The organism is Methylorubrum salsuginis (assembly GCF_900114375.1).
In the GTDB taxonomy this organism is placed as follows: domain Bacteria; phylum Pseudomonadota; class Alphaproteobacteria; order Rhizobiales; family Beijerinckiaceae; genus Methylobacterium; species Methylobacterium salsuginis.
Map to the genome: position 1 here is coordinate 1 of NZ_FOSV01000022.1, position 56732 is coordinate 56732.

A 56732-nucleotide genomic window follows, 5' to 3' on the forward strand; every position below is an offset into this window, starting at 1 on the left:
CCCTGACCTCGGGCCACGCCAAGCGTGGCCTCTTCACGGGACAGGACTTCGTCTACGACGCCGAACGGGACCACTACACCTGTCCCGCCGGCCAGCACCTGACCAAGGGGGCCGCCCGATCCGATCGCCGGGCCGAGGGCGACGCGATGGACCACTACCGCAACCTGACGGCTTGCCTCGATTGTGCGCTCAAGCCCCGCTGCACGCCGACGGAGACGCGCCGGGTCAAGCGCTGGGTGCACGAGGGCGTGCTCGATGCGATGCAGGCGCGGCTCGACCGGATGCCGGATGCGATGAAGATCCGTCGCCAGACCGTGGAGCACCCATTCGGCACGCTGAAGGCCTGGATGGGTGCAACCCACTTCCTGACCCGGACGCTGGCGAAGGTCAGGACCGAGATGAGCTTGCAGGTTCTGGCCTACAACATGAAGCGGATGATCCAGATCTTCGGGGTCGGTCCGCTGCTGGCGGCCATCCGGGCCTGAGGCTCGCCAGTTCGATCTGCCACGCTGCTCCACGCAAAAGACCCAAGCCTGACGAATCGGCGTTCTCACACGGCCTCTAACCAATCCGGACCTTCGGCAGGCACATGTCTAGTGTCCGCTTGGGGTCATTCGGCACCCTGAGGGCGACCATCCTGCTGGCACGCCGCGGCCATTTCGACCGCGGCGACCGGTTCAGATTTCGGTCTGCTCTGAGAGGATAAGCGCGTCGTCAACCTCAATGCCGAGGTAGCGAACCGTGCTCTCCAGCTTGGTATGGCCAAGGAGCAGCTGGCAAGCTCGGATATTGCCGGTTCGCTTGTAAACCAGCGCGACCTTCGTACGGCGCAGGCTGTGCGTGCCGAACGCCGAGGGGTCCAGGCCGATCAGGGCAACCCAGCGGTCGACCAGGCGACTGTAATGCCGCGTCGTGAGATGCTCTCCGAGTCGGCTGCGGCTCGGGAACAGCCAGTCGCCGGCTTTCAACCTGCGCGCAGTCAGCCAAGCCGCGAGAGCCTCGCGCGTCGGTTCGGTGATCTCGAACGGGACCGGCCTGCCGGTCTTGCGCTGGCAGACGGTCGCTCGGAGACGCACGGCGTCGCCCAGGTAGATGTCGCTCACGCGCAGGCCGACGAGATCACACCCGCGCAGCTTGCTGTCGACGGCGAGGTTGAACAGGGCGAGGTCTCGCGCGCGGTTGGCGAGCTGTAGGCGCGTGCGTAGGGCCCAGATGTGCTTCGGTTTCAGCGGCGGTTTGGGTCCGACTATACGCCCGCGGTTCCAGGGAACACGCGGTTTTGTGGAAACGGTAACGACTTCGGGCATGACAGGCTCCTGGGTTGAGGAGCTCGTCATGAAGAACCCGATGCTGCCGCTGAGCCCAATGTCGAATGACGGCTCTCTGCAGCGAAAGCCGACATTGGCGCCGGCGGGCCTGGATCCCCGCTCCCGACCCGTTGCGGTCCCCGGGAAGGTCCGCTTCCCGGTTGTTAACGCGGCAGAGGTCGACGACTGCGTTGGGTGGATTTCCGCCGATCCGCCTTCGGCGGCAGCACGCAAGAGCGGACATCGCCCCGCGCCTGCTTCCTACTGTTGACCGAAGACCAAGGGGCGGTTGGCCGCGACCTTGGCGGTTATTCTTCAGCTTCCAGCAGCCGGGGTACACCTTGAGGGGCTGAATGTGGGGTTAGGGCGACTTCGGGGGCGCCTGCTGTCTGATTACTGTGTCCGCGCGGTGGGGTCCGGTGCCACCGCGAGCGCCTGTGCGACGTGGCGCAGCTTGTCGGGATTGCGGGTGATGTAGATCGCGGTGATCCGGCCGTTCTCGATGGCGAGCGCAGTGGTTTGGAGAACGTCGCCGCGTTCGCGGCTGACGTAGCCGGGCAAGCCGTCGATCCAGACGGGTTCGAGCATCTGCGCCCAGCCTTGACCCCATTTGCGCCGCACACCCTCGAACATGCGCAGGAGGCGATCCAATCCGGTGATGGGGTTGATGAAGGCCAAAACCTTGCCGCCGCCATCGGAGCGCAGCACCGCGTTCTCGGCGAGAAGGGTACGCAGCGCTGCGGTGTCGCCGCTGGTGGATGCCGCGAAGAAGGCCCGTGCGATCCGCTCGCCCTCTTCGCGCTCCACGGGGAAGCGCGGACGCGCAGCCTCCACGTTCCGCCGTGCCCGGACGGCGAGTTGGCGCACAGCCGCCGCCTCCCGGTCGAGCGCATCCGCCACCTCGCCGAGCGGCACGCCGAAGACGTCGTGGAGGAGAAATGCCGCCCTCTCGAGCGGAGACAGACGCTCCAGCGCCATCATCAGCGTCAGCGTCAGGTCATCTTTGTCCAGCCCATCTTCCTCGCTCTCGACGAGTGGATCGGGCAGCCAAGCGCCGACATAGGTCTCCCGGCGGGCGCGGGCCGACTTCATCTCGTCGAGGCAGAGGCGCGTCACGATGCGCGCGAGGAACGGATAGGGAGCAGAGACCATCGTCTGGTCCACCGCCACCCAGCGCAGCCAGGCATTCTGCACGACATCCTCCGCGTCGCTGCGCGAGCCAAGCATGCGGTAGGCGATGCGCAACAGCCGCGCGCGATGGGACTCGAAGGTCGCCGTGGCGATTTCGGCCTGCGACATGGGCCGTTCCTCGTACACGAAGCCGGTTGAGCGGATGTGGATGACCATCGGCTATCCTTGCCGCCTTGAACAGCCGAGTTCCCGCGCCGCCGCTGTCAGGGCCGGTCCGGCGTCGTCAACACCCGGTCAGCCGTGTCCACGACGAAGACGGCGAGGAGCTTGGAGGGCTCGACGTCGCTGGCATTGGCGCTGACACCGTGGTGATCACCCGGCATTTCGACAAAGCTCTCGCCGACGCGGAAGACTTTCTCCGGGCCGTCGTTGATCCGGCTGCGCACCGCGCCCTCGATCACAGTTGCCGTGATGAAGGCCGATGCGGCGTGGGTGTGGGACGGTGAGGACCCGCCCGGACCGTACTCGACGAGGACGCCGCGCAGGCTCTTGCCGGGAACCGAAGGTAGAGGATGGTCGAAGATCGTCGTGACCCGGGCCTCGCCCCTCGCAACATCGGCCGCCATCGCAGGAACGACGGAGACGGCAACGAGGGCGCCCAGCAGAATTGCTCTGAACATGGAAGGTGTCTTTCTTCGTGGATGGGGAGAAGCGCGGCGGTTCAGGCAGCAGCGAGCCAGCTCTCGAACCGCGTCGGCCCGAGCCGTGCCGCTTCCGCATGCTCGGGAACGAGCGAACCCTTATCGAGCGCAGCGCCGAAGTAGCGCGCCGTCCGGTCGGCCAGCACCTCCCGACGGTCGCCGGTGGATGCGATCGAGTGGGCGACGAAGTCGCGGAACGGCAGGCGGTCCGGCCCGGCGATCTCGATCGTCGCGTTGCGCGGAGGAGCAGGCGCGACGTCGGCGAGCGCTGCGGCGACATCGGCGGCGGCGATCGGCTGGAAGTCGGCATCGGGAACAACGATGCGGTCGCCTGCGACGGAAGCCTGGGCAATCGTCGCGACGAACTCGAAGAATTGCGTCGCCCGGACGATGGTGTAGGGAAGGCCAGAAGCCACGATCAACCGCTCCTGCGCGACCTTCGCGAGGAAGTATCCGTTCCCCTCCAGGCGGTCCGTGCCGACGATGGATAGGGCGACGTGATGTTTCACACCTGCATCGCGCTCCGCGGCGAGGAGGTTGCGGCCAGAGCGCTCGAAGAAGTCGAGCACCGCCGCGTCCTCGAAGGACGGAGAGTTCGACACGTCAACGACGACGTCGGCTCCGGCAAGAACCCTGGCCAAACCTTCGCCCGTCAGAGCATTCACCCCGCTGCTCGGCGAAGCCGCAACAGCCTCATGTCCTTGTCGCGACAGTTCGGCCGTCAGATGCCTGCCGATGAGGCCGTTTCCGCCAATCACCACGATCTTCATGATACCCGTCTCCTCGTTCGAGAACGGACGGGGCGGCTCCTTGCCGCTTTCGGGCGCCCGTCGAACAAATGACGAGGCGGGTCGGTCCCAATGTGACATGCCCCGGAAAAAATCAGCGACGTGAGACGTGGAAATGCCGCCGGAGATCGATCGACATCCGCGGGAATGGGACGGCGCTGGCGCCGCCCCTGACAGAGCGCAGAACCGACTAAATTTTTGCCTGGACCGGGAGGCGGAAGGGTGCACCGAGGCGGTTGAACGCGTTCATCGCCGCGATGGTGATCGTGAGGTCCACCAGATCCTTGGGCGCGAAGGCCGTGCTTGCGGCCGCATAGGCCTCATCGGAAGCGTGCGTATCGCTGACCAGCGTGACTTCCTCCGCCCAAGCGAGCGCGGCGCGGTATTGGTCAGGAAACAGGTGGGGTACCTCGGCCCAGACCGGAACCAGGGCGACCTTCTCGAACGGCATCGTCTTAAGGAGATCCCGGGTGTGCAAGTCGATGCAGTGCGCGCAGCCATTAATCTGCGACACTCGCAGAAAGACGAGATGGATCAGCTCGTTGGGCAGATCGGTGCCAGTGGTGATGTAGTGATGAATGCCATAGAACGCTTTGGCCCCCTGCGGGGCCACCTCGTTCCAGATCAGTCGCTTGATCTCGCTCATGTCTCATCCTTGTGCTCGGAGCGCCGGAGATCGACGTTCGGAGCCATGACGAACCGATCTGCACGGTTGTGACATGCGATGCCGCATTCTTTCACAAAGCGGATCATCTTCCAGCTGAGAGTATCTACATCCGCTTCCAAGCGGGCCGAGCAGATTGATTGACGACCGACATGGGTCGGAAGCGAAACGTTCGCTCTCGGGCGGAGGGATAGGGTCCGCTCCCCACCCCATCCGGTCCTTCAGCGGCCGTCACCCCAGAGTCCGCTTGGGGTCAGGAGTTCGCCCCCGCCTTGTTCAGTTCCGCGCCACAAGCAGGCATTCATCTTCAATCAATCAAGCGTCCGCTTACGGTGCAAGAGCAGACCTACCGCTTCACGAACCCGATGTCGGCGGCGACGCCATTGAGTTGCTCGGGCTCGCGCTCCTTCCGCTCGGAGTAGCGGTCGACGAGGTAATCGGCACGCCCGCGGGTCAGCAGCGTGAACTTCATCAGTTCCTCGCAGACGTCCACGACACGGTCGTAGAGCGGCCCGGGCTTCATGCGGCCGGCATCGTCGAACTCCTTGTAGGCCATCGGCACCGACGACTGGTTCGGGATGGTGATCATCCGCATCCAGCGCCCCAGCACCCGCAGGCTGTTCACGGCGTTGAAGCTCTGCGAACCGCCCGAGACCTGCATGACGGCCAGGGTGCGGCCCTGCGTCGGGCGGACCGAGCCCTCACTCAGCGGCAGCCAGTCGATCTGGCTCTTCATCACCCCGGTCATGTTGCCGTGCCGCTCGGGGCTGATCCAGACCTGTCCGTCCGACCAGATCGAGAGCTGTCGTAGGTCCCGCACCTTCGGGTGGTCGGCAGTGCCGTCGTCCGGCAGCGGCAGCCCGTCCGCGTGGAAGATGCGGACCTCGCCACCCATCGCCTCCAGCAATCGCGCGGTCTCGTAGGCAAGGAACCGGCTGAACGACCGCTCCCGGAGCGACCCGTAGAGGACGAGGAACCGAGGCGCATGGTCGAGCGGTGTCGGCGTCGCCATCTGCTCCTCGGTCGGCACCTCGAAATGCGCCTCGGAGAGGTTCGGCATCCCGTCGGCGAACGACTGCTGAGGCTTGTCCAATGCGCTTCTTTCCTCTATGCTTCAACGATAGTTGATATGTAGGTCATACGATGGACGAACGGCAAGCCCTCGCCGCCTTCGCCGCCCTCGGCCAGGAGCATCGGCTCCGGGTCGTGCGCGCCCTGGTCACCGCCGGCCCGGACGGGCTCGCCGCCGGCGTCCTCGCCGAGACGGTGAACGTCGCCGGCAACAACCTGTCCTTCCACCTGAAGGAGCTCTCCCACGCCGGGCTGATCACATCCCGGCGCGAGGGCAAGTCAGTCATCTACAGCGCCGCCTACGCCGGCCTGTCCGACCTCGTCCAGTTCCTCATGCGCGACTGCTGCCAGGGCCACCCGGAGGTCTGCGCCCCAGCGGTCGCCGCACTCGCCGCCTGCGATTGCACCACCGGAGAAACCGCCCATGCCTGAGCCGTTCGATGTCGTGATCTACCACAACCCGGAGTGCGGCACGTCCCGCAACACGCTCGCGATGATCCGCAACGCCGGGGTCGAGCCGCACGTGGTTGAGTACCTCAAGACCCCGCCGAGCTGGGCGCTCCTCAAGCAACTGCTCGCCCGCGCTGGGCTCTCGGTCCGGGACGCGCTGCGCGAGAAGGGCACGCCCTATGGCGAGCTCGGGCTCGGCGACCCGGCGGTCACCGACGAGCAGTTGCTCGACGCCATCGAGGCCCATCCGATCCTGCTGAACCGCCCGCTCGTGGTCAGCCCAAAGGGCGTGCGCCTCTGCCGGCCCTCCGAGGCGGTGCTCGACCTCCTGCCGGACCAGCAGGGGGAGTTCGTGAAGGAGGACGGCGAGCGTGTCGTCGACGAGCGCGGCCGCCGCGTCGCCACCGCCTGAGAACACCATGAGCACCTTCGAACGCTACCTGACCCTCTGGGTCGCCCTCTGCATCCTGGCCGGCATCGCGCTCGGCCACGTCATGCCGGGCTTCTTCCACGCCGTCGGCGACGCCGAGGTCGCCAAGGTGAACCTGCCGGTGGCCGCCCTGATCTGGCTCATGGTCATCCCCATGCTGCTCAAGATCGACTTCGCCTCGCTGCGCCACGTCGGGCGGCACTGGCGCGGCATCGGCGTGACGCTATTCATCAACTGGGCGGTGAAGCCATTCTCGATGGCCGCGCTCGGCTGGCTGTTCATCGGGTACCTGTTCCGGCCCTACCTGCCCGCCGACCAAGTCGACAGCTACATCGCCGGGCTCATCATCCTGGCGGCAGCGCCCTGCACCGCGATGGTGTTCGTCTGGTCGAACCTGACGAAGGGCGAGCCGCACTTCACCCTGAGCCAGGTGGCGCTCAACGACACCATCATGGTGGTGGCCTTCGCCCCAATTGTCGGCCTGCTGCTCGGGCTCTCGGCGATCACGGTGCCCTGGGGCACGCTGGTGCTGTCGGTGATCCTCTACATCGTAATCCCGGTTGTGATCGCGCAGGTGGTTCGCCGAAGCGTGCTGGCCACCGGCGGCCAAGCCTCCCTCGACCGGCTGCTCGGCAAGCTTGGGCCGGTGTCGCTCGTCGCCCTCCTGGCCACCCTGGTGTTGCTGTTCGGCTTCCAGGGTGAGCAGATCCTTGCGCAGCCGGCGGTCATCGGCATGCTCGCGGTGCCCATCCTCATCCAGGTCTACCTGAACTCGGGATTGGCCTACCTCCTGAACCGCGCCGCGGGCGAGCAGCACTGCGTAGCCGGCCCCTCGGCGCTGATCGGCGCTTCCAACTTCTTCGAGCTCGCGGTGGCCGCCGCCATCAGCCTGTTCGGCTTCAACTCGGGCGCGGCGCTCGCCACCGTGGTCGGCGTGCTCATCGAGGTGCCAGTTATGTTGTCGGTGGTGTGGATCGTGAACCGCTCGCAGGGTTGGTACGAGCGTGGGGCGGCAGGCAAGGGAGCGGCGCTCAAGCCCGCCTCCCGTGAGGTCTGAGGCCCGCAGCCGCCTCGTCGTGATTTCGGCCCTGGGCGTGGTGGAGATCCTCGCCTGGGGCTCGTCCTTCTACCTGCCAGCGGTGCTCGCCGGGCCCATCGCGGCGGATACCGGATGGCCCCTGGCCTGGGTGGTCGGCGGCCTGTCCATCGGCTTGCTGGTGGCGGCCTTGGCCTCGCCCCGGGTCGGAATCGCCATCCACCGGCACGGGGGTCGCCCGGTCCTGGCATGCGCCGCCCTGCTGCTGGCGGCGGGCCACGTCGTGCTCGGCCTGGCACCGAGCCTGCCGGTGTTCCTCGCCGGTTGGCTTCTCCTCGGCCTTGGCATGGGCTGCGGCCTCTACGATCCCGCCTTCGCCACCCTCGGCCGGCTCTACGGCGCCGAGGCGCGTCCGGCCATCACCACCCTGACGCTCTGGGGCGGGTTCGCTAGCACCGTCTGCTGGCCGCTCTCGGCCGCCCTCGTGGAGCAGGTCGGCTGGCGCCACGCCTGCGTCGCCTATGCCGGGTTGCACCTCGTCGTGACCCTGCCACTGGTACTGGGCCTGATCCCGCAGGCACCTGCCCGGAAGCCCGCAACAGGTGAGGAGCACAACGCGGACGGTCCTCTGACACCCCGCGAACGCCGGGCCTACCGGCTGATGGCCAGCGTACTCGTGCTGGGCGGCACCGTGATGACGCTGGTCTCGGTGCACCTGATCGCTCTGCTGCAGGCCCGTGGCGTCGCGCTGGCCGCGGCCGTCTCCTATGGCGCGCTGATCGGGCCGGCCCAGGTCGGGGCCCGCATCGTCGAGATGGCGAACAAGGGCCGGCACCACCCGCTCTGGACCCTGACCGTGGCCATGGCGCTGGTGGTCCTGGGGCTGGTCATCTTGGCGGCGGGCGTGCCGGCGGTCGGCCTCGCCCTGGTGCTCTACGGCGCGGGCAACGGGATCTACTCCATCGCCCGGGGCACGGTGCCGCTGGCCCTGTTCGGCCAGGTCCGCTACCCGGTTCTTGTGGGGCGCCTGGCCCGGCCGGGCCTGATCGCACAGGCCGTGGCACCCTCCCTTGGAGCGGTGGCGCTTACCTACGGCGGCGCCGACGCCGCCTACGGCCTGCTGGCGGCGCTCGCGCTGTTGAACCTGGGGCTGGCAATAGCCTTGTGGGGCGCACGGCCGAACGCCGTCGAAGGGAGCGGCGGGCTTGGCTGAGCGGAGCCTAAGTGGCCCTTGACCTTCCCATCATGGAAAACCCCATCTGGGTGAGACGTTACCCATGGGAGAGCGCCATGCAACGCTTCAAGTCCGAGAAGATGGGCTGCGGTGGCTGCGCCAAGTTGGTGACCCGCGCCGTCCAGGACATCGAGCCGAACGCCCGGGTCGAGGTCGACCTCGGTGCGAAGCTCGTCACGGTGGCGGGTGCGACCGTCCCGGACGACCAGATCGCCCAGGCTATCGCGAATGCCGGCTTCCCCGCCGCGCCGTTGGCCGCGGCCTGAACCGGAACGGCGGCAACCATAAGCCTCGATCCGGCATTCTCGTCCCACCCGTGGGCATAGTCCCGCCACCCGAAACGGTGTAAGCCAGACCCATGTGCCTCGACCGGCAAATCGCGCGCCTGATGGCGGCGATGATCCTCGCGATCATCGCCTACGTCGCGCCGTCCGCCGTTCAGGCCCACGAGGGCCACTCGCACCACGGCCACCACGTGGCCGCGCCCCAGCACAAGGCCGTCCCCGCGACGACCGATGCGGCGGTGACTACCCCCGCCAAGCCGGCGATCCGGTCCGAGGCCCCGACCTTGTCCAAGGTCGCGCTCCCGGCTATCGCGCCGGCGCGCATCGAACCCGTACAGGACGATTGCTGCCGGCCCGGTTGCCAAACCCGCTGCTGCGGGACGATGGCCTGCTGCGCTACCGGCGTCCTATCCGGACCCTCGGTCCTATCCCCGTCGCTGTTCCGGACCGTCACGCTGATCCCGCGCGACGTCGTCGGCCGCTCGGGCGCCGGCCCCGAGGCCCTGCCCAAGCCCCCACGAACCCTCGCGTGAAGTAGGGCGCGCCCGAGGCGCGCGACGCCCGGATTGCGCCCGCGAACGGCGCCGTCCGGACTTCCCGACGCGAGGATTCCCTTTCATGCCGATCCGTCTTGCCGCCGCCTTTGGCGCGGTGGCGCTGCTTGCCGCCGTCCTGGCGGGGCCCGTGCGCGCCCACGAGGGGCACGACCACGGCGCCGCCCCGCCGCCCGTCTCGAAGACCATCGCCCCGCGCGGCGAGGCGCTCTCTGATGCCTTCGAGCTCGTCGCCATCCCGCGCGACGGCACCCTGACGCTGTTCCTCGACCGCTTCCGGTCGAACGAGCCGGTGCCCGGCGCGACCATCGAGGTCGAGACGCCGGATGGCCCCAAGGTAGCGACCGCCACGGCCGACGGCGGCTACGCGCTACCGGCCCCGTGGCTGTCGAAGCCGGGCCGCCACGAGCTCGTCGCGACCGTCACCGCGGGCGACGCCGTGGACGTGCTCACCCTCGCGGTCACCGTGCCCGACCCGAAGGTTTCCGCGGCGGCCACCGCCAAGCCGGCTCCGGCGAAGGCGGCCCTGGCGCGGGTGTCCAAGGTCGCCCACGGCGTCACGGATCGCCTGAGCGCCAAGGACCCGACCCTCGTGGCCGCGGTCGCCGTCGCCTTCCTGCTCGGCGTCCTCGTGACGGCGCTCGCCCGCGGACGCCGCGCCGCTCCGGTCCTGGCCGTGGTCGCCATCGGCATCACCCTCGTCCTCGGTACCGCCGCCTTCGCGCATGGCGACGAGGACCATGGCGCGCCCGTGCAGGGGGCGGCGCTGATCGAGCCCCGGGCCCCGGGTTCCTCCGACCTCGCGCAGCGCCTGCCTGACGGCTCCGTCTTCGTGCCGAAGCCTACGCAGCGGCTCCTCGTCCTGCGCACCACCATGACCGAGCAGGGCAGCTTCCACCGCTCGGTCGAGCTCCCGGGCCGCATCATCCCGGACCCGAACGCCAGCGGCGTCGTGCAGTCCTCGGTCGGCGGTCGGCTCTCGCCCCCGCCCTCCGGGCTGTTCCCCCGCCTCGGCACCAAGGTGCGCAAGGGCGACGTGCTCGCCACAGTGACCCCGCCGGTTCAGGCCATCGACGTCTCCGACATGCGCCAGCGCCAGGGCGAACTCGATCAGCAAATCGCCATCGTCGAGCGCCGGGTCGAGCGCTTCAAGCGCCTCGCCATCTCGGGCGCTGTCGCCCGGACCCAGCTCGACGACGCCCAGGCCGAGCTAGACGGCCTGCACGACCGCCGTGCCGCCCTCGACAAGATCAGGCAACAGCCCGAGACCCTCGTCTCGCCGGTGGACGGGGTCGTGGCGCAGGCCACCGCGGTCGCCGGCCAGATGGCGGCGCCCGGCGCCATGGTCTTCCAGATCGTCGATCCGAACCGACTCTGGGTCGAGGCGCTGAGCTTCGACGCCCTGACCGCGGCGCAGGACGCCACGGCGCGGCTCGCCGACGGACGCACCCTGAGGCTCGCCTACCAGGGCACGGGCCTCGCCGACCGCAACCAGGCCATCCCGGTCCAGTTCGCGGTGCAGGGCGACGCCACCGGCCTGCGGGTCGGGCAATTCATGACCGTGCTGGCCGGAACCGACACCGAGCAGTCCGGCTTGGCGCTGCCGCGCGCCGCCGTCGTGCGCGCCGGCAACGGGCAGGACGTCGTCTACGAGCACACCACCGCCGAGCGCTTCGAGGCCCGGCCGGTGCGGGTCGAGCCGCTCGACGGCGGCCGCGTGCTGGTCGCCGAGGGGATCGGACCCGGAAAGCGGGTGGTGACCCAGGGCGCCGAACTCCTCGACCAGGTTCGCTGAGGAGACCGCCCGATGTTCACCTTCCTCGTCAGCCAGTCGGTCCGCAACCGCCTGCTCGTCCTCGCCATGGCCACGGTGCTGGTGCTCTTCGGCGCCTTCACCGCGACCAAGCTGCCCGTCGACGTCTTCCCCGACCTCAACAAGCCCACCGTCACCATCATGACGGAGGCGGAGGGCTACGCCCCCCAGGAGGTCGAGCAGCTCGTCACCTATCCCATCGAGACCCGGATGAACGGGCTGCCCGGCGTGACCCGGGTGCGCTCGGTCTCGGGCGTCGGCCTGTCGGTCACCTACGTCGAGTTCGACTGGGGCACCGACATCTACCGCAACCGCCAGCAGGTCGCCGAGCGCCTCGCCATGGTGCAGGACCAGCTGCCGCGGGGCATCACCCCGGTGATGGGGCCCGTCTCGTCCATCATGGGGCAGATCCTGCTGGTGGCGGTCACCGGCGAGGCCGCGACCCCCATGCAAGTCCGCGAGGTCGCCGACTTCACCATTAGGCCGCGGCTCCTGACCATCCCGGGCGTGGCGCAGGTCATCCCCATCGGCGGCGAGGTGCGCCAGTTCAGGGTCAGCCCGAACCCGGCCGCCATGCGCTCGCTCGGGGTGACGAACGCCGGGCTTGAGGCGGCGCTCGCCCAGTTCGGCACCAATGCCGGCGGCGGCTTCACCGACCAGCATTCCCGCGAGTACCTCATCCGGAACATCGGCCGGACCATGAGCCTCGACGACCTGCGCAACCTCGTGGTCGCCACGGTCGCCGATACGCCGGTCCACCTGCGCCAAGTCGCCGAGGTGTCCTTCGGCGCGAAGGTCAAACGCGGAGACGCCGGCTACATGGCCAAGCCCGCGGTCATCGTCTCGGTCGAGAAGCAGCCCGACGTCGACACGGCGCGGCTGACCCGCAGCATCGAGACCGCCCTGAGGGAGATGTCGCCGACCCTGCCGGCCGGCATCCGGGCCGACCAGGTCCTGTTCCGGCAGGCCGACTTCATCGAGACCTCGATCCGCAACGTCGAGCGCGTCCTCGTCGAGGCCGTGCTGGTGGTGGCGGTGGTGCTGTTCGCGTTCCTGCTGAACGTGCGCACCACCGCGATCTCGCTGCTCGCCATCCCGGTGTCGATCCTGACCACCGCAGTGGTGTTCCACCTGTTCGGGCTGTCGATCAACACGATGACGCTGGGCGGGATCGCCATCGCTATCGGCGAACTCGTCGACGACGCCGTGGTCGACGTCGAGAACATCTACCGGCGCCTCGGCGAGAACCGGCGGGAGGGCAATCCCAAGGGCGTGTTCCAAGTGGTGGTCGAGGCCTCGAACGAGGTGCGCTCCGGCATCGTCTACGCGACGCTCATCATCATCCTGGTGTTCGTGCCGCTGTTCGCACTCTCGGGCATCGAGGGCCGGCTCTTCGCCCCCCTGGGGCAGGCCTACATCATTTCGATCCTGGCGAGCCTGCTGACATCCATCACCCTGACGCCTGTCCTGGCGTCCCTGCTGCTGCCGGGCCTGAGGAACCTGGAGGAGCACGACAGCCGCCTCCTCAAGCTGCTCAAGCGCGGCAACGCCGCCCTGCTCCGGGTCGCCTTTCGGCACCAGGGCCTGCTCGTCGGCAGCGTCGCGGTGGCGGTGGTGGCTGCGGGCGTCGCCGCCTGGAACCTGCCGCGGGCCTTCCTGCCGCCGTTCAACGAAGGTTCGTTCACGGTCAACATGACCTTCAACCCGGGCATCTCGCTCGCCGAGAGCAACCGGGTCGGGCTGATCGCCGAGAAGCTGATCCTCGACATCCCGGGCGTGAAGGCGGTCGGCCGCCGCACCGGACGGGCCGAACTCGATGAGCACGCGGAGGGTGTTCACTCCTCGGAGATCGAGGTGGCGCTCGACGAAGACCAGAAGCGCCCGAAGGAGGCGCTCGTCGCCGACATGCGCGGGCGCCTCGCGTCCCTGCCGGTGGCGGTCAACGTCGGCCAGCCCATCTCGCACCGGCTCGACCACATGCTGTCCGGCGTGCGGGCGGAGATCGCGCTCAAGGTGTTCGGCGAGGATCTCGACGCCCTGCGCCGGGTCGCCAACTCCCTGCGCGACCGGATGGCCGCGATTCCGGGTCTCGTCGACCTGCAGGTCGAGCGGCAGGTGCGCATCCCGCAACTTGAGGTGCGGGTCGTCTACACCCGGGCGGCCCTCTACGGGGTCCAGCCGGCCGCGGTGGTCGAGCAGATCAGCCGCCTCTCGAACGGCAGGGTGGTCTCCACCGTGGTCGACGGCGTGCGCCGCTTCGACGTGGTACTGCGCCTGTCGGAGAACCGCCGGACCACCGCCGGACTGGGCGATCTGCTGCTGGAGACGCCCTCTGGCTGGGTGCCGGCGCGCCAGGTCGCCGACATCCGCGAGACCGACGGGCCGAACCAGATCCTGCGCGAGAACGCCCGCCGCCGCATCGTCGTCCAGGCCAACACCGACGGCGAGAGCGACATGGCCACCATCGTGGCGGCCATCCGTGAGGCCGTGGCGAAGGAGCCGCTGCCGCCCGGCTTCTTCACCAGCCTGGAGGGCACCTTCCAGGCGCAGGAGGAGGCGAGCCGGACCATCGCGGCGCTCTCGGCGCTGTCCCTGGCCCTGGTCTTCGCCATCCTGTTCAGCCGCTACCGCTCGGCCGCGCTCGCGCTCATCATCATGGGCAACGTGCCGCTGGCGCTGATCGGCTCGGTGGCGGCCCTGTGGCTCGTCGGGCAGCCGCTGTCCGTGGCGTCGATGATCGGCTTCATCACGCTGACCGGCATCGCGGCGCGCAACGGCATCCTGAAGATCAGCCACTACCTGAACCTGTCGCTGCATGAGGGCATGCCGTTCGGCCCCGACCTCGTCGTGCGCGGCAGCCTGGAGCGGCTGACCCCGGTGCTGATGACGGCGCTCTCGGCTGGCGTCGCCCTGGTGCCGCTGCTCTACGACGCGGCGAGCCCGGGCAAGGAGATCCTGCACCCGGTCGCGGTGACGATCTTCGGCGGCCTCGTCAGCGCGACGCTGCTCGACACCTTCCTGACCCCCGTCCTGTTCCTGCGCTTCGGCGCCAAGCCGCTGGAGCGGCTGCGCGCCCTACACGCCGAGGCGCCGGCCCACCCATCCCCGGACGGCGCGCGCCCGCGCCCGGCCGAGGCCTACTGACCACACCCAAGAGGAGACGAGAGCGTGATCCTAACGAGACTTACCCTGGTCGCCGGTCTGCTCGCCGCGACCACCGCCTATGCCCACGAGACCTCCGGCCAGCACGGCGGCCGGGTGACGGACGCCGGCAAGTTCCACGTCGAGCTCGTCGCTAAGGGCGACACCGTCGACGTGTTCGTGTCCGACGAGGGCCAGAAGCCGGTCCCGGCCGCGGGCTTCAAAGGAACGGCTATCCTCGTCGTCGACGGCAAGCCGGCCCGCGTGTCGCTGGAGCCGGCCGACGGCAACCGCCTCACCGGCAAGGCCGCGATGGCTCTCGGTGCGAGCCCGAAGGGCGCCGTGCAGCTCACCGGCCCCGACGGCGCGACCGCCAGCGGCAAGTTCAACTGACCCCACACAGAGAGGAAAGCCCATGACCCACCTTCGCACCCTCGCCGTCGTCGCCCTCCTGTCGGCCGGCCTCGCCGGCCCCGCCGCCGCTCAGGGCATGCACTCGCATGGCGGCCGCGCGATGCCGGGCAACGCGTCCGCGACGCACGACAACGACATGATGAAGATGATCCAGGCGATGAAGCCGGACCCGAAGGACCCGGCCTCGACCAAGGACTTCAAGGCCGCCGACATGACCATGATGCACGACATGCACGTGCCCTACACCGGCAACGCCGACGTCGACTTCCGCACGCACATGATCCCGCACCACAAGGGCGCGGTGGCGATGGCCCAGGTGGCGCTCAAGCACGCCAAGGACCCGGCCACCAAGGCGATGGCTCAAAAGATCATCGACGATCAGGAGAAGGAGATCTCCGAGATGGAGGCCTGGCTGAAGCAGCACGGCAAGTAGTGGAAACGCCGGATCGGGGCGGCCCTTCGGTGGCTCCGGTCCGCCCCCCGTCACCCGAGATCAGGCAGGAGAGCACGATGCCCGAAGCCACCGTCCGCAAGGCCGCCCTCTATCGGATGGCCACCCCCGAACACACCTGCCCTTACGGGCTCAAGGCCAAGGACCTGCTCGAACGTAAGGGCTTCCAGGTCGATGACCACCTCCTGACCACGCGGGAGGAGACCGACCGCTTCAAGGCCGAGCATCAAGTCAGGACCACGCCGCAGACCTTCATCAACGGCGAGCGGGTCGGGGGCTTCGACGACCTCAGGCGCCACTTCGGCGAGGCCGCCAACGACCCGAACGCGACGACCTACACGCCCGTCGTCGCAGTGTTCTCGATGACCGCGCTGATGGCCCTGGCGGCGAGCCAGGCCGTCTACGGAACGCCGCTCACGATGCGCGCCGCCGAATGGTTCATCGCCTTCAGCATGTGCGTGCTCGCCCTCCTGAAGCTGCAAGACGTCGAGAGCTTCTCCTCGATGTTCCTTGGCTACGACCTGCTCGGGCAGCGGTGGGTGCGCTACGCCTACGCCTACCCGTTCCTGGAGGGCGTCGCCGGCGTCCTGATGGTGGCGGGCGCACTGAACTGGATCTCGATCCCGGTGGCCCTGTTCATCGGTACGGTCGGGGCGGTCTCGGTGTTCAAGGCGGTCTACGTCGACAAGCGGGACATCAAGTGCGCCTGCGTCGGCGGGTCGAGCAAGGTGCCGCTCGGCTTCGTCTCGCTGACCGAGAATCTTATGATGGTTGCCATGGCCGTTTGGATGCTGGCGGTGCACCACTGAGCGACCGACGGCACCGCGGCTTGACCCTCCCACGATGGGAAGCCCTATCGAAAGCGAGACCGACGGGTTCGTCGGGTAAGGAGGGGGTTCATGAACCGGATCGTACTGGCCTCGGCCGCCCTGCTGCTGCTGGCGGCGTCCCCCGCCATGGCGATGTCGTGTTGCGGCGGCGGCAAGGGCAAGGGTGCCATGATGTGCGGCAAGGCCGGGCCGAAGGGCGGCATGGCCATGAACCATGGCGCCATGAAGGGGAAGAAGGGCGGATGCTGCTGCGAGGGCATGTCCATGAACATGACCAAGCGCGGCTGAGGTCGGGCATCATGACGGCTTTTCTTGTGCATCAACTCGGCGCACAAGCGCGTTCGTAGGGTTCGAACTCAAGCGGACGGGCTCCACCCCGCCCGCAAGCGGGAGACGAACATGAGTGACGGGTACCCCTCGATGACGGCCCTGCTCGGCCTCCTCGCCCTCGCCGGCTACCAGAACCGGGACAAGCTTGCCGAACTGCTCGGGGGCGCTGGCCAATCGGCCCCTTCACCCACCGGTCCCGGTGCGGCGTCCAATGCCTCCGGTGGCGGGTTGGGAGGCCTTCTCGGCGGTCTGCTGGGCAACCGGCGGGACCAAGCCCTTGGCGGCTTCCTGCACAGCGGTTTGGGCGAAATGCTCGATCGCTTCCAGCAGGCCGGCCACGGGGCGGCCGCGCAGTCCTGGGTCGCTCAGGGGCCGAACCAGGAGCTTCCGCCGCAGCACCTTGAGCAGGCCATCGGGTCCGACGTTCTCTCGACCCTTACGCAGCGCACGGGATTGTCCCGCGAGGAGCTCCTGTCACGGCTGTCGCGCGAGCTTCCCCAGGCGGTCGACCGCTACACGCCGGACGGTCGGATGCCGGCCTAGCCGGCGCCGTCCCCCCGGGGCATCGACCCAGAGGACCGCGCCGACGTGTCGTCTTTTCGGCGCGGCGTCTCTCGACCTTCGGGACGGCGGTCAGAGCCATCCGCTCTTGCGGAAGCGCCAATACAGGATCGCGCAGGCAGAAAAGATGATGCCCAGGACCATGAAGTAGCCGTAGCGCCACTTCAGCTCCGGCATGTGCTCGAAGTACATGCCGTAGATGCCGGCAATCGCCGTCGGCACCGCGAGGATGGCCGCCCAGGCGGCGAGCCGGCGCGTGATCACGGTTTGCTGCGCCTGTCCCAGCTGCAGGCTCGCCTCGAAGGCGAAGGCCAGCACCTCGCGCATTGCGTCGATCTCGTCTTGCACCCCGCGCAGGTGGTCGGAAACGTCCCGGAACAGGGGCTGCATCTCATCGTCGACGGCGACGAGGTCACCGTGCTCCAGCTTGCGGCAGACCTCGACCAGCGGCACCACAGCCGAGCGCAGGCGCAGGAGGTCGCGGCGCAGTTGGTAAAGCCGCTCGACCTCGGCGGCCATCAGCTCGCGCTTGAGGATGCGGTCCTCGATGGCCTCGACCTCCGCCAGGACCGACTCCATCACCGGCGCGTAGTTGTCGACGATGAAGTCGAGCACCGTGTGCAGGATGAAGTCCTCGCCGTGCGCGAGAAGCTTGGGGCAGGCCTCGGCTTTCTCGCGGGCCGGCGCGTAGGAGACCGACGCGCCGTGGCGGACCGTCACCACGAACCCCCGCCCGACGAAGACCTGCGTCTCGCCGAGTGCGATCCGCCCCTGGACGAGCTGGGCGGTGCGGGCGACCACAAACAGGCAATCGCCATAGCGTTCGAGCTTCGGTCGCTGGTGCGCGTTCCGCGCGTCCTCGATGGCGAGCGGGTGCAGGCCGAACTGGTCCTTGATTTCCGACAGCAACTCCGCCGAGGGCTCGTAGAGGCCGATCCAGACGAGATGTCCGTCCTTGTCGGCCCAGTCGCCTGCCTGGCCGATCCCCACGTCCGCGACGCGCTTGCCGTCCGCGTAGGCGGCCGCCATCACGACCCCCGGCGTCTTCGGCTCGGGGGGCACGCTGTTTCTAGAAAGTATCGTCCCCCCCCCGGACCGCCACCTTCGATGTTTGACGGTCAACACCTATCAAATGTGGTGCCGGGCGCTCTGGGGTAGTCAGGCCTCGGGTTGTGTCTCGACGGGCACCGCGCGTGTTGCCGTGGGACAACATGGACATAACGCTTGCGCTATCCTCCCGTCGTCGTACCTGCCGCCCTGATAGCCCTGGCATGTCGTCTCGGGCTATTTGGCGACCGCGCCTGATCCGCCGCGCCTAAACCCGTTGGGGCAACCGCATCGACGCGGCGGGGTCGAGGCAATCGACGAGAAAGCTCCTCGCCCGGCTGACCCGACTCTTCACCGTGCCGACCTGGCAACCGAGCCGGGCGGCGGCCTCCTCGTAGGTGAAGCCTTCTGCCCCCACGAGCAGCAGCGCCTGGCGTTGCGGGAGCGGCAGCGTCCCGATCAAGTCCAACACGGCCCCGAGCGCCACGACGTGGTCCTGGTCCGGCGCCGCCGTAAATGTCGCAGCGTGCGCGCCCTCGGCATCCTCGACCTCGCGCTTGGCCTTGCGCATCTCGGTGTAGAACTGGTTGCGCAGGATCGTGAAGGTCCACGCGATGAAGTTGGTGCCGGGTACGAACCGGGTCCTGTTGGCCCAGGCCTTGATCAGCGTCTCCTGCACCAGATCGTCCGCGCGAGCCCCGTTCGCGCACAGCGACATGGCGAAGGTCCGCAACGACGGCAGGGCTCGGATGAGGTCGTCCCGGAAGGTTTCGGCGATCCGTTCACCGTTCGCCGCCAGGGCCGCCTCGAACCGTTCGACCAAGGCCGAGAGCTTGTCCGGCAAAGGCACCTGCTCCGTGAGGACGAAGTAGTCCCGCAAAGAAGTTGCGAGATGACCGGCGATGTCCGCCTTTCCGCATCCCTCGGCGTTCGCAGCGCCCGTCGGCTTGGCGGCGGGTAAGGTATCGTTCACTGTCGGCTCCTCCCCTTAACGGCAAAGCTTCCTTAGAATGTTATTAGTTTCGATGGCTGTCGAAAAGCGGCGACGTGATGAACGATGACGCCGCCCTCTCCATGTTGGTCGCGCTGGCGCAGGAGACCCGTTTGGCAGTGCTCCTTACGCTGCTTCGACACCTGCCCGACGGGGTGTCCGCAGGACGTCTCGCAGAGGCCGTCGGATGCGCGCCCTCGACGTTGTCCTTCCACGTCCAGCACTTGGCGGGTGCGGGTCTCGTCCGCTCGCACCGGCAGGCGCAGTCGGTCGTCTACTTCGCGGTGCCGGACACCGTCGGCGGCCTAACCACCTTCCTCACGCGCGAGTGCTGCCAAGGCCGCCCGGAAAGTTGCGGGCTCCCGCCGGTCGGACGGATGACGCAGGGCCAGGGATGTTCCTGACCGCCTGAGCCGAGTGCCAGGCCGCACTGATGTCGAAATCGCTGATGCGTCGCTACGAGGGCAAAACCCTGCGCTTCGGCTTTGCGTTCGCCTGCCCCGACCCCGACGCGAGGCGGCGGATCACTTTCTACCTCATGGAGCTGGCCCTCGACCTCGCCTGAGTTAGGGGAAGCGCTCGATGTCCGCGAGGATTTTACGAGGGAGGCGTTGTTGGAGGCAGGGGTACCGCGACGCTCGGCATGTACATGGCGGGCGGGGCGAGCAGTAGTCCCTAGGCGCGCTCATCCTCGGCCCTGCGTCGGTATCGTCCGATGCTTCGTACTGCGCGACATGCGCTGGGAATGGCGACAAGCTCTCGACAGAGCGTAGTCCCCAGCCGCACCTTCGGCGGGGAACGTCCTCTCGTTGCGTTGTCCCGAACACCCCGCGAAAGGACGACATCGGCACCGAACGCCCATCCGTCGTCAGTGGCCACCGTTCCGCGCCGGGCGGACGCCGGGCATCGCGTCGGGCTCGAAGGTGAACTCGATGCCGCCTGCCTCCAGCGCCGCCCGTATGGCCGCGAGATTGTCCGGGCGCGGGACGTTCGGGCGGGCGTCGGTTTCGAGCCGCTGGATCGTCGAGGCCGAGACGCCCGAGCGGCGCGCCAGCTCGCCGGCGGACCAGTTGAGCATGCTGCGGGCGCCGCGCACCTGGGCGGCGGTAATCTCGCGGTCGTGGTTGTTAGTCGCGGGCGCCACGGGGGGCGGCGCGGGCGGCGAGGCCGGGAGGTAGCGGTTGCGGCCGGGCACGGTCAGGCAGACCCCAACCCATTCGCGGATCTCGCCGTTGGGGTCGAGGATGGGGATGCCGCGGGCGTTGTACCAGCGGTAGACGCCGTCCGCGCACAGGACGCGGTAATCCGTGTTGTAGGACGCCTGGTGCGCGACGGCGGTGGCCCAGGCGGCCTCGACCCGGCCGCGGTCGTCGGGATGGATGGCGTCGATCCAGCCCCGCCCCTGCACGTCCTCGTGCGATTGCCCCGTCAGGGTGAGCCACTGGGGCATGTCGAGGGCCTGGCCGTCCGGACTGACCGTCCAGACCACCGCCGCCGTCGCCTCGATCAGGGCGGCGAGGCGGGCTTGGCCGGTAAGGTCCGAGCGCTGGTTCATGTGGCGCAGTGTGACGTCGCGCGCGATGCCGACGGCGCCGAAGGCCGCGGTCCCGTCGAAGCGCGGGTTGACCGCCCGCAACTCGATCCAGGCGCAGGACCCGTCGCCGCGGGGGGAGCGCACCTCGCACTCCGCCGAAAGACCGTTGCGGAGGGACGCCTCCATCTCGCGGAACGACGTCCGGTCCCCGGGATGGGCCGCGGAGACGAGATCCTCCCAAGCATGATCGCGCCCATCGGCGAGGCCGAAGAGCGCGTTGAATGCGGACGACCCCCGCACCCGGTGCCCGTCCGGACCCAGCACCCAGACGCCGACCCAACCGGCGTCCTCGACGAGCGACGCCACCTCGCAGGGTGGCCAGCCCGGGCGCTGGCGGTTCTCCCTGGACGCCCCGTTCCTGGCGGTCATCGTCCCGTCTCCCTTCACGGGAGCCATCGCGGCTTCTCCTCGAATACGGCGTGACGGATTTTTACTCACGAACGCGGCGGGACGCAAGGTTGAGATAGGGCCCTGGGTTGGTAAAATTTACTCACTTGCGGGCATCGTGGCGTCGATATAGTCATATCTCTGTCATGAGGGCAGCTATTCCGCCGCCAAGCGAGCATCGTGACGTAAGTTACGTCAAACCTTGAGCGCCGGACGGGCCGTGCCGTCCGTGAACTCGCAGCGAGGACGGACCCCATGGCCGAACGGAACGCCGCGGTTGAACACCGCCCTCCCCGTATCGACGTGTCGGCCTGCGACCGCGAGCCGATCCATGCCCTAGGCTCGGTCCAGCCCTTCGGCTTCCTGCTCGCCCTGTCGAGCGACTGGATCGTCTCCCACGCGTCCGGGAGCCTGGAGGACCATGTCGGGCGGTCCCCCGTCGAGGTGCTCGGCATGCCGGCCACCGAGATCCTGGGCGTCGAGGCGCTGCACGTCCTGCGCGGCAGGCTCCAGACCCTTCGCGGACCCGACCAGGTCGAGCGCGTCTTCGGTCTCGACCTCCTCGGCGGCGGGGCGCTGTTCGACGTCGCCCTGCACCGCGGCGGCGAGGGCTTCCTGGTCGAGGCGGAGCCGCACGTCGCCGAGGAACTCGATACGGGGGAGCTCGTGCGCACCTTGTTCGCCCGCCTCCAGCGGACCGAAGGCGTCGACGCCTTCCATCGCGAGGCGGTCCGGCAGATGCGCGTGCTGACCGGCTTCGACCGCGCCATGGTGTACCGCTTCGCGGAGGACGGCTCGGGGGAGGTCGTCGCGGAGTCGGCGCGGGCGGGCCTGGAGAGCTACCTCGGGCTGCGCTACCCGGCCTCGGACATCCCGCAGCAGGCCCGCCAGCTGTACGAGCGCAATCCCATCCGCCTCATCGCCGACGTGGATGCCGAGGTCTCGCCCGTGCACCCGACGCTCGACCCGCACGGGCGCCCCCTGGATCTCTCGCTCGCCGCCCTCCGGGCCGTCTCGCCCGTCCACATCGAGTACCTCAGGAACATGGGCGTGGCGGCGTCGATGTCGGTGTCGATCCTGCGCGACGGCAGGCTGTGGGGCCTGCTCGCCTGCCACCATGGCGAGCCGCGCCACCTGTCGATGGCGCGGCGCTCCGCGGCCGAGCTGTTCGGCCAGATGTACTCGTGGGCCCTGGAAGGACGGGAGCGGGAGGTCGAGCGTGCCGCCGATGCGCGCGCACGCGAGCTGCACAACCGGCTCATGGGAGCCATCGCCTCGCGCGACGCGTCCGTCGCCGACTTCGAGGACTATCTCGGCGAGCTGAGAGGGGTCGTGGCGTGCGACGGCATCGCCCTGTGCGTCGAGGGGCGCGTGGCCTGCGAGGGCGTCACGCCCGACGTGCGGGACCTGCCCGGACTGACGCGCTTCCTCAACCGTACGGCGATGAGCCGGGTCTACGCCACGCACGCCTTGGGCGGAGCCTACGAGCCGGCGATGGCCTTCGCCGACCGGGCCTCCGGCGTCCTCGCCATCCCGGTCTCCCGCGAGCCGCGGGACTACCTGCTGTTCTTCCGGCGCGAGGTCGCGCGGACCGTGACCTGGGCGGGCAAGCCGGAGAAGGCGCTGACCCTGTCCGACGACGGGTGGCGCCTGTCGCCGCGCAAGAGCTTCGCCGCCTGGCAGGAACGGGTGCGCGGGACCGCCACGCCCTGGGGCGCGTCCGACCTGCGCGTCGCCGAGGCACTCCGGGTGACGCTGCTCGAAGTCGTCCTGCGCCTGACCGACAGCTCGGAGAAGGAGCGGAGGTCGGCGCAGGAGCGGCAGGAGGTGCTGATCGCGGAACTGAACCACCGCGTCCGCAACATCCTCAACCTCATCCGCGGCGTGGTCGGCCAGAGCAGGGGGCAGGCGACGACGGCGGAGGAGTTCGCCGCAGTGGTCGGGGGACGCATCCAGGCGCTCGCCCGGGCGCACGACCAGATCACCGCGATGAACTGGACGCCGGGCTCGCTCAGGGATCTGATCAGGCTCGAAGCCGAGGCCTACCTCTCCGACAAGGCCTGCCGTGTGCACGTCGCCGGGGAGGACGTCCTCCTCGAACCCCAGGCGATGTCGACGATGGCGCTCGTCATCCACGAGATGACGACGAACTCGGCCAAGTACGGCGCGCTGGCCGACAGCCGGGGGCGGGTCGACGTGTCCCTGGCGCGGACGGGTGACGGGGCCCTCGTCATGGACTGGGCCGAGGCCGGGGGCCCGCCGGTCCGGCCCCCGACGCGGCGCGGCTTCGGCAGCGTCATCGTCGAGCGTTCGGTCCCCTACGAGCTCAAGGGCGAGGCGGGAATCCGCTACGAGCCCGGCGGCGTCGAGGCGCGCTTCGTCGTGCCCGCGGCGTTCGTCCATGAGGCGCCGGCCGCGCTGGCCGTGCCGGAGGCGGCCAACGCCAACGAGGACATCGAGGCGGCGGGCCTCGTCCTGCGCGGAACCGTCCTGTTGGTCGAGGACAACATGATCATCGCCCTCGAAGGCGAGGAGATGCTGCTCGGTCTCGGCGCGCGGGCGGTGGAGACGGCGGCCTCGGTGCGGGACGCCCTGCGCATCGTCGAGACACGCGATCCCGACTTCGCGCTGCTCGACATGAACCTCGGAACGGAGACAAGCCTGCCCGTCGCGGAACGGCTCCGGGAACGCGGGACGCCGTTCGCGTTCGCCACCGGCTACGGCGAGCAGCTCCGCCTCCCGGACGGGCTGCGCCACGTCCCCGTGGTGCGGAAACCCTACGACGCCCAGGCGCTGCGGCGCGCCTTCGGCCACTGAAAGCCCGGCCCGGCAACCGACCGGGATGTCGAACCTCGCGATGGAGCGGACGGGGATGTGGACCCGCAAGGACATCCGGCAGGTGACTGGGGAGTGCGAGACGTTCGGCGGTCGGGGGCACGCCTCGCTGACGGCGAGGGGACCCGTCCTGATCCTCTGCCCCCGCTGTTCCCAGTTCAACGCACGCAAGTCGGCGCGCCCGGCCGCGTGCATGTGGTGCGGGTTCGAGGCGACCGCCGAGCCGGCCGCGAAGCCTGGCCCGACCTTCCCGGACCCGACCCGCGCCGGGGCCACGCCGCGGGAGCGGCATCCGGGTATCCGGGGCCTCGGGGCGACCGGAGGGTGATTAGGGGGATCGGCGGACGCGAGTTGCCGAGCGTCGGTGTGTGCGGGTGGGGGGAGCGGGGATGCATCGGAACGGGACGGGCGCGGGCGAGCCGGAGGGAACGCCCGCCCGCGGGCAATGGCCGGCCTTCGACCGAGCCGTGAAATGTCCCGCCCCCTGCGTCGCCGCGTTGTCGGTCCTGGTCCTGGGGCTGCTCGCCGCGCTCGGGGCGGCCCAGTGGGCGGAGGCATGGAACGCGCGCACCAAGGCCGAGCGCTTCGAGGCGGCGGCGAGCCGGGCGGCCTCGCTCATCGAGAGGCGCATGGCTCTTTACGAGTACGGTACCCGCGGAGCCCGTGGCGCCGTGATCGTCGCGGGCGAGGACGCCATCACACGCGAGCGCTTCGGCCGCTACTCCCGGACACGCGACGTCGACACGGAATTCCCGGGTGCACGAGGCTTCGGGCTGATCCGGCGCGTACCAGCCGCGAGCCAGGAGGCGTTTTCGGAGGCGGCGAGACGGGACGGAGCGCCGGACTTCCGCATCCGGCAGCTCCGGCCGCATGACGGCGAGCGCTACGTCATCCAGTACATCGAGCCCATGTCGCGCAACCGCGAGGCCGTCGGCCTCGACGTCGCCTCGGAGGAGGATCGGCGCGCCGGCGCGCTGCAGGCCATGGAGACCGGTCGCGCGACGCTGACGGCGCCCATCACCCTCGTCCAGGCCTCAGGGATGAAGGAACGCGGCTTCCTGCTGTTCCTGCCGGTCACGCGTCCCGGTGCACCCGCCGGCACCGCGGAGGAGCGCCGGTCGGCGACGTGGGGATGGACCTACGCGCCGCTCGTCATCGACGAGGTGCTCGCCGGCGTCGACCTCGATTCCCCCGCCCTCGACGTCGGCATCCGCGACATGGAGGCGACGGCCACGCGCTTCTACGGGGACCGCGAGGGGGCCGGGACCCCGACGGACGGGCTCACCGCCACCCGGCGGCTCTCGATCCACGGACGGACTTGGCTCGTCGACGTCGCGGCGCGTCCCGCCTTCGTCGCAGGGCTGAACCTCGTCCGCCCGGCGACCGTGGCCGCCATCGTCGGCACGGGCACGCTGCTGCTCGCGGGCCTCGTCTACCTGCGCCTGGCCGGTCGGCGCCGCGAGGTGCTGGCGGCGGTCGAGAAGGGACGGCTGGCGGCCATCGTCGAGAACGCGGACGACGCCATCGTCGGCAAGTCCCCCGACGGCGTCGTCACCGACTGGAACCCGGGTGCGGAGCGGCTGTTCGGCCGTCCCGCCGCCGAGGCCATCGGCAGGAAGGCGGAAGACCTCATCGTCCCGGGGCACCTCCGGGAACAGGAGCGCGACGTCCTCCTGCGCATCCGCCGGGGCGAGGCCGTGCCGACCTTCACCACCCTCAGGATGCGCAAGGACGGCACGGTCTTCCCGGTGCAGGTGACCGCCTCCCCGATCCGTGCGCCCGACGGCACGGTGGCCGGCGTGGCGGCGGTCATGCGCGACGTTTCCGAGCAGGCGGCCGCGGAGGAGCGCATCCGCGAGGCCAACGCCTCCCTCGAACGGCAGGTTGCGGAACGGACCGAGGCGCTCCGGGCCAGCTCGGCGCTGCAGAAGGCCATCCTCGCCAACGCCGGTTACGCCGTCATCGCCACCGACATGCAGGGCATCGTGACCCTGTTCAACCCCGCCGCCGAGCGTATGCTGGGCTACGGCGCCGACGAACTGGTCGGCCGGGCGACGCCTGCCGTCTTCCACGACCCGGCCGAGTTCGAACGGCGTGCCGTGAGCCTGTCACGGGAACTCGGACGGGTCGTGCGGCCCGGCTTCGAGGTGTTCGTCGCCAAGGCGCGCTCGGGCCGATCCGATCCAAGGGAATGGACCTACGTCACCAAGGGCGGCGAGCGGCTGCCGGTGCTGCTCAACGTCAGTCTCCTGCGCGCCGACGACGGGCAGGAACTCGGCTTCCTCGCCATCGCCCTGGACCTGAGCGAGCGCTACCGCCACGAGGCGGAGATGAAGGCCGCCCAGGCCGGAACCTGGAACTACGAGGTCGCGACGGGCCGGGTCATGTTCTCGTCCGAGTGCGCCCGCCAGCATGGGCTGCCGGAACGCGAGACCGAGCTCGACGTCGAGGCCGAGTGGAAGCCGCTCGCCCACCCCGACGACGTGCCCCGCGTGCTGGCCGACCTCGCGGGTGCGGTCGAGACCGGCGGCGCCTACACCACCGAGTTCCGGGTGCCGCTGGCGGCTGGGGGCATGCGCTGGATCACCGCCATCGGCCGGGTCGAGGCGGACGCCGAGGGGCGGACGGCCCGGGTGATCGGCCTGACCTTGGACACCACCGCCCGCAAGGTGGCCGAGATCGCGCTGTCCGAGGCCAAGGCGGTGGCCGAGGCGGCGCGGGCGGAGGCCGAGCGAGCGAGCCGGGCCAAGACCGACTTCCTGGCCTCGATGAGCCACGAGATCCGCACGCCGCTCAACGCGGTCATCGGCTTCACCGACCTGATGCTGGCCTCGGGCCGGCTCGACCCGGGCAACCGCCGCCAGGCCGAACTCGTTCGATCCTCGGGCAACGCGCTGCTGACCGTCGTCAACGACATCCTCGACTTCTCCAAGGTGGAGGCCGGGGCCATCGAGTTGGTCGAGGCGCCATTCCCGCTCCTCGCCATGGTCGACAACTGCGTCTCCATCGTCCGGGGCCCCGCCGACGCCAAGGGGCTGGAGTTCCGGCTGCGGATGGACCCTACCCTGCCGCACTGGCTCAAGGGCGACGAGAACCGCCTGCGGCAGGTTCTGTTCAACCTGCTCAACAACGCGGTGAAGTTCACGGCGGCGGGGTCGATCACGCTCGACGTCGCTCCGGACGAGGGCATCTCCGGCGGTGAGCGCCTTCGCTTCCGGGTCATCGACACCGGCATCGGCATCCCGAAGGACCGGCGGAACCGGCTGTTCCAGCGCTTCAGCCAAGTGGACGGCTCGATCCAGCGCGACTTCGGCGGCACCGGGCTCGGCTTGGCCATCTGCCGGCATCTCGTCGAACTCATGGGTGGTGAGATCGGGGTCTCCTCGGTCGACGGCGGCGGCTCGACCTTCTGGTTCACCGTGCGCATGCCGCGGACCTCCGCGCCGGCCGAGGTGGCGACACCGGTCCTCGCAGCGGCGCCCCGCCGGACGGGACGCCTGTTGCTGGTCGACGATTCCGCGATCAACCGGGAGCTCGCCCTGGCGGTGCTCGGTGCGGCCGGGCACGTGGTCGAGACGGTCGGGGACGGGCAGGCGGCCATCGACGCGGTCCGGGATCGGACCTTCGACCTGGTGCTGATGGACGTGCAGATGCCCGGCATGGACGGGATGGCCGCGACCCGCCGCATACGGGCGCTCCCCGGACCGGTGTCGCGGCTCCCCGTGATCGCCATGACGGCGAACGTGCTGCCGGAGCAGGTCGCGGCCTTCCGCGCGGCCGGGATGGACGACCACGTCGGCAAGCCGTTCGACCGGGGAGTGCTCTACGCGACCGTGGACCGGTGGCTTCCGCGGGAGGCGGCGTTCTCCGAGGTGCCCCCCCAGGCGTCGCCTACCGTCGGGTTCGACGAGGACGCCTACCGCGAGGTGCGTCGCTTCATGTCGCCGACCCGTCTCCACGAGGTGTTGGACATTCTCATTCAGGAACTCGACACGAGCTTCGTGGGGGACGCCGCCGTGGGGGAGGTTCGCTCCAGGCTCCGGCATCGCGCCCACTCGCTGGCCTCCGCGGCGGGCATGATCGGCTTCCGAGAGTTGGCGACCGCCTGTCACGCGCTGGAGGCGTTCGGGGAGGCGCGGGTGTCGTCCGAGGGTGTTCCTGCGTTCGACGCGGTCCTGGGCAAGGTGCGCCGTCTGGCCGACCTTTCGGCGAGGGCGACCGAGCGCATGCTCGACGAGATGGAGGCTCCGGCGGGCCTCGAGCTGGTTGGTGGTCGTGCCTGAACCCCGACCGTCAGGGAGCGCCCCCGGCCTGATCCCGGCAGCGCAGCGGTGCCGGCTTGCGTCCGTCCGGCAGGATGTCCTGGAGATGGTCGTGGACCATGTCGGCGGTGAAGGGCTTCCCGATGAAGCGGGCGCCATCCGGCATCTCACCCGGTTCCGGCCGCACGTGCCCGGACGCGACGACGATGGCGATGTGCGGCCATCGGCTGGCGGTCTCGCGGGCGACGGCGAAGCCGTCGCGCGTCCCCGGCATCTGCACGTCGGTGAAGAGCAGGACGATGACGGCATGCTCCCTAGCCAGGAGCGTCATGGCCTTGTCGCCGTCGCTCGCCTCGAAGGTCCGGAAGCCGGCATCCTGCAGGATGTCCATGGCATCCATGCGGATGAGGCCGTCGTCATCGACAACGAGGGCGTAGGGCTGCGAATTGGCGATGGGCTCACTCATCCACCCATAAGTCCTGGTCGGGGACAAGGCTCCATCCCCCGGGACCGAGCGAGCCGGGTCGCGGCGTGTGCGTGAAACCCGACCGATGAAAGGTGCCGCACTGGATCGGCGAGGGGAAGCGATGTCAAACGTTGGTGGAAGGGAGGCTGGGCTGGTGGCGGACTTGATGGATCGCAGGCGCCTCGAGGCGGAATTCGCCCGGACCGGCGCAAGCACGGATCGGTTCGTGTCAGCGGTGCGCGCGTCATGCATGCCGATGGTGATCACCGACCCAAGGCGACCCGACCACCCCATCGTCTTCGATAACGAGGCCTTCTGCCGGCTGACAGGATATGCCCGCGACGAGGCCATCGGCCGGAACTGCCGGTTTCTACAAGGGCCGGAGACCGAAATGGCGGACGTCGCCAGGGTGGCAGCCGTGGTCGCGCGGTGCGAGCCCATCGAGATCGATCTGCTGAACTACAAGAAGGACGGGGAAAGGTTCTGGAACCAGTTGCTGGTCTCGCCGGTGTTCGGCCGGGACGGCGAACCGACCTACTTTCTCGCCTCGCAGTTCGACGTGACCCTGGAGAGGGAGAAGCTCGCCCGCGTCCAGGCCGACCGCGACGCCTCGGAGCGGGAGGTCGAGCGCCGCACGGCGGATCTCGTACGGAGCGAGGAGCGCCTAGGTAGGGGACTCATTCAAGTCCATGCTGTGACACAGGAAACGAGGGCGACGGCGGCCAGGTAGTTGCAGGCCAAGCGGTCGTAGCGTGTTGCGACGCGCCGCCAGTTTTTTTGAGGTGGCCGAACAGGCGCTCGATCCGGTTGCGCCGCCGGTAGGCGATCCGGCTGTGCTTGTAGGGCACTGTCCGGGTGACCGTCACAACCGCGCCGCCGACTTTCCGGCCATCGCACAGTATGCGCAAGGTCACGGCCACTGGAGCGTTGACCCCGCCATCGAGCACCTCGTCGGAAGGGATCGGCCCATCGGGCAATTCCCCGAACTCGTCGACGACCGCCAACGCGAAGGCGTCCTGCAGCTCCTTCTTGAAGGCCGCGATGTCGTCGGGGTGCGTGTTTGCGAAGGTGATTGGTTCGTTCCGCATGCGGCGCCTCTAAACCGTCATGCCGGAGGGAATTGCGGCAGTGGGTTTGCCACTGGGTCGCAGCGTGGTCCCTGCTTTCAGGAGCCTCGAAAATGGGACACGACATGCTCATGTCATGGCCGCCGCTTCAGGTCCGCTTTTGCTTTCGAAGCGGACATCCGAACAGTCAGGGTGGAAGGTCCGAAAGGGGTCACAACCAGACTATCTCAAGGTTAAGCTATTAAATTTTTATTTTAGCGGGCCGCGATGGGACTGGGAGGCAGCGGTGCCGGTGGTTCACCCTCCGAGGCTTTAGCTCGAGCGGCGGTTCGCTGATGGGCGGCATTGGGTCGTAATCGGGGCGAGGCGTGTAGGACACGGCGGAGCCGTCCTCGCGGTTCCTTTTGCGTAGAGGCACGTTCAACACTTGGCACGCCCGAAGGGTCGACCGCCCGAGACGAAATCTCATGCCGACGCCGCCTTGAGGTGGCCAGACGCCACGTTCCGGCACGGCTTCGGTGGCGGGCGTCAGGGTTACGCCCTCCGGCGCCGGCCTGAAACGGCTTCGAGGATAGCGGCGCGGATGCTGCTCTCCAGAAAGGGCCGGCCGACGAAGGGGGTGCCCGCGGGCAGTTCCCCGGGCCTCGGCGTCACCTGGGCCGAGACCACGACGACGGCCATGTCTGGGCGCCGACGCGCCACCTCACGGACGAGCGCGAGGCCGTCCATCCCACCCGGCATGCGGATGTCGGTGACCATCAGGGACATGGCGTCGTCGAGGCGCGAGAGGGCTTGAGCGGCAGAGCCGGCCTCGACCACGGCATAGCCCTCCCCCTCCAGGAGATCCACGACCTCCAGGCGGAACAGCATCTCGTCCTCGACCACTAGGGCCGTCTTCTCGGGGGCGTCATCGGTCATGGCGAGCGGTAACGACGCGACGGGCCCATCGTTGCGCCTGCCGGTCATTGCATCGACTGAAAATTCGCCAGCGGAGCCTCGATGACACAGGTCGCCCCCTCGCCAGGATAATCCAGCGTCAGCCTCGCCCCGACCTGGGCGGTCAACCCGCGCTCGATCAGGCGCGACCCGAACCCTTTGCGCGAGGGAGGGACGACCGGCGGCCCGCCCGTCTCCGTCCAGGCGATACGCAGGTCGGGACCTTCGGCCAACTCGATCAGTGACGCCGTGAGCGAGACGCGGCCCTCGGGCACCGACAGGGCGCCGTACTTGACCGCGTTCGTCGTGAGCTCGTGAAGCGTCAGGGCCAGGGACAGGGCAGCTTTGCCGCCGATCTGGACGTTCGGCCCGGTGAACGAGACCCGCGCGCCAGCGGCCTCCTGCACTCCGACGCCCTCCCGCACGACCGCCGACAGCAGCGCGCTCTCGGCGGCGCCGCCCAGCAGCATGTCGTGCGCCTTGCCGAGCGCCACGAGGCGGCTGCCGAGCACGTCGCGCGCCGCCTCGACGTCCGTGGCGCCGCGCAGGGTCGAGGCGGCGATGGCCTGCACCATCGCCAGGAGGTTCTTCATCCGGTGGGAGAGTTCGTGATTGAGCAGGTCCTGGTGCGCCTGGGCCTTGCGCCGGTCGTCCACGTCCGCGACGGCGACGACGCCTCCGGTCATCCGGCCGTCGGCGTCCCGCATCGGCACGCCGACGATCTCGATCCAGACCCGGGTGCCGTCGCCGCGTTGGTAGTGGCATTCGAGCGAGGCCTGCTCCGCACCCTCGCGGACGATCCGGCTGAGCGGGTACTCGTGCGGCTCGACCCGCCGTCCGTCCTCGTGGAAGGCGACCCACTCCCCGTAGCTCTCCGCGTCCGGCGAGGGCAGGACCGGATGGCGGAAGATCTCCTCCAGCCGGCGGTTGCCGCCGACGATGCGGCCGGACGGGGCCTCGGCGAACAGGATGCCGACCGGCACCGTGTCGAGCACCGCCCGAAGCGAGGCCTCGCTCGCGCGCAGGCTCTCCCGATTGCGACGTTCCTCGGTCAGGTCACGGGTGACCGTGCCGTAGCCGAGCAGGTCGCCCGCCGCGCCGCGCAAGGGGAAGATGTTGTAATGCACCGGCACCGCGGCGCCGGTGACGAAGTGGCGGAAGTGCAGTTCTCCCTCCCAGAAACCGTCGCGCTCGACGGCGGGGAGCACCTCCTCGACGAGGCGCGGATGCTCCTCCGGAACGAAATAGTCGAGGATGCGCGTCGCCCTGGCGGCGGCGAGGTCCGGCAGCCCGACGAGGCGGCGGCCGGCCTCGTTGACGAAGTCGGCCCGGCCGTCGGGCGTGGCGAAGCCGATGAAATCCCCGGACTGCGCGACGATCGCCGCGAGCTTGCCCGCCTCGACCTCCGCCGCCTTGCGCACGCTGACGTCCACGGCCGTTCCGGAGAAGCGCAGGGGCACGCCCGCCTCGTCGTAGACGAGGCCGCCTCGGCACTCGATCCAGCGCAACGGCCGCCCCGGCACCGCGAGCCGGTACTCGACGAGGAACTCGGCGCCGTGGTCGAAGGTGTTCCGGATGGCGGCGCGCAGCGGCGCGACGTCGTCGGGCACGACGAACGTCTGATAGCGCTCCATCGTCACGCCGGCGGCGACCTCGTCCGCGTCGAGCCCGTACAGGCGCGCGAACTGCGCATCCCCGTGCAGCAGGTCGGTGTCCACCATCCAGTCCCAAAGGCCGACGCCGCCGGAGGCCGACAGCGCCATCTGCAGGCGTTCCTCGCTCTGCCGCAACCGTTCCTCGGCCAGCCGCTGCTCGGTACGATCGCGCAGCACCTTCACGAAGCCCGTGGCCGCGCCGGCCTCGTCGCGCAGCACCATCATCACGCCCAGCGCGAAGAAGCGCTCGCCGCCCTTGCGCAGGTGCCAGCGCTCGTCGTTGCCGGTGCCCACCATCATTGCGGCGTGCATCTCCTGCGCCGCGATGCCGGTCTCCCGGTCCTCCGGCGTGAAGAATACGTCGGCCGGACGCCCCCGCATCTCGTCGGCCGTCCAGCCCAGGATCCTCTCCGCGCCCGCGTTCCAGTCCGTGACGCACCCGTCGAGGTCCATGACCACGATGGCGTAATCGACGATGCTCTCGAACACGGCGCGGTAGCGTGCTTCTCCCGACCGCACCGCGGCTTGTGCCGCCGCCTCGCTAACCTGCGTCAGGCCGGAGGTGGCCGTGGCAGCGAACATCCGCAGCAGCGCCAGGTCGCGCTCGCCGAACGCGCCGGCATGGCGCGACTGCAGCTTCAGGACCCCCAGCACAGCCTCGCCTCGGGTGACGGGCACGTGGATGGCCGAGCCGAGGTCGAGCGACGCGGCGACGTCCGGCCGAACCAGCGCGTCCGCCCGGGCGTCGCTCACGAGCAGCGGGCTGTTGGTCGTGAAGCTGCGGCCGGAGGAGCTGTCGCCCAGCGGCACGCGCAGCCCCTTGTGCCCGGCGAGGCTTCCCCGGACTGCACGGTACTCCAGCGCTTGGCCGTCGATAAGTTCGAGCACCGCACCGTCGGCAGCCGGCACCGCGCCCATGGCGCCTTCGAGCAGCTTGCCGAGAACCACGTCCTGCTCGCCGCCGGCGCCCGCTACGTCCGCCTGGGTCGCGCCGAGGACGTCGCGCTCGCGCTCGGAGGCGCGGCGCTCGCGGATCATCGCGTCGCGCTCGACCAGCGAACGGCGCAGCAGCAGTTGGTCCATGACCTGCCGCGCCAGCGCCGCCAGGTCCTCCGCCTGAGACGGGGACAGGCCGCCGGGTCTCGGGGCGTGGTCGATCACGCACAGGCTGCCCAGGGCACGGCCCTCGGGCGTGCGCAGCGGAGCTCCCGCGTAGAAGCGCAGGTGCGGCTCGCCAGTCACCAGCGGGTTTTCGCGCGTGCGGGAGTCGAGGGTCAGGTCAGGGATCTGGAGAAGGCCTGGCTCGGCAAGGGCGAACTTGCAGACCGAGCGGTCGAGATCGGTCTCGCAGGGCGGGAAGCCGGCGCGGGCCTTGAACCATTGCCGGTCCCGGTCGACCAGGCTGACGAGCGCCACCGGGGCGTCGCAGAGCCGGCGGGCGAGGTGGACGATGTCGTCGAATCCGCGCTCGGGCGGCGTGTCGAGGATGGCGAAGGCGGAGAGCGCGGCGAGGCGATCGTCGTCCTCGACGGGGAGCGAGCTGGGGAGATCAATATTCACCGAACCAGCTCCCGAAGCGTGACCGCGGACGAGGGCGGCTTCAGCCGATCCGGCTCGCTGGCGTCGAGGGCGACCATACGACCACCCGGCGCGTAGATCGCGCCGAGCACCTCGGAGAAGTGGTGCCGCACGGCGGCATGGCACTCGCACGCCGCCGCCTCCGCCCGCCCACGGTTCGGGAGCGAGAGCCGCTTGTGGCCGATCTCGATCAAGCCCTCGCGCCGCAGCCGTCCGAGCACCCCGGTGAGGTAGGCGCGGCGCACGCCGAGCATGTCGGCCAGCACCTCGTGGGTCACCGGTAGGTCCGGCGTCCCCAACCTGTCCTGCAGAGTCAGGAGCCAGCGCAGGCAGCGCCGTTCGATGGTGTGGGCGGCGTTGCAGGCGACCGACTGCAACACCTGCGCCAGCAGACAGTCGGCGTAGCGCACGAACAGGTCGCGGAGGGTCTTAGAGACGTGCTTGGCCTCGGCCAGCCGGTCGGCGTCGATGCGAATGATCGGGCCGGCGACCTGCACCACCGCCTGCCCGAAAGCGGGTAGGTAGCCCTGGCTGACCACGCCGCCGATGGCCCCCTCGCGACCGACCGTGGCGGTCTCGACCGACTTGCCGTCCCGCAGCGGCACCACCAACGTGACGACGCAGCCCTGGGCCGGGAACGTGACGTGGCTGACGTCGTCGCCGGCCCGGAACAGCACCTCGCCGCGACCGACCTCGCGCCGCTCCGCGTAGGGCGTCAGCAGCGCCCGGTCGTCGCGGTCGAGGGCTTCGAGCAGCAGGTTGCCGTCGAGGGAGCGGATGGGGGAGCTGGGCACGGGGCACTTCGGACGACGGCAACTGAGTTGTGCAATAGCGAACTTCCCGGCGCAAAGATGTCCATTACCTGACAAGTCACCGGACAACGGGCTCCGGAGCGCCACTTTTTCGAGCCGGTCGGAGCGGATGCTCGGGAAGGTCAGCGGTTCGCGGAACGTCCTGTCCGCGCGTGCCCGCCGCCGGTCTGAACCGAGCATACCGCGCGATTCTTCATGCTCTCTCGGCCTCGAAGAGGCACACGAACTCCATCCTGGTTCCATCACGAATCGACTGCAACTCGACAGGCCCTCGACGGCATCGCCCTCGATCCAGAGATGGAGGACCGGCGCCGCCGGGCCGCGATCGCCCGGTCCTGACAGGCCATCGCCGGTGAAGCGGTTAAGGTTCGTGGAGGGCGGCAGAACGAAATGTGCCGGAGGCCATCAGAAGCCTGTGGCCGTCCGGATCACGCAATGGTGTACTTGAATCGCCGCTTCCGGCGAAGACGAGCCGGGTGGCGAGCGGTGAACCGTCGGCGCAGGTTCTGGAGATCGAGCCAGGGGTTCGATAGCACAGAAGCTCCAGATGCGGCGGCGCCCCGCCCGGCGGCGTGAGGCAAGTCACCTCGACCACGGGCGCGTGGAGCGCGTCCAGGCGAGCCTGCTCCGGGCCGTGGTTCACCCCCTGGCTCGCGACCGTGAAGCCGAGGCCGGCATAGAAGGCGACCGCGCGCTCCGTGTCGGCGACGGTGATCGCGGTGTGATCGATCCCGAGGAACAGGCCCGGCCGATCCCGCCAGAGCGGCGGCACGGCGCCGGGTGGAAAGGCGAGCAGTTCGAGCGGGTGCCCGTCGGGATCGCGGAACTTGAATGCGCTCACGCCGCCGGACGACGCCGGCAGCCGCTCCGGCCCGGCTCGCGAGATCGGCGTCCAGCCGGGCACCCCGCGCAGATGCGCGTAAGCCGCCTCCATGTCCGCGACGACGAGGGCGCAATGCTGGAAGTCGGTGCCGTTGGCGGGCGCGAACCCGGCTCCGCGGTCCGCAGCGGGCGCGAGTTCGATCGTCTGCGCTCCGAGCGCGAGGCGAGAGCCGTCGGGGGCGACGGTGGCTCCGAAGGCTGCCGCGTAGAAGGTGGCGGTCTTGCCCGGGTCCGGGCAGAGGAGACGGATCGCGGCGATGCGAATGGCCGTCCGAGGAGTCTTCATCGTCCGGCGCCCGGCAACGGCGCGCCGCGGCGGTTGAGGAAGATCGAGAACACGCGCTGCGAGCCGGCGATGAACAGGCGGTTCCGGTGCACTCCGCCCCAGGTCATGTTGGAGACGCGATAGGGTACCCGCACCTTGCCGAGGAGACGGCCCTCCGGCGAGAGGCAGTGGACGCCGTCGGCGGCGCTCGCCCAGACGTTGCCGTCCTCGTCGACCTTCATGCCGTCGCAGTAGCCGGGCTCGATCTTATGGAAGACGTCGCTGCCGGTGAGCGTCCCGTCCGCGCCGACATCGAACACGCGGATGAACTGGCGCGGGTCGGAATGGCTCTGGTCGCCGGTCTCGGAAACGTAGAGGCGCCGCTCGTCGGGCGAGAAGGCGAGGCCGTTCGGCCCGTCGAAATCGCCCGCCGCGATCCGGATCTCGCCGGTCGCGGGGTCGAAGCGGTAGAGGGCGGGGGGCTGCTCGCTCTCCTGGCGACCGCCCTCGTAGTCGTTCGAGATGCCGTAGAGCGGGTCGGTGAACCAGATCGTGCCGTCGGACTTCACGACGACATCGTTCGGCGCGTTCAGCCGTTTGCCCGCGTGGCTCTCGACGAGCCGCGTGACCCGCCCGTCATGCTCGGTGCGGGTGAGGCAGCGGCCGTGATGCGAGCAGGCGATCAGCCGGCCCTCGCGGTCGCGGGCCTGCCCGTTGCCGTAATCGGACGGCGCACGGTAGACCGACAGCCCCTCCGCCTCGCTCCAGCGCATGGTGCGGTTGCCAGGCAGGTCCTGGAACAGCAGGCAGTTCCAGTCGCCCATCCAGACGGGCCCCTCGACCCAGCGGAAGCCGGCGGCGATCTCCTCCAGCCCGGCATTGTCGAGCACGTATCGCTTGAACCGGGAATCGTGGATCTCGAACCCGTCCATCGGATCACTCGAACCGGCAGGGCGTGGTGCGCTCGCGCTTGGTGTCGAACTGCACCACCATCAGCACGGCGGGTTCGTCGCCGACCGTGCCGGACTTGTGGCCGGTCTTGCCGTCGAGGGTGCCGCAGCCGTGGTCCTCGCCGAACGAGATCTCGCCCGGCCCCATCTCGATCCGGGTGCCGTCCATCGATTCGACGTACCAGCGCCCGCTCAAGGGGATGATCCATTGCGGCGCCGGGTTCTCGTGCCACGTGCCCTCCCAGCCGACCGGCTGGACCGTGATCATCGTGGTCATGCCGTCGTGATGCTTCACCCCCTGCCATTGCGGCGAGGCCGGCGGCTTCATCGAGGCGAGATGGAACTCGGTCATCGCGCAGCGGACCTGACGGCTGATGCCGTCCGCGTCGGTGTAAAGGTGCCAGTAGGGCACGCTTGGCTTGTCGCCCGGCTCGCTCATCGGCCCGTCTCCGACGTGGTTTGCCCGTAGGGATGCGTCGATCCGAACGGATCGTGCAGGAAGGCCGCGACGCCCTGCTGGCTCGGTCCGCCCCAGGCCAGCGCGAGGAAGCCGCCCGCGACCGCGAAGTTCTTGAGGAAGTCCCAGAACGTCTCGCGGCCCTGGCTCGGCCCCCGCAGGCGGAAATCTGGTTTGCGCCAGAACGGTTTCCACAGCAGCGCCGTGACCGCGCAGTAACCCGCCAGCACGAAGGCGGCGAAGCGGTCGGCGATGCCGGTCAGCACGCCTGCCGACATGGTCACCTCGACGAACAACCCGGCCAGGATCAGCGCCTTCGCGAGCGGGCGCGAGGCGGTCGCCTGACCGGCTTGCCCGACCGCGGCGGAAAAGTTCAGGACCTTGTCGAGGGCGCTGAACGGCAGGAACAGCAGCACCAGACAGGTTCGGGCCGCGAAGGCGGCGAGCACCTCGAGGGTCATCCGGGTCTTTTGGTTCGTCTTTCCGCTGCCAACGTCGCCGGATCGATGCGGTTCGCGCATGGCTCGCAGAACGACCACTGCCACGGTTGCCCGGAACGAGGCCGCCCGCCGCCCGTTTCGCGTCGAAAGACGGAGCGAGGCGGATGAAGGACGACCATTACGACGTAATCGTCGTGGGCTCCGGGCCGGGCGGCGGCTCGGTGGCGTGGCGCCTCGCCCGCACCGGCAAGCGCGTCCTCGTGATCGAGCGCGGCGACTACCTGCCCCGCGAGCGCGAGAACTGGGACACCGACGCGGTCTTCCGCAAGGCGCGCTATCAGGCGGACGAGACGTGGACGTCTTCCAACGGCGACACGTTCAAGCCCGGCCTGCACTACTATGTCGGCGGCAACTCGAAGGTCTATGGCGGCGTGCTGTTTCGCCTGCGCGAGAGCGACTTCGAGGCCCAGCGCCACCCGGACGGCATCTCGCCGGAATGGCCGCTGAAATACGACGCTTTCGCGCCCTACTATCAGGCGGCCGAGGAGCTGTTCCAGGTCCACGGCGCCCGCGGCGAGGACCCGACCGAGCCGCCCGCGCCGCATCCCTACCCGAAGCCCGCGATCAGCCACGAGCCGCGCATCCAGAAGCTCGCGGACGACCTCGCCCGGACCGGCCACCATCCGTTCCACCTGCCGATGGGCGCGCTGATGGAGGAGGACGGCAAGGGCGGGACCCTGCCGCATTCGCCGCTGCTGCGCTGCGACCCGTTCGACGGCTATCCGAGCCTGACCAACGGCAAGGCGGATGCGCAGATCATCTGCATCGACCCGACGCTGGCCGCGCATCCGAACGTCACGCTCCTGCGCAACGCCTATGCCGAGCGCCTGTTGACCGATGCGGGCGGCGGCCGGATCACGGGCGTGGAGGTGACGGTCGAGGGGCGCCGCCACACGCTCACCGCCGACCTGTTCGTGGTAGCCTGCGGCGCGCTGTCCTCGGCGCTGCTGTTCCTGCGCTCGGGCAACGACGCGCATCCGGCCGGGCTCGCCAACCGCTCGGGCCAGGTCGGACGCAACTACATGCGCCACAACAACACCACCGTGCTGGCGATCTCGAAGGAGCCGAACCCGACGCAGTTCCAGAAGACGCTCGGCCTCAACGACTTCTATTATGGCCACGACCGCAGCCCGCTGAACGACTGGGAGTTCCCGCTCGGCCACATCCAGATGGTCGGCAAATCCGACGGGATGCAGATCGAGGCGGAGGGCCTGCCGGGCTTCCTGCAATGGCTGCCGACGCGCCCGTTCAATTATATCGCCCGGCACTCGATCGACTTCTGGCTGACCTCCGAGGATTTGCCGCGGCCGGAGAACCGCATCCATTACCGCGAGGGGAGGGTGCATCTCGACCTGACGGTCACGAACGCCGAGGCGCAGGCGCGCCTGCGCGAAAAGCTGCGCAGGCTGTGCGACAGCCTCGACATCCATCCGCATCTGTTCGACCGCACGCTCTATCTCGGCAAGGACACGCCGATCGGCGGCACGGCGCATCAGGCCGGCACCCTGCGCTTCGGCCCCGATCCGGCGCGTGCCGTGCTCGACCTCGATTGCCGGGCGCACGGCATCGACAACCTCTACGTGACGGATGCGAGCTTCTTCCCCTCGATCGGCGCGGTGAACCCGACGCTGACCATCATCGCCAACGCCCTGCGCGTGGCCGACGGGATCGCGGAGCGTTTGTGAGCCCGTCGAACCGTTTCCCGGCGTGGCCATGGAAACGAGCATTCCTCTCGTGACTCGACATGGACGCGATCGCGAGGCTCGAAGCGGCTCCCGCGCCCGCCCTTCCCGTCTGATCGGCCAGCCGGCTCCGGCCGCTCCGGCGTCTCACATCATGATCCGGTGTCGTCGCGCGGCTGCCCGTCGGCAGCTCCACCGTGTTCGATCACGGCATGCCCCGGGGCCGCCCTTCTGGTAGCGGATCAGACCCTCCGCCGCCCCGATTCTGCTGCTGACGCCGATCTTCGCTCGGCACGACCGATTAGCGAGCACGAAGAACCCCTACCGCCGGCAATGGGATTCAGTGGATCGGTTGAAGGCCTGAACTGGCTCCCGCCGACGAACATCGTGATCGTGCTCGCGGTGTCCCTGCGTCGCGATCCGCACTGTGCGTTGCCGAACCCATACGTGCGCGATCCCCTGAGACGGCTTCGCGTACAATCCAGCTTCATACGCTTCCGCGTATATTGTAGTTTTATACGAGCTCGCGTATATCGCCTCTTGGAGGCCCCTCATGTGCGAGCACATTGCCCGAACCGAGAAGCAGTTAGGGGCCATCCTGCGTCGCATGCGCAAGCAGGCGGGCCTGACGCAAGGCAGCCTCGGAAGTCGCATCCACCTGCGGCAAGGCACGATCTCCCGCCTCGAGGCAGGGGAGCCTGCTGTTCAAATCAGAACGCTCATGGAGGCTCTCGCCGCGCTCGAACTCGAACTCGTAGTGCGCCCTCGCAGCCGGGGAAGCGCCGCCGACATCGAGGACCTGTTCTGATGGCCCGGCGCAGGGCCAATCCTCCGCTCAACGTCTTCTTGAATGGGCGCCACGTCGGCAGGCTCCGACGAGAGAGCACGGGCGCCATCGACTTCCAATATACCCCTGAATGGCTCGACCTCGGCGGCACATTCCCGATCTCGCTCTCGCTGCCGCTCCGGGAGGACCGCTACATCGGCGCTCCCGTCATCAACGTGTTCGACAATCTCTTGCCGGATAGCGAGCCCATCAGGCGTCGCGTCGCGGAGCGGGTCGGCGCAGAGGGCATCGATCCGTACAGCATGCTCACGGCGCTGGGGCAGGACTGCGTCGGAGCCCTGCAATTCCTTCCGGACGGCCTCGATCCGGGTCCTGTCGGCGACACGGCCGGCAAACCCGTATCAAACGAAGAGGTTGCCGACCTCATCGCCAACCTCGCCGCAGCCCCGCTCGGCGTCGGTGACGATAAAGATTTCAGGATCTCCATCGCTGGCGCACAGGAGAAGACGGCACTCCTCCGCCGTGAGGGTCGATGGTTCAAGCCAACCGGCACCACGGCCACGACGCATATCCTGAAGCCGCAAATCGGCCAGTTGCCCAACGGCGTCGATCTCTCCAACAGCGTCGAGAACGAGTATCTCTGCCTCAAGCTGATGACAGCCCTCGGAGTCCCTGCCGCGAACGCAGAGATGGCCGAATATGGCGGACGACGCACGCTCGTCGTCGAACGCTTCGACCGCTTATGGACAAGAGACGGTCGCTTGTTGCGGCTACCGCAGGAAGATTGTTGTCAGGCGCTCTCGATCCCGCCGACACGCAAGTATCAGTCCGAGGGTGGACCGGGCATGCGTGAGGTGATCCAGTTACTCAAGGGCAGCGACAGCCCGGAAGACGACATCACGGCCTTCATGCGCACCAGCATCATCTTCTGGCTGCTCGGCGCCACGGACGGCCACGCGAAGAACTTCAGCGTCTTCATTACCCCGGGCGGTCGATTCCGTCTGACGCCCGCCTATGATGTGCTGTCGGCCCAGCCAAGCCTCGACGCTCGACAGATACACCGCAAAATGTTCAAGCTTGCCATGTCCGCCGGCAAGAACAAGCATTATGCCGTGAATGATATCCAGCCGCGGCACTTTCTGCAGACGGCGGAATTCGCTCATGTCGGACTCCCGCTCGTACAATCGATTTTCGACGAATTGGCGGAAACAGCGCTACCGAAGGCTGAGTCCGTCGCGGAAGGACTTCCCGCGGGCTTCCCTGGACAGCTCGTGGCCTCCATACTGACAGCCATTGAACACCGAGCGCGATTGCTGAACGACGTCAGGGCCGGCGGGTAGAAATGCAAGGCGGAAGCTGCTCTACTCTCATGAGCTAGTGACGAGCTTACTATGACCACTTACGATAAGTCGGCAGAATAGCGGTTCGGATTTACCGACTGCGTGACCAGCGATGTGGAGCGCCGACCTGTCGCGCGGCGCGGGCTGCATGGCTTGGATGAGGGGCAGGGGAGGGGGCAAGGTCAGACTTTGTTGCCGACCCGCGCGTTCGTGGCTACATGTTGTCTACAATTGTCTTGCCGCTGCGGCGCGCGAAACAGCTTGGAACCCTGCCCCAAAGGTGGTCGGCGCCTAAGCGCCGGCCTTCACGCCACGCCGGACCGGGATGCCCTTCGCCATCGCCTTATCGGCAAGGTTGTCGGAGATGCCGCCGCCGGGGAAGTGGACGATGCCGATCGGCATCTGCTCCAGGATCGTGTCGTTGCGACGGAACGGTGCGGCCCGGTTGTGTCGCTTCCAGTCCGGCTTGAATACGACCTGGGGCGTCTTGCGGTTCTCGGCCCACTTCGCCGCGATCAGCTCGGCGCCCTCGCCGCCTCCATGCAGCAGCACCATGTTGGGGTGCTTAGCCCGGACCTTGTCGAGAGTGTCCCAGATCACCGTGACATCCTGGTACTCCTTGCCGCCGGTGAAGGCGATGCGGGTGCCCTGCGGGAGATGGATCTCGGTCTCGGCCCGCCGTCGCGCGCTAATGTAATCGCGCGAGTCGATCATCGCTGCGGTCATGGTGGCGCGGTTGACCCGCGACCCGGAATGTGGACGCCACAGCAACCGGGTGGTGCGGGTGAACATTTGGGCCGCGGTGTCCCGGGCGTACTCGAAGGCGTTGCGGCGCTCCGACAGCGTCAGCCCGAGGGCGGTGAGGCGCTCCAGCTCGACCGAGAGCACCTCGCTGCCGTCTTGCTCGCGCTGGCTGGCCCGCTGCGCCTGCTCGTTCTCGTCGAGCTTGCGCTCGATCTGCTCGACGCGGCGGTGGAAGACGTTGACGAAGCCCCACAGCACGTCCTCGATGTCGTCCTCCAGACGGGTGTCAGCGAAGGCCTGCTCAAGGGCGCTCATCGCCACCTGCAGACCTTGGTCCATCGCGCGCTTGGCCGGGAGCGGCCGGGGATCGTCGTGCTCCTCGAACGGGCGGTAACCGGTGACCGCCAGTTCCTCGAGTAGGGTCGGGTCGGCCGTTGGCAGATCGACATCGTGGATCGCGTGATCGAGCATCGCGGGCTCCTTCAGGTCCGGGTGACCGCGTCCATCGCGGCCTTCATGGCGACCCAAGGCCGGACCCGGGGCCTGGAGCACCCGCGCACCCATCCGCATCGCACCTTTCGCGATGCGGCGGCGCGGGCCGAAGCACAGCGGAGGACGGCTCTAAGGCCGTCGATTTTGTCTCGCGATGCAAAGCCGCCGTCAGGCGGCGGCGGAAAATCGTCGGCCGGGACCGTTGCATCCAAGGCCCCCGGCCCGGCATCCGTCGTCCTCTCGAGAAGGCCGTGGACACGGGCCCCCTCCGGCCCTGAGCCTGCGGCTCTTATCCCCGATCCGGGTTCGATCAGGCCGCCACCGCCTCGTCGAACCGGAGGTGGGCCACTGCGTCGTTCCGGTCGAGCTGCGGCGCCAGATGCAGAGCGAGATCGCGTGGTCCAAGATGGCAGAGATCGCGGTTGAAGTCGTCCTCGCGGGGAATCAGCTCGCTGACGAGGATGCCTGCGGCCTCGGCGCGCTGGCGCAGGATCGTCGCCCCCCGCTCGCCGGCCTCGTCGGCGTCGCGGGCGATGTAGAGGTGGCGCAGGTCGGAAGGAAGGATCAGGACGCCGAGGTTTCCGGCCGACAGCGCGGCCACATGCTGCACCGTGGGCATCAGACGGTGGACGGATGCCACCGACTCGACGCCCTCCCCGGCCACCAGGAGATCCGGAACCGTACCGGGAAAGCGCACGCCGTGGCCGAGCAGGTTGCCGAGCGCCCGCCGCGGCTTCGGGAGGTCGGCCTTGCCGCGCCCGTCTGCGGCGAGCCAGGTCCGGCCAATGCCCATGACGGCGCCGGACAGGTCGGTGACGGCGGCGAGCAGGGCCGGATGCCAGGTGTCCGGTCCCGGATGCTTGCGAGAGGGCCGGTATAAGCAGCGTGGATGGAACCGCAGGGCGGGCAGACCGAGCGCGTGGTCGATCCCACGCGAGCGCAGATAGGCCGCCGCCGGACTGCCCGTGAGCGACCGGCCGAAACGCCACATCCGCCGCGCCGCCTCGGTCGTATCCCGCACCTCCGGGATCGGACGAGCCTGCTCCGTCTCCGGAGGCGGGGGCAAGCTGAGGAACGCCCGTACTTCGGCCATGGCGTCCTTCCAGTCGCTGCTGCGCTGGAGCCGGATCACGTCGAGCAAGTCGCCGTGTTCCCCAGTGGCTCCGTCCACCCATTTGCCCCGGGCGCCCTTGCCCCGGCTCGGGCCAGTGAGACGCACGTACATCGACGCGCCCTCGGTGTTGTGGACGTCGCCGACGCACCACCAACGGCCGGATCGGTAGCCGTTGGACAGGTAACGCCGGCAGAACGCCTCGACGTTGTCGGCGAGCTGGCGAGAGAGGTCCGCGGCGGTGGGATGGGTCGGCATGGCCGGCCTCCGTCGGGTTCGAGCCTTAAGCGTGAGCGGAAGCGGCGACGCAACGTAACAGCGCATGGCGCTCGAACACCCCGGCCAGGATGGCCGCCCCGCGCTCGCCGGCCGGGATGAACAGGCGGGTGCGGTAGGCAATGACCTCGGCAAACAGCCCGAACGCCTTGAGCCCGGCCCGCGCGCCCTCGCTCACCCCGATCACTTCCACCCGATCCTCGCCCATCACCCTGGCTCGTTTGACCTGAAGCCCCCCGGCCAGATGCAGACTGGTGTGCCCGCCGAGCACCGCGGCGAAAGCCTCGGCCGGGGCCATGGCGACGTCAGCGCCGAGGTTGAGCCGCTCGCGGGTGACGTGAAGATCCTCGGGCTCGACCACCCGGCCGACGATGCGCTCGCCCGCATCCGTCACGAGGCGGAACACCCGCATGTCGATGCCGGGCAGCCGGTCCCAGATCGGCAGAAGCAGGCCGGTGACCACGTAGAGGGTGCGCTCCTCGAACTCCGGCAGGCTCGCCAGTTCATGACGCCAGGCCGTTCCGAAGGCCTCCGGCGTCACCACCTCGAACCGCGAGCGATCGAAGGCGTCGCGGTCGAGGATCTGGCGTTGGAGCGGGCGCACCAGCCGCACTCGCGCCGCCACGGAACCGTCGTCGCGTGTCTCGCTCGCGGCCTGCCCCATCAGCGCCGGCCGCCCGGACTTCGCGTTGACCATGGGCCGATAGCCGTCGGCGACCAGGGCGAGGGCGCCGTCGAGGTCGAGCGGATGGAGCCGACGCCGCTCACTGAGCGTCAGGAGGTGAGTGCGCGCGCCGCTCTCGGGGTGGGTGTAGGCCGCCTCGCGATCCGTGACCGTGAACGACTCGGCGGTGAGCACCTCGACGCCGACATCGTAAATCCCGGCGCTGATCGCCCCCTCGATCACCTGGGCCAGCCGCTCCTCGAACGCCGCGAACAGGCGGTTCTGCATGGCAATGCGCAGGGCCAGCACCCGGTTGAGGAAGCGACCGATCGGCGGCAACTCGTCGAGCAGGCATCCGGCATCGTTGAGCAGGGAAAGCCCGGTCATCGCCTCGAAGGTCTCGCGCGGGCAGCCCTCAATCTCGCCCCGCACGATGGCCCAGTACAGCTGGCGCAGAGCCGTGGCGGCGTAGGCCCCCTCCAGATTGTCCTCGGGCCGGAACAGGCCCTGACCACCGGTCTGGCGTTGGCCGCGGGTGATCGCCCCGAGGGTGTCGAGGCGGCGGGCGATGGTGGAAAGGAAGCGCTTCTCGCCCTTCACATCGGTGGTGACCGGCCGGAACAGCGGCGGTTGCGCTTCGTTCGTGCGGTTGGTGCGGCCGAGCCCCTGCACCGCGGCGTCCGCCTTCCAGCCGGCCTCCAGGAGGTAGTGGACGCGTAAACGCTGGTTTTTCGCCCCGCGGTCGGCGTGGTAGCTGCGGCCGGTGCCACCGGCGTCGGAGAACACGAGGATCCGCTTCTCGTCTCCCTGGAACGCCTGCGTCTCGCTGAGATTGGCACCGGCCGGGCGGCTCTGGAGCACGAGGCGATCGACGCCGTCCTTGCCGGTCTGCCGCACGATCCGGCGGGAGCGGCCGGTCACCTCGGCCACGGCCCCCACGCCGAAGTGGTGGAGGATCTGGTCGAGGGCCGATTGCACGGGCTTGAGCCCGCACAGGTGCTCGATCAGCCCGTCGCGGGCCTCGACCGCCTCGCGGCACTGGACCGGCCGCCCCTCGTCGTCGGTCACCGGCCGGGATTGCAGGTTGCCGTCGGCGTCGGTGTAGGGCTCGTAGAGCTGGGTCGGGAAAGCGTGGGCGAGGTAGTCGATGACGTACTCGCGCGGCGTGACGTCAACCTGAAGGTCGCCCCATTCCGACGAGGGGATTCCCGCCAAACGCCGCTCCATCAGCGCTTCGCCGGTGGAGACGATCTGCACGACGGCGGCGTGGCCGGCCTCAATCTGCGCGGTGATGTCGGCGATCAGGCTCGGGCACTTCATCGCCGTGAGCAGGTGGTTGAAGAAGCGCTGCTTGCTCGACTCGAAAGCCGAGCGGGCCGCCGACTTCGCCGCCCGGTTCAGCGTCCCCGACGACCCGGTCACGCCCGAGGCCTTGAGCGCCGCGTCGAGGTGGGTGTGGATCACCTGAAAGGCGTCGGCATAGGCGTCGTAGATGGCCGTTTGTTCCGGGGTGAGTGTGTGGTCGAGCATCTCGACCTCGACGCCGGCATAGGACAGCGAACGGGCGGTGTAGAGGCCGAGCGCCTTCAGATCGCGGGCCAGCACCTCCATGGCGGCAAGGCCGCCCTGCTGCATGGCGGAGACGAAGTCGGTGCGGGTCGGGAACGGGAAGGATCCGCCGCCCCACAGGCCGAGGCGGTGGGCGTAGGCCAGCTTCTCGACCGTCACCGCTCCGGTGGCCGAGACGTAGAGCACGCGGGCCTCGGGCAGCCGGTACTGGAGGCTGAGCCCGGCCTTCCCCTGCTGCGAGGCCTCGACCACGCCACGGTCCCCCGACCCGGCGGCGGCGTTGGCGAGCGCGTGGGCCTCGTCGAGGGCGATCACGCCGTCGAAGTCCGGCCCGAGCCAGTCGCAGATCTGATCGAGGCGCGAGCCCGCCACGCTGCGGCTGCCGCCGCGGAGCGTCGCGAAGGTCGTGAACAGGATGCCCTCTGCGAGCGTCACCGGCTTGCCCGGGGCGAAGCGTGACAGCGGGACGATCTGTAGCGGCTCCTGACCGAGATGGCGCCAGTCGCGCCGGGCATCCTCCAGCAGCGCGTCGGACTTCGACACCCACAGCGACCGGCGCCGGCCCTGCATCCAGTTGTCGAGGACGATCCCGGCGACCTGGCGGCCCTTGCCGGCCCCGGTGCCGTCGCCGAGGAAGAAGCCCTGGCGGAAGCGCATCGCGCCCTCTTGGTCCGCAGTAGCGGCCGAGAGGATCGTGCCGGTCTCGTCGACGGTCCAGTGGCCCGGCAGGTGACGGGCGTGCGCAGCACCGGCATAGATCACGGTCTCGAGCTGGCACTCCGAAAGCAGGCCCTGAGCCACGATCGGCACTGGGAGGCGCGGGGCGTGGCTCGGCCGAGGCAGGCGCACCGAGGCCATGGCGGTCGATTGCACCAGCGGGGTCGGATGGGGCTGTGCGCCCTCGATCCGCAGGGTCTCCAGAGCGTAGGCCTCGTACAGGGCGGCCTCGGCCACCTGCGTCGCCGGCAGCTCCTCGATCACCGTGTAGGCGATCGGCGCGACGGTCTCGTGCGCGGCGGCGGGAGCCGGCCGCGGCGCCGTCGGGCGTGCGACGGCGGGCCGGCGGGTCGAGCCGGGAATGGCGCTGCGCTGGGCCGGCGCGGGCGCAGGGATCGCGAGGCGGCGGGGTGGTAGCTCGGTTAGTATAGCGTGGAGCAGGGCGTTGGGATCGGCGCACAGGCCGAGCGGGGCCGCCTGGACCACAACTTCGTCCTTGGGCATCCGGTCGAACACCGACAGGCGCACGTCGACTGTAGTCCCGTGCTTGGCATAGGCTCGACCCGACAACCCGGCGGAGAACACCAGCCGTCCGCCGCGCTCGGCCAGCGCTGCGAACGCCCCCGCGCTGGACGGGCGATCCGGCCGGAATCCCTCACCCGTGATGGCGACCAAGCGACCGCCGGAAGCGAGCCGGGCCAGAGCCGAGCGCAGATGGTCGGCGGTGGCGTCGCGATACCGACCCTCAACCTGCCCCGCGACCGAGAACGGCGGATTCATCAGCACCACGTCCGGGATCACGCCCGCGTCGAGCCGGTCGTGGATCTGCGCGGCATCGTGCCGGGTGATGGCGTCGGCCGGGAAGAGTTGGGCGAGCAGGCCGACGCGGCTCGCCGCCAGTTCGTTGAGATGCAGGCGCGCCCCGGCAAGCTCGGCGTGAACCGCGAGCAGGCCGGTGCCGGCCGAGGGCTCCAGCACCCGCTCGCCCGGGCGCAGCCCGGCCGCGAGGGCGACGACGAAGCCGAGGGCGAGCGGCGTCGAGAATTGCTGGAACGCCTCGCTCTCCTCGGAGCGGCGCGTCTGGGTCGGGAGCATCGCGGTGATACGGGTGAGCAGGGCGAGCCGCGCGGCCGGGGTCGCGCCCTTGGCCCGGATCGCCGGCCAGAACCGGCGTAGGAACAGCACCTGGGCGATTTCGCCGGCCTCGTAGGCGTCCTTCCAAAGCCAGAGCCCGTCGGCGTCGCTGCCGCCGCAGGCGATCTCCATGGCTGCGCGCAGGGCCTCGGTGTCGATCGCTCTACCCTGCGCGAGCCGGTCGGCAAGGCGCGAGCCGGCGCGGAACAGGGCTTCGGGCGCGGTCGAGGGCGCGAGGGACGTGCTGTAGAGGTGCTGAGTGCGGATCGAGACGTTCACGGACGGCCTCCTGGCGGGGGATCGGCCGACCCGCAGGACTTTCTCTGTCCAACCGTCGGCTCACTCCCGTCCGACCTCCTCTCGCTCTCGTGAGCCAACCCGATCCACCAGTCCCTACGAGATATTCACAACCACAACCGCCATTCTTCCGCGTTATTACTTGATTGATTTATTGACGAACATTACAGACAAGCTTCACATGGCTGGCGAGTTACGGGAGCGGAACGTTCGGTTGCAACGACCGCAGCATACCCAGGCCGACGCGAATGACCGCTCGATCGTGGCCGTGACCGTTCGGATCGCCACATCGTACCTGGACAACAACCCGATCCCCTCGAAGGAAATCGGTCCGCCGATCCGGCAGATCGGTCAGACCCTGGTGTCTCTGCGAGACCGACCACAGGAAACGGCTCCCCAGAAGCGTTCGAAGACCATGGCGGTCGGACAGCGTCCGACGCGCGAGGGGATCAGATCCTCGATCCGTGACAGGGCGTTGGTCTCTTTCGAGGACAAGACGGCCTATCAGATGCCCAAGCGGCACCTGACCAACCTGGATCTCACACCGGAGGCGTACCGCGCCAAGTGGGGTTTGCCGGGCAATTATCCGATGGTGACTCCGTTCTTCACGCGCAAGCGCGCTCAGCTCGCGGAGCAGATGCGCTTAGGCCATGACGACCGGGACTTTGGGAAGCTCCTGCCGGAGGCTTCGAAGGCCCCGACAAAAAACCCCGAGCCGCGAAGCTCGGGGGGGCGCCGCCGATGGCAGCGCCGGGAGCGGCGGTGGGGAGAGTTACTCGGTCGCGACAGCGTAGACGTTCGCCTCGAACCCGTCCGGGTCCGTGGCCTGCGTGACATCGGCAAGGAATGCCGGGAGATCCTCGGCCAGTTCTTCCTCCGGTTCGGCCGCGCCACCGGTTCCAGCCGGCTCGTCGGTCGCGATGGCCGCGTCGTCAGGGATGGCCGCGGCCTCGGTGTCGAGACCGGGGGTGCGCAGCAGTTCTGGCAGCCAGCCGCTGCCGGCCATCAGCCGCTCGGCCTCGCGCGCCATGTCCCCCTTCTTGAGGCCCTCGAGCAGGCGGGCGGTGTCCTCGCCCTTGGCCTCGCGGATCGCGGCGAGGATCCGGGTCTTGGTCACGCGACCGAAGTAGTTGGCCGCCGTCGGCGACCAGTCCCGGGTCATGTCGAGCCCGACGAGCCGGGCCAGCCGGTCGGCGTGCGGCAACGCGTCGGGACGCCGGTCGTAGGGGCTATGCATCGCGTTGACGCTCAAGCCCGCGCAGAGCGCGAATAGCTCGGTGCGCTCTTCGGGAGCCAGATCGACCAACAAGTCCCAGATCGCGTGGTGGTCCTCCGGCAGGCGCTTGGCCCAGGCCTCACGCCGCGCGTCGAGGGCGCTCGCCGGTCGAAAGGCGCCGAGGCCCTGGACAGAGTGGTCGACCCGGCTCGACATGGTCGACACCTCCAGGCAGGTCCCGGTGCCGTAGCCGAGGACGATCACCCGGATCACCATCGCGTGCAGAACCGCGATGAACGCGGCTTCAGGATCGTCGGCCAGAGCCTCGCGCAGGGCGATGGTGCGGTAGCTGGTCAGCTCGGTCCGGTGCTGCTCCGACAGCGGCCGGTCGGACTCCTCCGGTTCGGCTGTGGGGTTGGAAGCCGCCGAGCCGCCGCCGATCGTGATGGTCGTACGCATCACTCTGGTTTCTGGTCGGAAGGTGTGACCCTCCGCCCCCGCCTCCGTGAAGCCCGCACCGATGGCATTTTCCTGCGAACCCGCGCTCCCAGCCTCCGTTGCGACCGCCGTCGCGGTCTCCTCCTCCGGGCCTGCGACGGGCTCGTCCTCCGGTCGGACATAGCCGCGACGGACCGACGGCCGGCCGTCGTAGTCGAGCGTGACGAAGGCACCGCCGATCGCGATGTCGACCGGGTCGTAGATATTGGAGCGCAGCTCGTACTCGGCGATCTCAGCTTCCAGCGCGGCCAGCCGCTCGACTACCTCCTCCGGGATGTTGTCGCCGTAGCCATACGCGTCGTTGAGCGCGTCATAGCTGGCGACCGCTGCCTCGAAGGCCTCCTCCTCGGCCGCGCTCAACTCGGAGCGGGTCCGCAGGGTGCGCAGGCCGTAGGTTCGCCCCGTCATCAGTGATAGCGACACCTCGATCCACTTCCAGCCCTCCTTCGCCACCTCCTGCCCAACGGCGGCCAGCTTCTCCTCGGCCAGCCGGTCGAGCAGGGCGGCATCTTGGAACCAGCCGTCGCCGCGCTCGGCGAACAGGTCGCGCAGGACGATGCCGCCGGCAGCCACGTAGGCCTCCTCGCCGACGAAGCGCGCGCGGGCATCCCCCACGCTCACCGTGCGATCAGTCAACGCCTGCCGGATCGACCAGATACTTACCCCGCCCCGCTTGCACAGGGCCTCCCACACCTTGACCTGGCGCTCGGTATCCTCGGTGACGGAGAACGCCATCAGGCATTCCAGCGTCAGCTCCCCGGCCGCATAGGCGTCGAGCAGCACCGGGCTGATCCCGGCCAACCGCAGGCGCTGACGCACGATCTTCTCCGACACGAAGAAGCGAGCGGCGATGTCGGCGTGGGACATGCCGCCGTCGGCGAGCGCCTTGAACGCCCGGAACTGGTCGAGCGGATGCAGGGCCTCGCGCATGGCGTTCTCGGCGATCGAGTCCTCGGTCGCGCTGATCGCGCTATCGGCCGGGCGAACGATGCAGGGCACCTTGGTGCCCTTGGTCATGCGCCGGGTCTTCACGAGATGCTCGAGGGCGCGGTAGCGCCGGCCCCCGGCGGGCACCTCGTAGCGGCCGTTTTCCTGGCCTTCCGCGTCGAGGATCGGGCGCACGCTCAAGGACTGCAGCAGGCCACGCCGGGCGATGTCCTCGGCCAAGTCCTCGATGCTCATCCCCTGAGCGATCCGGCGCACGTTCGCCTGGCTCAGGGCCAGCTTGTCGAACGGGATCGCGACCGCCTCGGTCAGGGTGATCTTGGCAACGGTCTTCGTGGTGGCCTTCGTGCACGTCATGGTCGCATCGTCCCTGTGTGCGGGCGGCCGGGCACCTCTCTCCCGACCTCGAAACCCTCACGCAAGCGAAGCCCCCCTCCGACTCTGGAAGGGGCCGCGGGGCCGGACCGGACCGGATCAGGCGCTGTCCGCCGCCAAGCTCAGAGGTGGAACGGTGGTGGCGTCGGCCTGTCCGAGACGATCAATCAGGTCGGCCAGGGTCGGACCGCCATGGTGACAGCGCCTCAAGGCCGCCAGCGTCATCATCGGTGCGCCGCCGTCATCGGCAGCTTGCTCGAGCGCCGCCGCCAGACCGGGGCGCCAGTATTCCAGACCGGCCCCGAACTGCCCGACCTGGGCAGCCGCAACCGATGCCAGATGAGACCGTACGCCCGACAGAAGGCGTCGAGGCCGGGGGTGATTACGAAATTCTGGAAGGCCGCGAAGGTGACGCTGCTGCCCCAGGCCAGGGCATCGCGGGCCCCGATCTCGGGGTCCTCGAAACACGCTGCCACCGCCTCGATCAGCGCCTCGACCTTCCCCTGCCCCTCATGCTGGAGAAGCAGGGGAGGGGGCCGAACGGCTACAAGTCGAACAACATCGAGGGTTTGCAGACCGTCGGTCGATTCTTCCAAACTGCCGGCCATCGCGAGGCTTAAGCACACATGACAGGCGTTCGCATAAGATATCTTATGGAACCATAGGAGACGACCAAGCCGACCTCACCCTGCCCTACCATCGACAGAAGACGAAGCGTTACATCCTCTCGCACAAGCGACTGGATCGTTCCATCAAAGAGGTACGCGCCCGCCGGCGCGGGTCTAATGTCGACCCACCTTCGATCTTGTATCAATCAATCCCAACATATTTTGCAGAAAACCAATAATGTGCTTTCACAGATCACCTTTGCGGTTAAAGATAATTCAAATTATAATTTTCAGGCCAATTACGGGCGGTCAAAGGGATATCCCCCACTCGTCTTCACCTGGGATGCAGCTCGCCTTTGCAGACGGCTCAACCCGGATCCCGGCACAGATCGGCGCACGTCGTGGCAGCCGATCTGCCCGGAGCGGGTCACAGAGGGTCAGCCTTTCAGTTGGCCCTCAATCGCTCTGGGAACGGATCGACCTATTCCGCGGCGGTCAACTCGGGCGCATAGTGCCCGCACCAGTCGGCCGACCCAACCACCGGCCACAGGCCGTGATCCTGCGGTCCGGGTTGGCTGACCGGCGGGTTGTAACGGCACAGGCCCTCGTCATTTTGCGCGGCTGCGCCATTGACCTTGTGCTCGTCGAAAAACTTGCAGCTCTCGCACTTGGCGTTCGCCATGGGATGCTCCTGAGTTTGCTGACGGCCAAGGCCGCCCTGTTGCGAATTAGAACAGGTCCAATCTGAGTGTCTAACCGGCAAGCCGTGGCCCGGTTCCCGCGCTCGTTCCTGTCTTGTGGACGGGCGGGGTTTCTGCGCTGGCCAGCCTGTCGCAGGCGCGGTTAAGCTGATCGGCGCCGCCGCACAGCAGAGGTGCCGCCGGCTCTAGGAGAACCAAGCCGGGACCGTGCCGCCGTGAACCAGCCCCTCGACAGCATCGCGACCGTGCTCGAAAGCACAGGGGATTACCGTGTGCTGCGCCGCCTCACGCCGTTCGTCGACTGCTCAGATGCACCGGACGAGCCGACGTTCATCGGCTTGGTGCTCGACACCGAAACCACAGGCACCGACTTCGCCACCGACGAGGTGATCGAGCTCGGCATCCTCAAATTCGAGTACGGCGCCAGCGGGCGCATCTACCGCGTGCTTGAGACGTTCAACCAATTGCACCAGCCCAAGAAGCCGATCCCGTCGGAGATCACCCGGCTGACTGGAATCACTGATGCCGATGTGGCCGGCCAGCGCATCGATGATGCAGCCGTGCAGGCGCTCGCGGCCGACGCTGCGGTAGTGATCGCCCACAACGCCAGCTTTGACCGGCAGATGTGCGAGGGCCGCTGGCCGGTGTTTGCCGAGAAGAACTGGGCCTGCTCGTGCCACCAGATACCATGGCGGGCCGAGGGGCACGAGGGCATGAAGCTCGGCTACCTGCTGATCGACCACGGAATTTTTCACAACGGCCACCGGGCGATCGACGACTGCCACGCCCTGCTGCGGTTGCTCGACAGCCCGTTGCGGATCTCCGGGCGGTTGGCCCTGTCGTGTCTCCTCGAAACCGCCCGCCGGCCGACCGTGCGCCTATGGGCGCAGGGCTCGCCGATCGAGACCAAAGATCTGCTCAAGGCGCGGCGCTACCGCTGGAGCGGCGCGCGGCGCTGCTGGTACATCGACCTGGAGGAGGACCAGATCGAGATCGAGCGCTCTTTCCTGAGCGAGATCGTCTACCGCCGCCCCTGCGGCGAGCTGCCGGCCGACCGCTTCACCGCCCGCGACCGGTTCTCCGCTCGGACCAACCCAGAATTCTAGCCGGCCGGTCCTCTCAGTCCGAACCATCCTGGTCATCGCGTTCCGTCAGCTGGCCGACCAAGTCTTGCAGCTCATCCGGAAGGTCGTCATCCTCCGTAGCATTGAGCCGCTATCAGAGGCCACGGGCGACACCATGCAGCCGCAGATCCGCCGACACATCGGTGGAGACGGCACGCAGGTTGTCGACGAACGCATCAAAGCACTCTGACGTCCGACGCCCTCATCGAGCCGACTCGTGCAGGCAGCCGGAAAAGCCACTGATTGGCGGCGCGGCCGCACTTAGCGCGGCTTGTTTCTCTCATTGAGCTTCAGTTTGGCGAACGGACGGATCAGTATCCACCGTTCCCGCGCGTCATGAACGTCGACCCACCTGTACCAGCGTTTGAGGAGGCAGACCGGGCCACGAGGCCAGCAGCGCCAAACACTTACCTTTCAGGCAGGTGCTCATGAACGCCATGCGGTCGGCAGGTGGTGTGCTCGCCTCAACTGAGCTGAGCCGCCCCGAACGCCCGAAGGGCAGCATCACCGGCCGAACCCGCATCCTCCGGCGAAGCGTAGGATTCCGGCGAAACCCGAACGGAGACGCCGTCACCGTCGGTCAAGTGCCAGCGGTACCGCTCGAGGCTGTCCGGACAGGTCTCGACGGTGACGGCGACGGGGGTGGGATCGTCCATGGGGGTACGGTCTCGGGCCTGCGGGACGGAGGGAGCGGCCGTTTCCCGACCGCTCCAGTCGGCATTTATGGTTCGAGCCTCAGCTATCGGCTTTGGCGCCACTCAGGGTCAGGTCGAGGTAGGTCTTCGTCACCGGCTCGATCAGCGCGGCGATCGCCTCGCCGGCCCTCGTCTCCTCCTCGACCGCGGCGCGGAAGAAGGCGACCTGATCGGACTTACCGGCTCGCTCCGCGATCACGGCGAGCGAACGGTAGGCCGCCACCTGATCGTACTGATAGGCGTAGCCCGCGTAGAGGTTCTTCAGCGTCTCGTCCTGGGCGGTGGCGTGGACGGCCGCGCCGATGGAGCCGGCCACGCTCGTGACAGTCTCCTTCAGCGTCGAGCGGCTCTCGCCGATCGCCTCCAGCGCCGTATCGAGCCGGTCGAGCTGCACCTTGGTCGTCTCGACATGGCGGCGCAGAACCGCGGCGTAATCGGGATAGCGCTCGAGCCCGGAGAGCTGACGCTCCATCTGCTCCAGGCCCTGCTTTTCGAGGGCGCGCGTGTTGCGCAGAGCCCCCGCGTAGATCGTGCCGATATCGGTCGTGGCCATGCCGTCGTCGCTCCGAATGATGGTGTGATCGGGCGGCAAACCCAGGCGACACGAAGCCGTTTCCTGCGGCTACCCTGCGACGGAAGCGCCTCGTCCCAACTCGCCCGCAGCCGCCGGCCCGGTGAGGCCGCTATGCGTCAAGTGGCGCGGCAACCCGACCGCCGGAGCGCCGGTTGCCGCCCGACATCGACCCCATCGACGCGAGGCGCACCGCATGTCCGAGACCAGCCACAGCCGATCCGCCAAGGCCCAGAAGGCCGAAGAGGTGCAGGCCGCCGGCAGCGCAGAGGCGGGGGCCGGCCATCCGGTCGTCACCGAGGGCGGCCCGGCCCCGTCGCCGACCGACGGCAAGGGGCACCCGAAACCCGCCGCCTCCACCGCCGACGCCGACGGCTCGCCCGAGGCCGGCACCTCGTCGGCCACCGCCGGCAAGGCCGAAAAGCTCGCCGCCGCCGAGAACGCCGCCCTGACCAAGGACCAGCACGGCCGCGGCCGCCGCAAGGCCGAGGAGGCGTGAGCCGGATCGTCCGGGGCCGGCCCGCGTGAGCACGCTCGCCGCGCACGGCGCCGCCTTCGCCGAGGCCGTCGCGGGCTTCGGTCCGGGTGCGCCCATCGTGCTCTGCCACGACGACGCCGACGGCTTGTCGGCGGGCGCCCTCCTCTGGCGGGCGCTGGCCCGCACGGGGCGCGAACCCCGGCCGGTCCGGGTGATCGGGCGCGGCGAGTCGGCGTGGTCGCCCGCGATCCGGGACGAACTCGCCGCGCACGCGCCGGGTGGCCTCGTCGTGACCGATCTTGGGGTGCAGGCCGGCGCGATCCTGCCCGGCGTGCCGACGGTGCTCGTCGATCATCACGTGCCGCGTTCCTGGCCCGAAGCCGCCGACGCCATAGTGATCAGCGGCCATGCGGATGCGCCGATCCCGACCTCCAGCCTGCTGGCGCATGCCTGCGCCGCCTCGCTCGGCCCGGCGGACGACCTCGCATGGCTCGCCGGCATCGGTCTCGTCGGCGATCTCGGTGAGCGGGCGGCGAGCGCCGACTTCCCCGAGATCATGGGCCCTTTGCGCAAGGCCCACACCGCCAAGGCGCTGCGCGAGGCGGTCAGCCTCGTCAATGCGCCGCGCCGCTCGGCCTCGGGTGATGCCGGCCCGGCGCTGCGGATGCTGCTGCGGGCGCAGGGGCCCCGCGACATCGTCGCTGGCACCGAGCCGGACGCGGCGGCTCTGCACGCCGCGCGGGCCGAGGTGAAGGCGGCGCTCGACGCCGCCCGCGCGGTGCCGCCGTTGTTTGCCGTTCCGGTCGCCCTGATCCGCTGCGACTCGCCCTGCCA

At 68.9% G+C, this 56732-nt stretch carries 49 protein-coding genes and 3 pseudogenes (1 of these 52 running past the window's edge); 25 read left to right on the forward strand and 27 right to left on the reverse strand.

Annotated features, from left to right (window positions below):
* The coding region (locus BM140_RS20145; RefSeq protein ID WP_165616508.1) for a transposase at positions 1–485 on the forward strand (485 nt) is incomplete at its 5' end.
* Between the two features lie 192 nt (positions 486–677).
* On the opposite strand, the gene BM140_RS20150 is transcribed toward BM140_RS20145, so the two are convergent.
* The 6 genes from BM140_RS20150 to arsH form a co-directional block, all read right to left on the reverse strand.
* On the reverse strand, positions 678–1307 hold the full coding sequence (locus BM140_RS20150; RefSeq protein WP_091950438.1) for a tyrosine-type recombinase/integrase: 630 nt from the start codon (positions 1305–1307) through the stop codon (positions 678–680).
* Positions 1308–1700: 393 nt separating this feature from the next.
* The gene (locus BM140_RS20155; RefSeq protein WP_091950440.1) at positions 1701–2654 is read right to left on the reverse strand and encodes a sigma-70 family RNA polymerase sigma factor; all 954 of its coding nucleotides are present in this window, start codon (positions 2652–2654) and stop codon (positions 1701–1703) included.
* 47 nt (positions 2655–2701) lie between these two features.
* Positions 2702–3118, reverse strand: coding sequence for a cupin domain-containing protein (locus BM140_RS20160; RefSeq protein ID WP_091950442.1), 417 nt, complete (start codon positions 3116–3118; stop codon positions 2702–2704).
* Positions 3119–3159: 41 nt separating this feature from the next.
* Positions 3160–3909, reverse strand: coding sequence for an SDR family oxidoreductase (locus BM140_RS20165; RefSeq protein WP_091950444.1), 750 nt, complete (start codon positions 3907–3909; stop codon positions 3160–3162).
* 208 nt (positions 3910–4117) lie between these two features.
* A complete protein-coding gene (locus BM140_RS20170; protein ID WP_091950446.1) occupies positions 4118–4573 on the reverse strand; it encodes a carboxymuconolactone decarboxylase family protein in 456 nt (151 codons plus the stop codon).
* A 364-nt stretch (positions 4574–4937) separates the two neighbouring features.
* Complete coding sequence (gene arsH / locus BM140_RS20175) at positions 4938–5684, reverse strand: arsenical resistance protein ArsH (protein ID WP_091950448.1); 747 nt, start codon at positions 5682–5684, stop codon at positions 4938–4940.
* A gap of 50 nt (positions 5685–5734) precedes the next feature.
* Here arsH and BM140_RS20180 point away from each other — a divergent pair, with 50 nt between their 5' ends.
* From BM140_RS20180 to BM140_RS20240, 13 genes are all read left to right on the forward strand, one after another.
* Positions 5735–6094, forward strand: a complete 360-nt coding sequence (locus BM140_RS20180) for an ArsR/SmtB family transcription factor (RefSeq protein WP_091748223.1) — start codon at positions 5735–5737, stop codon at positions 6092–6094.
* Entirely contained in the window at positions 6087–6524 is a 438-nt protein-coding gene (arsC, locus tag BM140_RS20185) for an arsenate reductase (glutaredoxin) (protein ID WP_091950450.1), read from the forward strand. The genes BM140_RS20180 and arsC overlap by 8 nt, the downstream gene beginning before the upstream one ends.
* A gap of 7 nt (positions 6525–6531) precedes the next feature.
* Positions 6532–7599: an ACR3 family arsenite efflux transporter gene (arsB, locus tag BM140_RS20190; protein WP_091950452.1), complete on the forward strand. Its 1068-nt coding sequence runs from the start codon at positions 6532–6534 to the stop codon at positions 7597–7599.
* Positions 7589–8791, forward strand: coding sequence for an MFS transporter (locus tag BM140_RS20195; protein ID WP_091950454.1), 1203 nt, complete (start codon positions 7589–7591; stop codon positions 8789–8791). The genes arsB and BM140_RS20195 overlap by 11 nt, the downstream gene beginning before the upstream one ends.
* A 77-nt stretch (positions 8792–8868) precedes the next feature.
* Positions 8869–9078 carry a heavy-metal-associated domain-containing protein gene (locus BM140_RS20200; RefSeq protein WP_091950456.1) on the forward strand — a complete coding sequence of 70 codons (210 nt, stop codon included), beginning with the start codon at positions 8869–8871 and terminating at the stop codon, positions 9076–9078.
* Positions 9079–9170: 92 nt separating this feature from the next.
* Positions 9171–9629 carry a hypothetical protein gene (locus BM140_RS20205; RefSeq protein WP_091950458.1) on the forward strand — a complete coding sequence of 153 codons (459 nt, stop codon included), beginning with the start codon at positions 9171–9173 and terminating at the stop codon, positions 9627–9629.
* Between the two features lie 85 nt (positions 9630–9714).
* Entirely contained in the window at positions 9715–11445 is a 1731-nt protein-coding gene (locus BM140_RS20210) for an efflux RND transporter periplasmic adaptor subunit (protein ID WP_091950460.1), read from the forward strand.
* A 12-nt stretch (positions 11446–11457) separates the two neighbouring features.
* Positions 11458–14607: an efflux RND transporter permease subunit gene (locus BM140_RS20215; protein ID WP_091950462.1), complete on the forward strand. Its 3150-nt coding sequence runs from the start codon at positions 11458–11460 to the stop codon at positions 14605–14607.
* Between the two features lie 24 nt (positions 14608–14631).
* Positions 14632–14997, forward strand: a complete 366-nt coding sequence (locus BM140_RS20220) for a hypothetical protein (RefSeq protein WP_091950464.1) — start codon at positions 14632–14634, stop codon at positions 14995–14997.
* Between the two features lie 22 nt (positions 14998–15019).
* On the forward strand, positions 15020–15451 hold the full coding sequence (copM, locus tag BM140_RS20225) for a CopM family metallochaperone (RefSeq protein WP_091950466.1): 432 nt from the start codon (positions 15020–15022) through the stop codon (positions 15449–15451).
* Between the two features lie 77 nt (positions 15452–15528).
* Complete coding sequence (locus BM140_RS20230) at positions 15529–16278, forward strand: glutaredoxin family protein (protein WP_091950468.1); 750 nt, start codon at positions 15529–15531, stop codon at positions 16276–16278.
* 90 nt (positions 16279–16368) lie between these two features.
* Positions 16369–16587: a hypothetical protein gene (locus tag BM140_RS20235; protein ID WP_091950470.1), complete on the forward strand. Its 219-nt coding sequence runs from the start codon at positions 16369–16371 to the stop codon at positions 16585–16587.
* Between the two features lie 111 nt (positions 16588–16698).
* The gene (locus BM140_RS20240) at positions 16699–17172 is read left to right on the forward strand and encodes a YidB family protein (RefSeq protein ID WP_091950472.1); all 474 of its coding nucleotides are present in this window, start codon (positions 16699–16701) and stop codon (positions 17170–17172) included.
* A gap of 90 nt (positions 17173–17262) precedes the next feature.
* On the opposite strand, the gene BM140_RS20245 is transcribed toward BM140_RS20240, so the two are convergent.
* Both BM140_RS20245 and BM140_RS20250 read right to left on the reverse strand, forming a co-directional pair.
* Positions 17263–18219: a magnesium and cobalt transport protein CorA gene (locus BM140_RS20245; RefSeq protein ID WP_091950474.1), complete on the reverse strand. Its 957-nt coding sequence runs from the start codon at positions 18217–18219 to the stop codon at positions 17263–17265.
* 286 nt (positions 18220–18505) lie between these two features.
* Positions 18506–19210, reverse strand: coding sequence for a sigma-70 family RNA polymerase sigma factor (locus tag BM140_RS20250; protein ID WP_091950476.1), 705 nt, complete (start codon positions 19208–19210; stop codon positions 18506–18508).
* 77 nt (positions 19211–19287) lie between these two features.
* Here BM140_RS20250 and BM140_RS20255 point away from each other — a divergent pair, with 77 nt between their 5' ends.
* Positions 19288–19632, forward strand: coding sequence for an ArsR/SmtB family transcription factor (locus BM140_RS20255; RefSeq protein ID WP_091950478.1), 345 nt, complete (start codon positions 19288–19290; stop codon positions 19630–19632).
* A gap of 464 nt (positions 19633–20096) precedes the next feature.
* Here the strand turns inward: BM140_RS20255 and BM140_RS20260 are convergent, their stop codons facing one another.
* Positions 20097–21191, reverse strand: a complete 1095-nt coding sequence (locus tag BM140_RS20260) for a PAS domain-containing protein (protein ID WP_165616509.1) — start codon at positions 21189–21191, stop codon at positions 20097–20099.
* A gap of 273 nt (positions 21192–21464) precedes the next feature.
* Between BM140_RS20260 and BM140_RS20265 the strand changes: the two genes are divergently transcribed.
* Both BM140_RS20265 and BM140_RS20275 read left to right on the forward strand, forming a co-directional pair.
* Positions 21465–24026, forward strand: a complete 2562-nt coding sequence (locus tag BM140_RS20265; protein ID WP_091950482.1) for an HWE histidine kinase domain-containing protein — start codon at positions 21465–21467, stop codon at positions 24024–24026.
* 515 nt (positions 24027–24541) lie between these two features.
* Positions 24542–28327, forward strand: coding sequence for a CHASE domain-containing protein (locus BM140_RS20275; RefSeq protein ID WP_165616510.1), 3786 nt, complete (start codon positions 24542–24544; stop codon positions 28325–28327).
* A 10-nt stretch (positions 28328–28337) separates the two neighbouring features.
* On the opposite strand, the gene BM140_RS20280 is transcribed toward BM140_RS20275, so the two are convergent.
* Positions 28338–28772: a response regulator gene (locus tag BM140_RS20280; protein WP_091950488.1), complete on the reverse strand. Its 435-nt coding sequence runs from the start codon at positions 28770–28772 to the stop codon at positions 28338–28340.
* A 166-nt stretch (positions 28773–28938) separates the two neighbouring features.
* On the opposite strand from BM140_RS20280, the pseudogene BM140_RS20285 reads away from it, so the two are divergent.
* Positions 28939–29439 (forward strand): annotated as a pseudogene (locus tag BM140_RS20285) (PAS domain-containing protein); the annotation flags it as partial.
* A gap of 14 nt (positions 29440–29453) precedes the next feature.
* On the opposite strand, the pseudogene BM140_RS25215 reads toward BM140_RS20285, so the two are convergent.
* The 8 genes and pseudogenes from BM140_RS25215 to BM140_RS20325 all read right to left on the reverse strand — a co-directional run.
* Positions 29454–29605 (reverse strand): annotated as a pseudogene (locus tag BM140_RS25215) (transposase); the annotation flags it as partial.
* 768 nt (positions 29606–30373) lie between these two features.
* Entirely contained in the window at positions 30374–30757 is a 384-nt protein-coding gene (locus BM140_RS20295) for a response regulator (protein WP_091950563.1), read from the reverse strand.
* A 44-nt stretch (positions 30758–30801) separates the two neighbouring features.
* Entirely contained in the window at positions 30802–33990 is a 3189-nt protein-coding gene (locus BM140_RS20300) for a PAS domain S-box protein (protein WP_091950491.1), read from the reverse strand.
* Positions 33987–34802 (reverse strand): Crp/Fnr family transcriptional regulator, encoded by an 816-nt coding sequence (locus BM140_RS20305; protein WP_091950493.1) that lies wholly within the window; start codon positions 34800–34802, stop codon positions 33987–33989. The genes BM140_RS20300 and BM140_RS20305 overlap by 4 nt, the downstream gene beginning before the upstream one ends.
* A gap of 379 nt (positions 34803–35181) precedes the next feature.
* On the reverse strand, positions 35182–35988 hold the full coding sequence (locus tag BM140_RS20310) for a VOC family protein (RefSeq protein ID WP_091950495.1): 807 nt from the start codon (positions 35986–35988) through the stop codon (positions 35182–35184).
* Positions 35985–36899 carry an SMP-30/gluconolactonase/LRE family protein gene (locus BM140_RS20315; protein ID WP_063987806.1) on the reverse strand — a complete coding sequence of 305 codons (915 nt, stop codon included), beginning with the start codon at positions 36897–36899 and terminating at the stop codon, positions 35985–35987. The genes BM140_RS20310 and BM140_RS20315 overlap by 4 nt, the downstream gene beginning before the upstream one ends.
* A 4-nt stretch (positions 36900–36903) precedes the next feature.
* On the reverse strand, positions 36904–37356 hold the full coding sequence (locus tag BM140_RS20320; protein WP_091950497.1) for a cupin domain-containing protein: 453 nt from the start codon (positions 37354–37356) through the stop codon (positions 36904–36906).
* Positions 37353–37835, reverse strand: a complete 483-nt coding sequence (locus BM140_RS20325) for a DoxX family protein (protein WP_063987808.1) — start codon at positions 37833–37835, stop codon at positions 37353–37355. The genes BM140_RS20320 and BM140_RS20325 overlap by 4 nt, the downstream gene beginning before the upstream one ends.
* 143 nt (positions 37836–37978) lie before the next feature.
* On the opposite strand from BM140_RS20325, the gene BM140_RS20330 reads away from it, so the two are divergent.
* The 3 genes from BM140_RS20330 (at position 37979) to BM140_RS20340 (ending at position 41683) form a co-directional block, all read left to right on the forward strand.
* The gene (locus tag BM140_RS20330) at positions 37979–39559 is read left to right on the forward strand and encodes a GMC oxidoreductase (protein ID WP_091950499.1); all 1581 of its coding nucleotides are present in this window, start codon (positions 37979–37981) and stop codon (positions 39557–39559) included.
* 550 nt (positions 39560–40109) lie between these two features.
* A complete protein-coding gene (locus BM140_RS20335) occupies positions 40110–40364 on the forward strand; it encodes a helix-turn-helix domain-containing protein (RefSeq protein ID WP_091950502.1) in 255 nt (84 codons plus the stop codon).
* Positions 40364–41683: a type II toxin-antitoxin system HipA family toxin gene (locus BM140_RS20340; RefSeq protein ID WP_091950504.1), complete on the forward strand. Its 1320-nt coding sequence runs from the start codon at positions 40364–40366 to the stop codon at positions 41681–41683. Before BM140_RS20335 ends, BM140_RS20340 begins: the two co-directional genes overlap by 1 nt.
* Positions 41684–41974: 291 nt before the next feature.
* Here BM140_RS20340 and BM140_RS20345 read toward each other — a convergent pair whose 3' ends face one another.
* From BM140_RS20345 to BM140_RS20355, 3 genes are all read right to left on the reverse strand, one after another.
* A complete protein-coding gene (locus tag BM140_RS20345) occupies positions 41975–42898 on the reverse strand; it encodes a DUF2493 domain-containing protein (protein ID WP_091950565.1) in 924 nt (307 codons plus the stop codon).
* Between the two features lie 331 nt (positions 42899–43229).
* A complete protein-coding gene (locus BM140_RS20350; protein WP_091950506.1) occupies positions 43230–44288 on the reverse strand; it encodes a DUF7146 domain-containing protein in 1059 nt (352 codons plus the stop codon).
* A 25-nt stretch (positions 44289–44313) separates the two neighbouring features.
* Positions 44314–48669 (reverse strand): strawberry notch-like NTP hydrolase domain-containing protein, encoded by a 4356-nt coding sequence (locus tag BM140_RS20355; RefSeq protein WP_091950509.1) that lies wholly within the window; start codon positions 48667–48669, stop codon positions 44314–44316.
* A gap of 199 nt (positions 48670–48868) precedes the next feature.
* On the opposite strand from BM140_RS20355, the pseudogene BM140_RS20360 reads away from it, so the two are divergent.
* A pseudogene (locus BM140_RS20360) lies at positions 48869–49324 on the forward strand (MucR family transcriptional regulator); the annotation flags it as partial.
* A gap of 135 nt (positions 49325–49459) precedes the next feature.
* Here the strand turns inward: BM140_RS20360 and BM140_RS20365 are convergent.
* The 4 genes from BM140_RS20365 to BM140_RS20375 all read right to left on the reverse strand — a co-directional run bounded on the left by BM140_RS20365 (position 49460) and on the right by BM140_RS20375 (position 53011).
* On the reverse strand, positions 49460–51703 hold the full coding sequence (locus BM140_RS20365; RefSeq protein WP_091950511.1) for a ParB N-terminal domain-containing protein: 2244 nt from the start codon (positions 51701–51703) through the stop codon (positions 49460–49462).
* A gap of 117 nt (positions 51704–51820) precedes the next feature.
* Positions 51821–51949, reverse strand: a complete 129-nt coding sequence (locus tag BM140_RS26625) for a hypothetical protein (RefSeq protein WP_280142616.1) — start codon at positions 51947–51949, stop codon at positions 51821–51823.
* On the reverse strand, positions 51946–52329 hold the full coding sequence (locus BM140_RS20370) for a hypothetical protein (RefSeq protein ID WP_091950513.1): 384 nt from the start codon (positions 52327–52329) through the stop codon (positions 51946–51948). The genes BM140_RS26625 and BM140_RS20370 overlap by 4 nt, the downstream gene beginning before the upstream one ends.
* A 481-nt stretch (positions 52330–52810) precedes the next feature.
* Positions 52811–53011, reverse strand: coding sequence for a hypothetical protein (locus tag BM140_RS20375; RefSeq protein ID WP_091950515.1), 201 nt, complete (start codon positions 53009–53011; stop codon positions 52811–52813).
* A gap of 234 nt (positions 53012–53245) precedes the next feature.
* Between BM140_RS20375 and BM140_RS20380 the strand changes: the two genes are divergently transcribed.
* On the forward strand, positions 53246–54136 hold the full coding sequence (locus BM140_RS20380) for a 3'-5' exonuclease (RefSeq protein WP_091950517.1): 891 nt from the start codon (positions 53246–53248) through the stop codon (positions 54134–54136).
* 482 nt (positions 54137–54618) lie between these two features.
* Here BM140_RS20380 and BM140_RS20385 read toward each other — a convergent pair whose 3' ends face one another.
* Positions 54619–54810 (reverse strand): hypothetical protein, encoded by a 192-nt coding sequence (locus tag BM140_RS20385; protein ID WP_091950520.1) that lies wholly within the window; start codon positions 54808–54810, stop codon positions 54619–54621.
* A gap of 79 nt (positions 54811–54889) precedes the next feature.
* The gene (locus BM140_RS20390; protein ID WP_091950567.1) at positions 54890–55402 is read right to left on the reverse strand and encodes a DUF892 family protein; all 513 of its coding nucleotides are present in this window, start codon (positions 55400–55402) and stop codon (positions 54890–54892) included.
* Positions 55403–55616: 214 nt separating this feature from the next.
* On the opposite strand from BM140_RS20390, the gene BM140_RS20395 reads away from it, so the two are divergent.
* Positions 55617–55919, forward strand: a complete 303-nt coding sequence (locus BM140_RS20395; protein ID WP_091950522.1) for a hypothetical protein — start codon at positions 55617–55619, stop codon at positions 55917–55919.
* 25 nt (positions 55920–55944) lie between these two features.
* Positions 55945–56732 carry the 5' portion of a single-stranded-DNA-specific exonuclease RecJ gene (locus BM140_RS20400; RefSeq protein WP_091950524.1) on the forward strand. 280 nt of this gene lie beyond the right edge of the window, so the window shows 788 of its 1068 coding nt (coding positions 1–788); it begins with the start codon at positions 55945–55947; its stop codon lies off the right edge, out of view.

Excerpts from the sequence above, each read along its gene's own strand:
- BM140_RS20160 (WP_091950442.1), bottom strand. The coding sequence starts at position 3,118 with ATGTTCAGAGCAATTCTGCTGGGCGCCCTCGTTGCCGTCTCCGTCGTT.
- BM140_RS26625 (WP_280142616.1), bottom strand. The coding sequence starts at position 51,949 with ATGATGACGCTGGCGGCCTTGAGGCGCTGTCACCATGGCGGTCCGACC.
- BM140_RS20200 (WP_091950456.1), top strand. The coding sequence starts at position 8,869 with ATGCAACGCTTCAAGTCCGAGAAGATGGGCTGCGGTGGCTGCGCCAAG.
- BM140_RS20395 (WP_091950522.1), top strand. The coding sequence starts at position 55,617 with ATGTCCGAGACCAGCCACAGCCGATCCGCCAAGGCCCAGAAGGCCGAA.
- BM140_RS20310 (WP_091950495.1), bottom strand. The coding sequence starts at position 35,988 with ATGAAGACTCCTCGGACGGCCATTCGCATCGCCGCGATCCGTCTCCTC.
- BM140_RS20235 (WP_091950470.1), top strand. The coding sequence starts at position 16,369 with ATGAACCGGATCGTACTGGCCTCGGCCGCCCTGCTGCTGCTGGCGGCG.
- BM140_RS20330 (WP_091950499.1), top strand. The coding sequence starts at position 37,979 with ATGAAGGACGACCATTACGACGTAATCGTCGTGGGCTCCGGGCCGGGC.
- BM140_RS20180 (WP_091748223.1), top strand. The coding sequence starts at position 5,735 with ATGGACGAACGGCAAGCCCTCGCCGCCTTCGCCGCCCTCGGCCAGGAG.
- BM140_RS20245 (WP_091950474.1), bottom strand. The coding sequence starts at position 18,219 with ATGGCGGCCGCCTACGCGGACGGCAAGCGCGTCGCGGACGTGGGGATC.
- BM140_RS20240 (WP_091950472.1), top strand. The coding sequence starts at position 16,699 with ATGAGTGACGGGTACCCCTCGATGACGGCCCTGCTCGGCCTCCTCGCC.
- BM140_RS20205 (WP_091950458.1), top strand. The coding sequence starts at position 9,171 with ATGTGCCTCGACCGGCAAATCGCGCGCCTGATGGCGGCGATGATCCTC.
- BM140_RS20260 (WP_165616509.1), bottom strand. The coding sequence starts at position 21,191 with ATGACCGCCAGGAACGGGGCGTCCAGGGAGAACCGCCAGCGCCCGGGC.
- BM140_RS20155 (WP_091950440.1), bottom strand. The coding sequence starts at position 2,654 with ATGGTCATCCACATCCGCTCAACCGGCTTCGTGTACGAGGAACGGCCC.
- BM140_RS20265 (WP_091950482.1), top strand. The coding sequence starts at position 21,465 with ATGGCCGAACGGAACGCCGCGGTTGAACACCGCCCTCCCCGTATCGAC.
- copM (WP_091950466.1), top strand. The coding sequence starts at position 15,020 with ATGACCCACCTTCGCACCCTCGCCGTCGTCGCCCTCCTGTCGGCCGGC.
- BM140_RS20215 (WP_091950462.1), top strand. The coding sequence starts at position 11,458 with ATGTTCACCTTCCTCGTCAGCCAGTCGGTCCGCAACCGCCTGCTCGTC.
- BM140_RS20365 (WP_091950511.1), bottom strand. The coding sequence starts at position 51,703 with ATGACGTGCACGAAGGCCACCACGAAGACCGTTGCCAAGATCACCCTG.
- BM140_RS20150 (WP_091950438.1), bottom strand. The coding sequence starts at position 1,307 with ATGCCCGAAGTCGTTACCGTTTCCACAAAACCGCGTGTTCCCTGGAAC.
- BM140_RS20170 (WP_091950446.1), bottom strand. The coding sequence starts at position 4,573 with ATGAGCGAGATCAAGCGACTGATCTGGAACGAGGTGGCCCCGCAGGGG.
- BM140_RS20315 (WP_063987806.1), bottom strand. The coding sequence starts at position 36,899 with ATGGACGGGTTCGAGATCCACGATTCCCGGTTCAAGCGATACGTGCTC.
- arsB (WP_091950452.1), top strand. The coding sequence starts at position 6,532 with ATGAGCACCTTCGAACGCTACCTGACCCTCTGGGTCGCCCTCTGCATC.
- BM140_RS20340 (WP_091950504.1), top strand. The coding sequence starts at position 40,364 with ATGGCCCGGCGCAGGGCCAATCCTCCGCTCAACGTCTTCTTGAATGGG.
- BM140_RS20370 (WP_091950513.1), bottom strand. The coding sequence starts at position 52,329 with ATGGCCGGCAGTTTGGAAGAATCGACCGACGGTCTGCAAACCCTCGAT.
- BM140_RS20375 (WP_091950515.1), bottom strand. The coding sequence starts at position 53,011 with ATGGCGAACGCCAAGTGCGAGAGCTGCAAGTTTTTCGACGAGCACAAG.
- BM140_RS20390 (WP_091950567.1), bottom strand. The coding sequence starts at position 55,402 with ATGGCCACGACCGATATCGGCACGATCTACGCGGGGGCTCTGCGCAAC.
- BM140_RS20325 (WP_063987808.1), bottom strand. The coding sequence starts at position 37,835 with ATGACCCTCGAGGTGCTCGCCGCCTTCGCGGCCCGAACCTGTCTGGTG.
- BM140_RS20280 (WP_091950488.1), bottom strand. The coding sequence starts at position 28,772 with ATGAGTGAGCCCATCGCCAATTCGCAGCCCTACGCCCTCGTTGTCGAT.
- BM140_RS20165 (WP_091950444.1), bottom strand. The coding sequence starts at position 3,909 with ATGAAGATCGTGGTGATTGGCGGAAACGGCCTCATCGGCAGGCATCTG.
- BM140_RS20345 (WP_091950565.1), bottom strand. The coding sequence starts at position 42,898 with ATGCTCGATCACGCGATCCACGATGTCGATCTGCCAACGGCCGACCCG.
- BM140_RS20320 (WP_091950497.1), bottom strand. The coding sequence starts at position 37,356 with ATGAGCGAGCCGGGCGACAAGCCAAGCGTGCCCTACTGGCACCTTTAC.
- BM140_RS20210 (WP_091950460.1), top strand. The coding sequence starts at position 9,715 with ATGCCGATCCGTCTTGCCGCCGCCTTTGGCGCGGTGGCGCTGCTTGCC.
- BM140_RS20295 (WP_091950563.1), bottom strand. The coding sequence starts at position 30,757 with ATGACCGATGACGCCCCCGAGAAGACGGCCCTAGTGGTCGAGGACGAG.
- BM140_RS20350 (WP_091950506.1), bottom strand. The coding sequence starts at position 44,288 with ATGCCGACCCATCCCACCGCCGCGGACCTCTCTCGCCAGCTCGCCGAC.
- BM140_RS20230 (WP_091950468.1), top strand. The coding sequence starts at position 15,529 with ATGCCCGAAGCCACCGTCCGCAAGGCCGCCCTCTATCGGATGGCCACC.
- BM140_RS20255 (WP_091950478.1), top strand. The coding sequence starts at position 19,288 with ATGAACGATGACGCCGCCCTCTCCATGTTGGTCGCGCTGGCGCAGGAG.
- BM140_RS20385 (WP_091950520.1), bottom strand. The coding sequence starts at position 54,810 with ATGGACGATCCCACCCCCGTCGCCGTCACCGTCGAGACCTGTCCGGAC.
- arsC (WP_091950450.1), top strand. The coding sequence starts at position 6,087 with ATGCCTGAGCCGTTCGATGTCGTGATCTACCACAACCCGGAGTGCGGC.
- BM140_RS20335 (WP_091950502.1), top strand. The coding sequence starts at position 40,110 with ATGTGCGAGCACATTGCCCGAACCGAGAAGCAGTTAGGGGCCATCCTG.